This is a genomic window from Nonomuraea sp. NPDC050202 (assembly GCF_040656115.1).
Lineage (GTDB): Bacteria > Actinomycetota > Actinomycetes > Streptosporangiales > Streptosporangiaceae > Nonomuraea.
In genome coordinates this window covers 1-43,238 of the sequence record NZ_JBFALF010000061.1, presented here as the reverse complement: position 1 = coordinate 43,238, position 43,238 = coordinate 1, and the positions used below count along the sequence as shown (strand labels likewise).

The following is a 43,238-nucleotide window of genomic DNA, read 5'->3' as shown; positions in this document are numbered from 1 at the left end:
GCGCTCGGCCAGGTCGTCGCCACCGTCGCCAACATCACCGGGCCCGAGCTCGTCGTCCTGTCCGGCGAGTCGGTCCACATGTACGACGTGTGCGCGCAGGCGTTCCACACCGCCCTTGCCGCGCACACGCACTGGACGGCCGGCCCCGTACGGGTCGCCGTCAAGGGCCTCGGCGGCAAGCGCTCGATCGCCTGGACGGTCCCAGAGCGCCCTGGTCTTGGAGTCGTTCGATGTCAGCGGCAGGTTTCGCCCGCAGAACCGCTGGCCGCGCCCTGCTGGCCTGGGACTGTTCCTGCCATCTCGATCGTCCGCCTCGGTCGCCTTGTTGCTGGCCCCGTTTGACGAGATGGCGCACCGGATGGTGAGGTCGTGCGCCGCCTCACACGTCCCACCGCTGTGTCGTCGTACTGGTGAACAGGGACGCTGACAAAGGAGGACGACGGCCGCGTCGCCTGACCCGGCAAGGGGCACCTGCAGGGCCGGCACCCCGCCGCGCACGCCACTGGTTCGGCCGGCGCGCCGCCCGAGCGCGAGAGCCGGGCTGGCCACGTGACGGATTCGCTCCTGCCAGTGGTGGGAGATCATGAGGTGAAGGACCACCGGGAGGCTGATCGACATGCTGGGACGCAGGCCGTCCCCGAGCAGGAGGAGGCGCGAGGCAGGCGGGCGTCTGATGACGGAGCCGCACGGGTCGCGGGACTGGCGTGGCAGGGCGGCGTTGCTGTACCCGCTGGCCGTTAACGCGGTGACTCTCCGTCCGGATCCCGCCGGCAGGTTCGTCTGGGAGTTCGTGTACTTCCCCGCAGTCGCCAGAGGAGGCCGGGTTGCCGTGCTGCTCGGTGTGGCCTTCCCCGTGGCGTGTGCCGTGGCGGGCTTAGCGCTGCCGTTCACCAGTGACCTGCCGGCGGCGGTCGTCCTGCCGCTCATGCTGGTTGGCGGTTTCGGGCTGACGTTGGGCTGCTCGCTGGCCGGCGCGTATGTGATGCGCCGTCCGTACTGGCAGCCCGGGGTCGTGAGCCTGCTGCTGCTCGCGGTGGCCACGGGGGTGCCGCTCATGCTGGTGGCACGGGCTCTGAACGCCGGCACCCGGACGGCCGTGCTTGAGCACGTCCTGGAATGGGTGGCGATGCAGGGAGCCCTCATGGGCGTGGGATGCGCGGTGGCCGCGGTGTTGTGGCTGCCGGTGGCCTGGTGGCTGTATCGGCGTCGCGGAGTGGGACGCGCCCCGCTGTGAATCTCCGTTCGCTGGATCACAGGCCCGCCGCGGACGGTCCGCGGCGGCCTCGTCGCCGACTTCGAAGACCGACAGGGAGATGTCATGCGGTTATCAAGGATGTTCGGCGCAGCAGTGGTGGCGATGAGCCTCACCGTGACGCCCGCCGTGGCCGCGCAGGCGCCAACGTACCTGTTTCACCAGCAGACCTTGTGGCGGCAGTACACCACGATCGACGTGGCTACCGGAGCGCGGCAGACGACCTGTTTCCGGCTCCCCGCGGTCGTGAGGACCAAGCGGAACGTGCTACTCGCCTTCGCCGAGCGGCGTAACAGGAGCTGCGCGGACCACGGCGTGTTCGACGTGGTCATGCGGCGCTCGGCCGATCACGGCCGTACGTGGGAGCCCAACCGGGTGATCGTGCCCAGCCGGCCCGGTGAGGTTTTGCAGGGTCACGCGACGGTCGTGGCCGACCTGGCCGACCTGGCCGACGATGCTCAGGAAGGCAAGGTGTTCCTGTTCACCACGTCTGAGCCGGCCGTGGACCAGACCATGCCTCGCAGGCCCGCGCTGCGGGTCAGCAGCGACGATGGCAGGACCTGGGGACCGCCGACGGATCTGTCGGATGTCGTCAAGGCTCCGGCCGGGGCCGGGGACTGGTTCGCCACCGGGCCGGGCCACGGGATCCAGAAGACGCGCGAACCGCACAAGGGGCGGCTCGTGGTGCCGGTCTACTTCGCCACGGCCACGCACCAGAGCATTCGGCTCATCTACAGCGACGACCACGGCAGCAGCTGGAAGACCGGCGCCACCGCCACCTACGACAAGACCGTGCTCAAGCTCAGCGAGCAGACCCTGGTCGAGCGTGAGGACGGCGGCATCCTGGTGATCGCCCGCAACGGCGCGGTGCCCGAGTTCACCTCTTTGACAGGCATGGCCAGCGGCGTGAGCCGGGATGGCGGCGGCACCTTTGACGGCGATTTCCGCGCCGACACCTCCATCACCGCCCCGCCCACCCATCCGGCCCTGCTCCGTCAGCGCTGGGGCGGCTCCTCCTACAGCCGCATCCTGCTCTCGGCTCCGGCCACCCAGAAAACCGACAACAACGCGCGGGGCATGAGCGTCCGCTCTTCCTACGACGACGGCGTGACCTGGCGCGACGACAACGGCACCGTCGATGCGAAGGGCGTGCTGATCGACAGCGACCACGCTGGATACTCGGACATGACGGTGATCGGTAACGGCGCGATCGGTGTCCTCTACGAGGCGGGCCCGAGGCGCTTTCGCGAGGAGATCCGCTGGAACTGGTTCTGGGAGAGCGCCATCGGCTTGCCCGAACGCTGACAGGTGCCACCCTGCAGGCCGTCAGGTGGGGCGCATCACCAGTTTCGGCGGCGAGTGCCGTGGGCCGGTTGGAGTCCGATCTCGCCTCAAGACCGCGCGGGTGAGGAGAGACATGGTCGTGGCAGGCAGGTCAACACCCGTGAAGCCCAGCGTGAGGCGGGAGTCCGACGGCCGGCATCGGGCCTGGTCGACCTACAGATTCGGGTCCTGCCTGCTATCCCTATCATGATGGGGCTTTCCCCGGGGGGCCGGTCGCCGCACACGTGCAGGTCCGCGGCGCCCCCCTGACCTCATGGAAAAGGAGGAGCGATGACCACGTTCCACGTCGGTGCCCCCGTCGCGCCCGCAGAGCTGTGCCGGCCGCCTTCTCAGAAGGCCGTATCCGACGACGTGCCGGCGGGGGTGGCGTGATGCGGATCGCGGTCGTCGGCGCCGGGGGAGTAGGAGGGTTCTTCGGCGCGCTGCTGGCCCGTGGGGGTGCGGAGGTGGTGTTCATCGCCCGGGGGGCGCACCTGGAGGCGATGTTGCGCCACGGCTTGCGCATCGAGGGAGGAGGTCATCGCGTCCATCTTCCGGGGGTGCGGGCGACCGCTGACCCGCGCGAGGTCGGCGTGGTGGACGTGGTGATGGTGTGCGTCAAGCTGTGGGATCTCGAAACCGCTCTGGAGCAGATCCGCCCGCTTGTCGGGCCGCGCACTGTGGTGGTGTCGTTCCAGAACGGCGTTCTCAAGGACGAGCGCCTCATGGCAGCGTTCGGTGAAGAGAGGGTGATCGGCGGGGTCAGCTATGTCGCCACTCGCATCGTGCGTCCGGGGGTGATCGGGCAGACTGGGTCGCTGCAGCGGCTGATCTTCGGCGAGTTCGATGGACGGGACTCCGAACGGGTCGGGGCGTTGCACCAGGCTTGCGCGGCGGGTGGAATCAGCGCCGAGGTCAGTCCGGACATCAGGCAGGAAACCTGGCGGAAGTTCGTCTTCCTCGTCGGACTTTCGGCCACGACCGCCACCACCCGCCTGCCCATCGGCGCCGTGCGGGAGAACGCCAGGAGCAGGGCCCTGCTGCTGGACATCATGCGTGAGGTCGTGACGGTCGCCCAGGCGCTGGGCGTGGCCCTTCCCGACGGCTACGCGCAGGAGTGCATGACGCTGATGGACGGTCTCGCCTACGACATGGCCTCCTCGCTCTACCACGACCTCGAACGCGGACAGCGACTGGAGGTGCCCTGGCTGTCCGGCGGCGTGGTCGAACTGGGCCACAAGGCTGGGGTGGACACGCCGTTGAATCGGGCCGTCGCGGACATCCTCGCCCCGCACGCCGATGGCCGGCCGCGGGCATGAAGGGACCCGAGCCGCACAGGCGACCCGCAGTGACGGATTGGCGTCCGGCCGACCTCGGGCGCGTCCCTTCCTCGACAACGTCCCGTTCCAGGAGGTGGACGCCTGCCGTCACCTCGACACCGCATCACGAAATCCGTGAGCGAGGACGCGTCGGAGAGCGGATGACCGTCGTGACCACAGCCGTGGGTCCATCCCATTGAAAGTCCTCATGTGAAGACTTAATCTGCTGGCAGGAGCGAGCACGATCGGTACGGGGGCATATTGGGCGAGGCGCATGCGGACGGAGCCCGGCCGGCACGGCGTGGCCGGCGAGGACCGGCCGGGGCGACGAGGCAAGACATCCTGAACGCGGCGCTGCGGTTGGTCACCGCCCGCGGAGCGGCGGTGACGATCCGGGAGATCGGCAGTGAGGCCGGCGTCGACCCCGCCATGGTGATCTACTACTTCAAGAGTAAGAAGAACCTGCTGGCCGCGCTTGCCCTGGCCGCGCGGGACACGATGCGCCAGCTGAGCCGGCTGATCGACGCGGGCGACCGGCGAACGCTGGGTGTGCGCTTGGTCCAGGGCTTCGTGGACCTGTGGGAACGCCCCGATACGGGCGGCCAGATGCGCTACCTGCTGCACGGCGCCTACGACGAGCCGGATCTTTCTGAGATCTTGTCGGATGTCATCGATGAGACCATCGTGCAGCCGCTCGTGACGGCCTGCCCGAGCCCTCGTGCCGCGATGACGGCCGGCGTGATCACCGCTCAACTGGCCGGGCTCGCCGCGACCCGGTATGTCCTGCGCATCGAGCCGTTCGCCTCCGCCGACCGGGACGCGCTGGCCACCTTGCTCGGACCTGTCTTGCAGGACCTTATCGACGGCCGGAGCACACCTTGCTCGCCGGCCTGCCTTGTACCACAGGCTTCCGGCGCTCTCCATGAACACCCCCGAGCGGGCTCGCGGGGCGATCACCTGACATTTCATCCGGATGCGTCGTCGTACTGGTGAGACCGACGCCTCAGCAGGATCGCGATCGGAGAGCGCCCGAGCGCCGCGCCTGGGAGGCGGCTGGCGCGTGATGAAACCCCGGCCAGAAAGACAGACTAATGACACATCTGCTGCACAACACCGACCGCGTCCACATCGAGGCGCTGCGCGGCGAGTTCACCGATGCAGGCAAGATACGCGACACACGAGCGCTATCAGCGCACCCGGGAGGGCTGGAAATTCGCCGAGCGTGTCGATGAGGTCGGAATGCCGACGCCACGCCGCTGGCGAGCTCCGTACCCGAAACCGGCACGCTCCTCATCACCGGCCCGGCGTTCGACGCCTGACCATTCTTCCCAAGGAGTAATCGCATGACCACCATGACCCGTCTGGACGAGCTGACCGGCGAATACGTCGTCGACCCCGACCGCTCGAAGATCGGTTTCATAGCCCGGCACTCGATGGCCACCCGAGTTCACGGGTACTTCGGCGAATTCCAAGGCAGCGCACACCTGGATGGTGACGAACCATCCAAGTCCGCAGCCCGGCTCACGATCGTGGCAAAGAGCCTACGGACTCACGACCAGCGGCGCGACGAGCACCTGCGGGGCAAGTTTCTGGACACCGCCACCCACCCGGTCATTACCTTCGCCTCGACCAAGGTCGAGCAGACTGCGCAGGCCACCTTTACCGTCACCGGCGACCTGGCCCTCCGCGGCGTGACCAAGCCGGTGAGCGTTGACTTCGAGCTGACCGGCACGGAGAACGACTCCCGGGGTGAGCTGCGGGTCCGCTTCACCGGCAGTGTCACGATCAACCGCCGGGACTGGGGGGTGAACTGGAACGCCGCGACCGCGCTTCTCATCAGCGAAAAGGTGGCGCTCCAGTTCGACGTCACCGCGATCCGGCACCCCTGACCTCGTGCGGGCACTCGGCCGGAAACGGGGGCGGTCGCCGATGCCTGCCCACGGCACCGCCTCCGCGGCGAGCCCACCCGCGCCGCAGCCCTGTCCATGGCTCTGTCCATGGCCCTGCTCCTACGCCGTGGCCTGCCCCGGCGGTGTCGCTCGCGATCGAGGCGTTCAGTCAGCGGCCTGCCCGGGCAGCCGGATGCATGCCGTCACCTCTGGAGGTTGTCGATGCATCTACATTCAGGCGAGACCAGGGCCGTTGGCTGGCGGGTGGTGACCGTGCTCGACGTCGTCCGGCAGCTGCGCGATGCATCACCCGAGGTCATCGGACGTCCGCGGGTGACCGCGATCGACGGCTGGGGCGGCGCCGGCAAGACGACCCTGGCCGAGCGGCTACGAACGCGCGAATGCGCGAAGCCGGACGAGGGCCGCTACAGTTCCCCCTCACGACGACATGAAGGTGGTGAATCCGCTGGCTCTGCCCGTACCCGTTGAGGACCCGCTGGTGGAGCGCCGCATGCAGCGTCTATCCCCGAGCCATACCGAGGAACTGCTTTCGCGTGTCGGCTTCGAGCTGCAGGTCGCGCGCGACCGTCCTCATCCGCGGCCTCGTCGCGGGCACGGTGCGCGATCAGGTGACCGGTGGTACCGACGCGGCGGCACGCAGCCGCCCATGCGGCAGGCTCGTCGCGCCGGCCGATGCCATGGGGATCTCGATGATAACGGCCGGCCCCAGGACGATCATGCCTCTGTTGGCGACGCGCCGGAAAACCCCTCAGCCTTCAGTTCCCCATGGCGCTGGTGATGACGTACCTGCTGCGCCGTAGGCCTGAAGCGGTTCTTCGGTGTGGGGAAGTCCTCCCCATGCTTCCTGGGCCAACCCGATCGAGGCCCACTTCGGCCCGTTGCGCCAGCTCACCCTGGCCAACTCCCACCATCCCAGCCACACCGTCCAGACCTGAGCGTTGCACGCCGACCTGCGCTGGCGCAACGCTCACGCCCGGCACCCGGACCTACTGGCCGCTCAACGCCGCGAGCGCGTCCGCGTCCGCAGCGAGAAGGGCATCCGCTGGGGCGGACGGCCTCTGCAATCCGCAGCCCGAAGCTCACCCGCCCCCGTGATCGTTGCCGGTCACAGCATTAGGCATTTGCTCGGCGGAGGCGTTCAGCCGCTTGTGCCCTGAGCGCATCGCCGGACCTCGGGATGTCGCCGTGCAGTGCTTCCCATCGGGCGTTGTGCGCTGCCGTCCACAAGCTGGCAGCCCAAGCGACCTCCTGCTCCTCGGCCGTGAACACGCGCCCCCGAACGTCCTGATAAGCCGTCAGGAACGCCTCGGAGCTGTCGATCGGCGCCAGCGTGGGCTGCGCGGCGCTGGCGAACGCGCCACTCGCCGCTCCTACCAGCGCCGCCTCCGGTTGCCACGCCAGGCTGTCCCAGTCGTGCACCGCCCACACCAGCCCACCGTGCCATCGCAGGTTCTGCGCCTCGAAGTCGGCGTGACCGAGCACGCACGGCAGGCCGGCGGCCAACATCCGCCTGCGGATCCGGTCGGCCGTGTCGATGACGTACGCGGGTACCGCGCTCTGGTCCTGGTCGTCGAGGAACTCGATCGCCGGCCACACCCCGCAATCTGCGTGGTCCCAACGCACCCAGCGCGGATTCGGCAGCGGCGGCGCAACGGTCACGCCGGTCAGCTCGGCCATCAACCGGGCGAACACCTCCGCGTAACGCACGGCCACGTCCGGCGAGTCCCCGTGCAGCACCTCACCGCCGGGCCGGTATTCCTCGGCGTGCACGGCCAGCGCACCGACACCTACCGCCGGTGTGAGCGGCCGGGCACAGGGAAACCCGCGCTCGGCCAACCGAGCCTGCGCCGCGACACACGACACGGCCCGACCGTCATCAGGGCGCGTCTTGACCACGACGTCCCTACCATCGGCCAACCGGAGACCGAACACCATCGACGTCTGCTGTTGCTGCAACAGCACGTCGGCGGGTTCACAGCCCAGATAGTCCAGACACCAAGCAGGCAACCAGCCCGGCAGATCACCCAACAGCACACTGAGGACTGTGCCATGTGCACCGAACCCAGCGGAAGCGAGGGGCTATGAACACAGGCCCTGGAGCCAACCTCCGCCCCACGAGGCGCCGCCACCCGCGTCGACGACCAGGCAGGCGCGCGTGCCGGCGATGACGCCGTTGTTGTCCTTCTGCGCGGTGTTGGCCAGCGCGTGGACGCCGCTTCCGAGCGGATGGGGGTCAGGTTGGGGCCGAAGTGCCCGGCAGGGCCTACGTTGATCTCCTGATCGAGGAGGTGAGCGGTCCCATCCGTCATGTCTGTCCTCAGGTGAGAAGGGTGGGGGCGCCGGTACGCACGGGCGTGCGGGTGACGCAGGAGACCGCCTGCGCGATCCGGCGGCGTAGGAAAGGCAGGCGGCCTGCGCCCGCGAGGGCCATGGAGCGCAGGAGATGAATGCCGGCGTCGTCGAGGGTGACCAACCGCATGATGCGATCGGTGAAGGCCACCACCTCGCGTGCGGCGCGCAGCCGGCGCTCGCGGTAGCCCGCCAGCGCGGTCGCGGCGTCAGCTCCGCGATGGATGGCGGCGAGGGTGAGGGCGGCGTCATAACCGTCCTGGATGCCGGTGTTCATGCCCATGCCGCCGGCCGGGCTGTGCACGTGGGCGGCGTCGCCTGCCAGGATCGCCCGGCCGGCGCCGAAGGCGTCGGCGACGCCGTGGTGCAGCAGGACGCCGGCGGCCCGGTCCAGGCAGACGACGGTGACACCCTGTCCGCCGCGTTCGTCCAGATAGCGCTGGACCTGCGGAAGGGTGGGCGGTGTCGGGCGCCGGCCGCCGGGAGCGGGCACGGAGATGATCAGCCGCCAGCGGTCGCCGGACAGCGGCGCCATGAAGAGCAACCCATGACGGCTGGGGTGGATGTGTGCCTGCGCGGAGCTGGGGCCATTGTCGAGCTGCACATCCGCTGACAGGAACGCCGTGTCGTAGGTGTGCTGGGGGAACCGGATGCCCAGTGCCGGGCGGACGGTGCTGCGCAGGCCGTCGGCGCCGACCAGGTAGCGCGCCCGTACCCGGAAGGGGGTCCCTGCGGCATCCGTCCCCTCCACGACGTGGCCATCACCGCTGGAGATGATGGTGTTCACGTGATGCCGGGCGAGCGGGGCGTGCCCGACGGCGGTCAGCCGCCGGTAGAGCAGGGCCTCCGTGGTCGCCTGGGGGACCAGCAGGATGTAGGGGAACGGCGTGGCCACCTGGTGTATAGGGATGCGCATGGCGGTGTGCCCGGCGACGGTGATGCGGAACTCCGGCACGTGCAGGCCTGCCGCTACCAGCTCCTGGGCCAGTCCGAGCTCGTCGAGCACTTCCAGGGCGCCGGCGTGGACCACCAGGCCGCGTGATTCGGCTACCGGGCCGTCGTCCTGGTCGAGGTGGACGAAGGGGACGCCCAGGCGTGCCAGGCCCAGCGCGGTGATCAGGCCGGCGGGTCCGGCTCCGACGATGCAGATCGTGCTGTCGTAGCTGTTCACCGCCACTCCTTCGGGTCGCCGGCGACGAGGGCGGCCATCTCGCGCGCCAGCTCGGCGGGGTCGCCCTGGGTGGGGCGGCTGTCGCGGACGGCCACGGTCCCGTTCACCAGGACCAGGTGGGCGGCGTCTGTCAGGCCGGTGAACAGCAGCGCCGCCACCGGGTCGTGGGCGCCTGCCCGGTCGATGCCGGTCAGGTCCCAGCAGGCGATGTCGGCGGCCTTGCCGACCGCCAGAGAGCCGAGGTCGGGGCGGCCCAGGCACGCGGCCGAACCGCGGGTGGCCATGGCGAGCAGCTCGCGGGCCGAGGGCCATTCGGCGGGGTCGCTGCGGGTGGCGCGGTGGGCGAGGGCGGCTATGCGCAGGTCGCCGAGGAGGTTGGCGCCGTCGTTGGTCATCGAGCCGGTGGTGCCGGCTCCCACGGGGATGCCGGCGTTGAGGTATCGGCGCAGCGGGGCGAGTCCCCAGCCGAGCTTGAGGTCGGCGGCGGGGATGTGGGCGATGGCGATGCCGGCGGCGGCGTACTCGTCGATCTCCTCCGGCGGCGGCGTGACCGCGTGGGCCACCCACAGCCGATCGCCGGCGAAACCGTGCCCGGCCAGGATCTTCCACGGGGAGGTGCCGTAGCGGGACTGGGCGAAGCGGGTGTCCTCGTGATGGTGCAGGTGCGTGTGCAGGCGCACGCCGTCGTGTGCCGCGGCCAGGGCGGCGAACGCCTCGAACATCTCCGGCACGTCGGAGACCACGCCGGACGGGGCGAGCGTGATGCGCACCATGGCGAACGGCTCGGGGTCGTGGTGGGTGGCGATGAGGTGCTCGGCGTGGCGGATGACGTCGCCGACGTCCTCGACGAAGACGTCCTCGACCAGGCCGCCGCGGGCGCGGCCGAAGGTCACGCTGCCGCGCCCGGCATGCAGGCGGATCCCGGTCTGGCCGGCCGCGTCGATGATCGCCTCCACGTACGGCTCCGGGCGGTCGCCCGGGAAGATGGTGTGATGGTCGGCCACGGTGGTGATGCCCCCCAGCAACGACTCGGTCAGCACGGCGCGGGCGGTGGCCCGCACGTCGTCCGCTCCGAAGCGGCCACGCTGCCAGCGGTGCAGGACGAGCTCGTTCTGCAGGCCGAGAAACGGCAGCATTCCGGAGCGCTCCAGCGGGGGAAGGGTCCGCATGGATGCCTGGAACAGGTGCTGGTGTGCGTTGATCAGGCCGGGTAGTGCGATCAGGCCGGAACAGTCGATGACCTGGTCGGCGTCCTCGGCCGGCAGGCCGGCGCCGATCGCGGCGATTCGCGGTCCGTCGATGAGGATGTCGGTGTCGGTCAGCTCGCGATCGTCGTCGTCGAAGGTCAGCACGTACGACAGTCGCCTGAGAAGGGTCTTCATGGACCACCCCAATTGCGAACGCTTGATTGCTAACAAGCGTACGCACAAGATGGAAGTAAGGTCAACGATCGTTAGCAAACGCCTGTTGATAGGGTGGGGACGCTATGACGCACAGCGACGTCCGCGGGCCGGCCCCGCGCTTCAGCGAACGCTCGGCACCCACCCGGCAGGCGATCCTCGACGCGGCGCGCGCAAGGTTCGCCTCCGACGGCTACGACAAGACCACCGTGCGGTCCATCGCCGCCGATGCCGGGGTCGCCGCCGCCATGGTGATGCGGTACTACGGCAGCAAGGCCGATCTGTTCGCGGCCACCACGCGGGCGGGGTTCACCGCCCTCGACCTGACCCAGGTGCCCAGGCACGAGATCGGCGAGCGGTTCGCCCGGGCATCACTGGAGCCGTGGGAGCGGGGCGACAGCGCCGCCATGGCGGCGCTGCACCGCTCCGCCGTCACCCACCCGGACGCCGCCGCCGCGGTGCAGCGGCTGATCGACACCCAGCTGCTGCCGGCACTCAAGGACGCCTTCCCTGACGATCCCGACATCGAGGTGAAGGCCGGGCTGATGCACAGCCAGGGCCTGGGCGTGATCGTCGGACGCTACCTGCTTCGCCTTGAGCCGTTGGCCTCCCTGGACTTCGAAGACCTGGTCCGGTCAGTCGGCCGGACTCTGCAACATCACCTGGACCACCCGATGCGGTGAGCGGCCGGGGCGTTCGGACACCAGCCAGACGACAGATTCGGCGAGCGCCGCCGTTGCCTAACGTCGAAGGCAGTCCGACGCGGCGTAAGGAGCACCATGCCAGTTAGACCCGATCAAGCCGACGCTCCCACCTTCCCGATGGCGCGCACCTGCCCGTTCGATCCCCCTCCCCGCTACGCCGAACTCCGCGACGAGAAACCCGTCTCCCGCGTGAGCCTGCCCGATGGGAGGAGCGCCTGGCTGGTCGCCGGGCACGAGCTCATCCGCGCCGTCCTGGCTGACGAGCGCGTCAGCTCCGACCGATCACATCCCGGCTTTCCCCTGGTCATGCCAGGCTTCGGCGCGAAGCTCAAGGGCGCCTTCCTCGTCAAGGACCCACCGGAACATTCCATCCACCGCAAGATGGTCACCGCCGAGTTCACCGTCAAGCGCGTCAAGACGATGCGGCCGCGCATCCAGCAGATCGTGAACGACCAGATCGACCAGATGCTGGCAGGAGAGCGGCCCACGGATCTCGTGCAGGAGCTGTCCCTGCCGGTTCCGACGCTAGTGATCTGCGAACTGCTCGGCGTACCGTACCGGGACCGCATGCTCTTCCACGGGTGGACCCGGCAGATCGTCAGCACCACGGCCACCGCCGAGCAGCGGGCGGCGGTGATGGGCGGGCTGAGGGACTACGTCATGCGCCTGGTCGCGGCCAAGGCCGACTATCCAGGCGACGACCTGCTGAGCAGGCTCGTGGCCCGATACCAGCAGGCCGGCCTGTTCGACCGCGAGACTCTCGCCGGCGTCGCGCTGACCTTGCTGATCGCCGGGCACGAGACGACGGCGAACATGATCGCCCTAGGTGTCGTGGGGCTTCTGGAAAACCCCGGCCAACTCGCCGCGCTGCTGTCCGATCCGTCGCTGATGCACGGAGCGGTGGAGGAACTCGTGCGTTACTTCCCTGTCGTGGACTACGCCACCTCCCGCGTGGCCGCTGACGACATCGAAGTCGCCGGCGTCCTCATCCGTCGGGGGGAGGGCATCATCGCGCCGGTGGGCTCGGCCAACCGAGACCCGCGCGCCTTCCCGGACCCGGACATCCTCGACATCCACCGCAACGCCCACGGCCATCTGTCGTTCGGCTACGGCATCCACCAGTGCCTGGGTCAGAACTTGGCCAGGCTCGAACTGGAGATTGTCTACAGCACGCTGTTCGCCCGCATCCCTGGGCTGCGTCTGGCCGTGCCGGTGGACGAGCTTCCGTTCAAACACGACGCCAACGTCTATGGCGTCCACCGCCTGCCCGTCACCTGGTGATCGGTGCACCCGTCAAGGCGGCCATGAGGACATCTCGCACGCCGGTCCGGGTGAGCAGCTCCGGATGGAGGCACTCGCCGGCCACGAGATGAACGACCGGCGGCCACGTTGGCCAGCGGCTCCTCCGCCCGCATGACTCCGCGACCAGCGCTGTGGACGGTGGCGAGCGCTGATCCTGTGCGAAGTGCGTCCCGTGGCGGGAACATCCCGGCGAATGGCTGTCACCGCCTTCCCGCGATTGCTTGGCCGGCCACTGCCAGGCCATCTGCGGACCGGTGTGTGGCGCACCAGACGTCTGGTGCGCCACACACCCGTGTCACCCCTCGGCCGGCCACTGCGGAGGCAACATCCTCCGCCAGCCTGCGGACGCAAACCTATCCGAGGCGCCGCAGGAGCAAATCCGTCAATCGACTGGTGATCCCTCGCACAACCTGTGCCGATGCCAGGTCGTGCGCTGCGCGGTTTCACGCTCACAGCACCCAGGGGGTTGACTGCGCGGGTGGGTGAAGCCATATGCGCGGCGGTTGGTTGCCGGTGTGAGAGCCCAGCTGATCATGGAGCGTGAGCTGCCCCCGGAACGGTTGCCCGGTCGATCCGCCGGCGGCGCCTTGCAGGTGTGCACCACCGATCGTCAGCTACTGGTCTTCGACGCGTGTTTCCGGACGCTTCGCCAGGTCTTCAGATCTGCCACGGGAGGGCAGGTGTGCGGTTCGCGCGGATATGGAACGCGTTGCGGTGGCCAGCTTGGACCAGCTCGCGATGATCGCCCTGGACGGCCGCATCATGTGGCGGGTGCCCCACCCTTCGTGGGGGGCGCGCCTGGGGGCCGTAGGTTCGGCGGGCTCTGCGCCTTCAGCCCGGACGGCAGCCAGGTCTGGGCAGGGGTGGCCGGGCCGGCGGACGATGCCGGTGGTGACCAGTGCTGGGTACTCGACGCTGCCACGGGACAGGTGTTGGACCGTGTGCCGCTGCACCGCTCCACCACCGGCTCATCGGTGCTGCCTCATCCCGATGGGCGTCACCTGGTGTTGAGCCTTGACGCATCGTGCGAGGCTGGCTGGATCGGCTCGGGCCGATGGGGCAGCCGGCGAGCCTGGATCTCCATCGACAGAAGAGACCGCGAGGTTCTGGCCGATCTGCAGCCGAGTGGAGGGCCGCTATCTGACGACGCCGGTCGAGGTCGACATGCTCACCGTACGCCGATTCCCGGACGGGGCCGTGCAAGCGGTCCGCCGGGGTGCGGAGGTCTTCGGCGGCGGCGCCGGATTCGATGTATCGGGCGGGTTCCTGGATGCCCGGCGGGTCCTCGCCAAGGAGTTCGACGGCAGGACTGCCCTGTTCACGGCCGATACTCTCGTCATGATCGATGTCATCGACTACCCACCCGATGCTGTGACGGAGTTACCGCTGCCGCACGGCAGGGGCGTGTGGAGCACCTTCGACTTCTTCGCCGGCCGCCTTCAGGTCTGGAAGGATCCGTCCGTGCCTCTGTGCGACCCCTGATCAACCGCCACGTCCACGATGCGGCTTGTCGCAGCCGCCACAAACCCTTTCAAGAGCTGGGCCACGTCACCTCGTTCGCCTTGTGCTACGCCTCTAAGCTGGGATTATGCGCTTCGGTGTGCTGGGCCAGGTGCAGGCGTGGGCGGCCGGCGACCTTCCGGTGCCGGTGCCTGAGTTCAAGGTGCGCGCGCTGCTGGCAGATCTCCTGGTCCATCACAAGCGGCTGGTGCCGGCCGACCGGCTGATAGACGATCTGTGGGGCGATGAGCTGCCGGCCAACCCCACGAGCGCTCTGCAGTTGAAGGTGTCGCGACTTCGGCACGCGCTGGAGCAGGCCGAGGCGGGCGCGGGGAAGCTGGTGGTCTCCCAGCGACCGGGATATCTGCTGCAGGGCGTCAGCGACGCTGACACGTTCGCCGAGTTGACCTCCCAGGCGCTGAAGCTCGAAGACCCACGCGCGAGAGCGGCGGCGTTGGACGAAGCGCTGGGCCTGTGGCGCGGGCCCGCGTTCGCCGATTTCGCCGAGGAGGACTTCGCGCGTCAGGCGGCGCAGCGGCTGGAGGAGCAGCGTCTTGGTGCCCTGGAGGCACAGGCCGAGGCCCGGCTGGAGCTGGGAGAGCACACCTTGCTGATCGCAGAGCTGAGCGAGCTGGTCGAACGCCACCCGCTGAGGGAGCGTCTGCGCGCCTTGCAGATGCGTGCCCTCTACCGTGCGGGCCGGCAGGGCGAGGCTCTCGCCGGCTTTCTCGCGCTGCGCGAGCGGCTGGCCGAAGATCTGGGCGTGGACCCCTCTCCGGAGCTGATCGCGCTCCATCAGTCGATCCTGGAGCAGGACCCCGCCCTGAGCCCGCCGCCTGCGCAGGTCACACCGGCTCCGCCGAGGACCAACCTGCCGTCCCCGCTGACCGGCTTGATCGGCAGGCGACAGGCGATGAACTCCGTCCGGGAACTGCTGCGCGAAGGGCGGCTGATCACGCTGACCGGAGTGGGCGGGGTGGGCAAGACCCGCTTGGCGCTGGAGGTCGCCCATCAAGCGATCGGGTACCACCCCGACGGAGTGTGGCTCATTGAGTTGGCGGGACATTTCCAAGATCGCGGCCTACCGGACGTGAACCTGGTGGCACAGCGGATCGCGGCGGTCCTCGGAGTTCGCGACGACAGGATGGCAGGCGCAGCCGCCACCTCGTCAGCCGATGTGCTCGCCGACGCCTTGCGCGCCAAGCGGCTGCTCCTGGTTCTGGACAACTGCGAACACATCGTCGATCCCGTGGCCAAGCTGGTCGAGCAGCTTCTCCGGGCGGCGCCGGACCTGCGGATACTGGCGACCAGCCGCGAACCTCTCGCCGTGCCGGGCGAGGCGGTATGGCCCGTGGCGCCGCTGGCACCGCCCGACCCGCCGATGGGCCCGGACCCCGCGCTCATGGCGCACAACGACGCCGTACGCTTGTTCGTCGAACGTGTCGGCGCCGTGCTGCCAGGCTTCGCGCTGGACGGGCTCAACGCCTCGCATGTCGCCGAGTTGTGCCGGCGGCTCGATGGGCTTCCTCTCGCCCTGGAGCTGGCCGCCACGCGTGTGCCGGCTCTCGGCATACGGGAGCTCGTCAACCGCCTCGATGACCGGTTCCGGATCCTGGCCGCCGGCCGCCGCAACGCCCCGCAGCGTCAGCGAACCCTTCAGGCGGTGCTGGACTGGAGCTGGGATCTACTCACCGAACTCGATCGCACCGTGTTGCGCCGCCTGGCCGTGCACGCCGGTGGCTGCGACATCACCGCCGCCGAGGTGGTCTGCGGCGGCACGGACATCGGGCCGGAGAACGTGCTCGACGTGCTGGGACGGCTCGTCGACCGCTCACTGGTGAGGATGGAGGAGACGGCGCAGGGCCCCCGATACAGCCTCCTGGAGACAGTGGCCCACTATTGCCGCATGCGGCTGCGCGAGTCGGGCGAGCTCGACGAGGTGAGCCGGCGCTTCCAGGATCACTACCTCTCGCTGGCACGTACCGCGGCTACTCGCCTGCGGACCGCCGAGCAGCGCGCCTGGCTCGACCGCCTGGACCGGGAGAACGCCAACCTGTGGAGCGCGCTGGACGGTTTGGTACGCCAGGGCGACGCCGCCGGGTCGCTCGAACTGATCAACGCGCTGCTGTGGTACTGGTTCCTGCGGGGCCGGCTGCATCACGCCCGTGACTGGCTGGATCGTGCGCCGGCCGACAGCGGCGAAACGCAGCCGGATCTGCGCGCGGCCGCCGTCGTCTGGAGGACCTGCCTGGGACTGCTGGTCGAGCGGAGCCGCGACCCGGTCCGGCTGCGACAAGCCGAGCAGGCCTTGCATGACATGGAGGACCCCCGCGAACGCGCCCGCGCCCAGTGGATCCTCGGGCACGCCCTGCACACCGGCATCGAAGACCTGTCCGCCGGCGAAACACACGTGAGCCGCGCCCTGGCGGCCTTCGGCGAGGTCGACGACCCCTGGGGCAGAGCCGCAGCGCTGAGCACCGCCAGCCGGCAGGCCATGGTCCGCGGTGACCTGAGAGCGATCGAGGAGTACGGCGAACACGCCAGGCGGCTGTTTGGAGAGCTCGGCGACGACTGGGGGCGGCTGCAGACCATGCGTCCGCTCGCCCACCGTGCCGAAGCGCTCGGAGATCACGAGCGTGCCGTGCGGCTGCACCGTGAAGGACTGCAGACAGCTGAGACCCTCCGCTTGTGGTCCGACGTCGTTGAGCACACCCTGGCACTCGGGCGTCTCACCATGCTGGCAGGCGACTTCTCTAACGCTCGTGGACTGTACGAGCGGGGCAGAAGGCTGGCCGTCGAGCAGCGCGACGATCTTGGGCTGTGCCACTACGAACTGGAGATGGCCCTGCTGGAACGGCGGGAAGGCCGATCGGATCTCGCCGAAGAACGGCTGCGTGAGCTGCTGCAAGGTCGCCGGACGCTAGTCGACATACGCGACAGAGCACTCATTCTCCGTGAGTTCGGTTTGGCCGCCGAGCAACGCGGCGACGGCGAAGCCGCCCTGGCGCGGCACCGTGAGGGCCTCCTCGCCGCCCGGGTCACCGGCGATCCTCTGGCCATGGCGCTCTCACTGGAGGGACTGGCCGGTGCGCTGACCTTGCTGGAGCGCCACGATGACGCCGCCATGCTCCTAGGAGCCGCGCAGGCGGCAAGAAGATCCATCGGGGCATCACTGCTGCCCGCAGAAGACGCCGACACCGGCCGGGTCACCGCACGTGCGCGATCGGCACTGGGGGAGGACGCCTTCGCTGCTGGTGTCCGGCAGGGCGGCGAATTGGGTATGGATGAGGTTCTGGCCCTCTGCGATTGCGCTGGGTTCGATCGGCGGTCGTGACGCCGTCACCGGTCTGCCGCCTCCCGTCGTTTGGAGCCGTCGCCACTCCTGTCCTTGCGTCGGCCGTGGCCAGGCGCGCCGCCCGGGGCCGCGCCTACGGGCTGACGGCCGACCGGTCTGGCTCCGACGGTAGCCGGAGGATGAAACGCGCACCGCCGAGACAGGAATCCTCCACGGTGAGCGTTCCGCCATGGGCGAAGGCGATTTCACGGGCGATCGCCAGCCCGAGCCCGCTGCCACCGCTGTGACGGTCGCGAGCGGTATCCAGCCGGAGGAACGGCTCGAAGACACGTTCACGGTCGGCTGGTGCGATGCCCGGCCCGTCGTCCTCCACGGACACCTCCACCATGCCGCCGCTCCCGCGGACCTGGATGTGCACGGCGTGCTCGGCATGCCGCTGAGCATTGCCGAGCAGGTCCTCCAGCAAGCGGACGATGTGGGTACGGACCGCCATGGCCGTGACGCGGTGCCGGAGCCGCAGGACGATATTCCCCCCTCGAGCGGATGCCGCGGCTCGCGCCAGTTCCGCCAGGTCCACCGGTTCCCGCTCTTCAGGCAGATGGGATCGTACCCCGGCCAGCAAGAGCAAGTCGGAAATGACAGCCTGTAGCCTGTCGATATCGCGCAGCACATGATCGAGCAGATCGGGCAGGTCGATCTGGTCCATGTGCAACCGGGCGTCCTCCACTTGCACTCTGAGCCCGGCCAAGGGCGTGCGCAGCTCATGCGAGGCGTCTGCGGTGAGCTGCTTGATCCGATCGAAGACAGGGTCGTGCCCGCAGGTTGCGGCCAGGGTTTCGCCAGGGCTGTGGTGGTGGTCTGCCGCCGATGCTCCTGGCGTGGCGCCGGGCGACGTCGCAGCGGACGCCTTCTCTGGCGTGCGATTCCTGCTCATCTGTCCCATCCTTCCCACTATCTACGTTCCTCACTTTGCCGGGCCGGGCTGTCGATTTGTTGTCCGCTCGCTGTCGCCTGATGGCCGACACTCGGCCGACAGGGAAACGACAAGCAGCAGCGCCAGCATGAGGACATGAGGAATCTCGATCGGACCTGTGTAAGGAGGCGATCCCGATGCGGACCCTCACCTCGAAGACCACCCGCGACTTTCCCGCACGCCTGGAGCAGGTAGGCCGGGTTCGTCGCTTCGCACGCGAGATGACGGCCGGTCACCCCTGCGCGGACGACGTCATCCTGGTCGTCTCGGAGCTGGCGGCCAACGCGATCGAGCACTGCGGCCAACGAGATTGCGGCCGCATCGCCGTGCAGTTGGCTCACCTCGACGATGTCGTGCAGATCGACGTGCGCGACGGCGGAGGAGCGGGCATGCCGCAGCTGCGTCATGCGGGCGAGGACGCCACCACAGGGCGAGGTCTTTTCCTGGTCGACAGCCTCGCGCTCACCTGGGGCTCGAGCCGAGATGAATCTGGCACCCACGTCTGGTGCACGATCAGCTGTTCCTGCCACGGCTCGTCCATGGCGGGCCCGGCTGCGGCCTGACGTCCCTCGAACCCTGCTTCGCAGGCCCCGTCACGTCCCGGCTTCCGTCCTGCAGGGTCAGCGGCTTGGCCGTCAGTCGCTGGTCGGAAAAGCGCGGGTGCGTCCAGTAGTAAGAACCATACATGCCAGATGATCTTGCCAGGGATGCCTTACGGACCGCAGCCGCTTGATGCGCAGCACTCGTCCGCCGAGAGCACCAGGCCCCGGTCAAGAGGATGGGACCCGGCCAACGGCCCAGACCACAACCGCCCAGCTCAGAGGCTCGCTCGAGGAGAGCCACATCCAAGTTCGCTTCGGGATACTGCAGCGCGCACGCCCGTGGCGGCCGGGCACTTCCACCCACGTACGGCGGCGGAGCCGAAGACGCACGAGGCCGGCGAGCGCGCGTGCGCAGCAGCTTGCTGCGGAAGTTCGTCTCGCCCTTGGTCGACTGCCGACCGGCAGGCCCCCACGCTGCCCGGGCTTGGGTCACCGAACCCCCTCACGACCAGTCATCAGACGGATGCATCCGCTCATCGCCATGCCCGATGGTGCAGGCATGCGAATTGCTGGACACACGGGAGGACCGATGCGCGTTCGCCAGAGACTCGCTGCCCTTGCCGGCATGGCGCTGGCCGGCAGCTGGTTGGTGTTGGGTAGCGCCCCCGCCGAGGCGGCAGGCCCCTGCGGCAACGGCTACAAGTGGCTGGACCGCTACCCGATCGGACAGGTGGGATCCATCCAGCTCTACTACAACCCCGCATCGGGAAAGAACTGCGCACTCACCTATGCCAAGGCGCAGGGCAAGAAGCAGTCCATGGCAATCAAGATCGGGCTCGCCCGGGCACGCACGTGGGCCGACTTCGACCACGGCATCTACCGGTACTACGCAGGACCGGTCTATGTGGCCGCGCGCGACAAATGCATCACGCTGCACGGTCTTGTCGGCCAGAGCACCCGTTATGTGAAACGCGACCACTGTGACTGACCCCAGTTCGTGCCCGGTCATGTGCCGCCGAGTGGTGTAGCTCGGTTCTCGTGTGAGGCTCTGCTGGTCGCCATTGCCGTCATGAGCTCGGTGTGTGCCGCCTCCTACTCCGGACCGGTGTTGAACGGGGCGAGCAGGGCCATGGAGCCTCCGGAAAGTAGCGACAGGAGGCAACCTGCCGATCGTCGTGGGCTTCAACCAGGACACGCTGCCATCCGGATCAGGACTTCGGGATGGGGCAGACGCCGAACACATCGCTCGATGCCGGATTGACGGACCAGAACTTCGTCCAGAGCGCCGGCCGCGAACCTCTTGGGTGAACTGGGAGAGGATGGTGGGAATGGCGCCGGCGCTCTGCAAGGGGGCCGCCACACCTTCCCCGAAGTCTCGGCCGCCTCGGCGCTGGCCGTGACCGGTGGTGTACATGCCGGGTCTCAGGTGCATTTCTTGTTCGCGCTGACACTGGGCTGTCGCGGGCACGGGTAGCTTTCGGTCTGGCGATCGGGGCTGCGGTCAGTTTCCTCATGGCCGGCATGGTCATCGGCGTTCGCGTCCGCGAGGCGGGGCGTGCTGAGCTGCGCTGGCCGCTCCTCGCCGCTGAACATGGGGACCGGGCGTGGAGTACACCATCAAGCACGAGGTAGCTCCCGTCGCGGTCAGCCGCCCCGGACGGGGATGCTCCACGACGTGCGATTTCGGCCCCCGTGTAGGCCACCGGGCGACGTGGCGCGGCGGCACGGAGGTCACCGCCGGCTACCAGAGCAGGCGAACGCTCGCGCTGCACCTCACTGGCCGGAAGGCGCGGCTGCCCATCTCTTACGGCACCGTTGAGGTGTTCAGTCCGACGCTGTCGGGGATGCGGCGGGCCTTCACCCATGAACGTCGCCCGCCGGCGCCTGCGTCGGCGGGCGACACCTCACCAAGTGAGTGGGGTGACGGGTCACATCACCTCGAACAGTACTGGGTCGAGGTTGTGGATCAGCTCGGACAGTCGTGCCCTGTCGTGATAGAGATCGTGCAACAGGGCGCCGAGTCTGCGTAGCTCACCGAGATCGGCCTCGTGGGCAAGCACCGCGAAGTAGTTGTTCCACAATCCGTGGTCATCGCCGGCCCAGGAGCCGAACTCCAGCCGGCCTGACTCCAGCTGATCTGCCACATCAGGAGCCATCGCCTTGGCCGCCTGCGATGCCACGGTGCACCAGTGCGCAGCGCTGCCTGTGAGTCCCTGGGCGGTGAACACGTCCGCCGCAGCCGCAACAGCCCTTTCGTCCAGCTCAAGCACGTAGCAGGGTGGATCGACGGCATAGAGAAAAAGCGAGAACGGAACGAACGGACTTTCAGGGATCCGGCTGCAGGGGCACGTTCGACCGGTCTGACATTCGCGCACGAACCGGTGTCGACTGCCGAACGTGGCGATTTCGTCACCTGTCATCTACGGCCGGTCAAACTGGGCTTCTCCACCAATGGGGCATCCGAACTGGAAGGTCTGGCGGGGGCAGCAGCCACGTCGGCGCGTCCGGATCCGGGTTCCGGGCGGGGGGACGGCGCCTACCGTGAGGCGGGACGGCAAACCCTCGGTACGTAGGGGCCGCAAGCGTTGGATGTGCCGGCGTTCACGCGATGTCCCGGTGGCCAAGGTGGTCTGGGCCACCGCACGGGGATGCGGTCCGCATGCTCGTGTTTCGGCCCGCCGGCCGATGCCCTGCGCCACACGTGGTTGCGTTCCATGCCCGTCACTCCACGCTGGATGGGTGAGCAGAGCCTCTGGTCGCGGATGTGCCAGCCGGGCTTGGCCAACAGCCGAGAAGTCGCACCAGCCACGTGACAGATGCCGGCAGGCATCGTGTCTTCCTAGCGTTGCCCCATGAGCGATACCGCTTGGCATGCGACCGGACCGGCTGAGGTGGCAAGGAGCTTCGGTACGGACCTCAACGAGGGATTGGGCAGCGCGCAAGCCGTCCTACGGCGCGAGCAGAGCGGACCGAACCGGCTACCCGAGGCGCCACGCGAGCCGCGATGGCGTGCCTACGTGCGGCAGTTCCGCGACATGCTGATCCTTACGTTGCTCGGCGCGGCGGTCGTGAGTCTGCTGGTCTCTGGCGAATGGGAGACGCCGGTCATCATCGTCGTGGTGATTCTGCTCAATGCGACCATCGGATTCGTGCAGGAGGCCAAAGCCGAAGCGTCCCTCGAAACGCTGCAACGGATGTTGCGGACTGAGGCCACCGTGATTCGAGACGGCTCCACCGTACGCCTGGACGCTGCTGACCTCGTGCCCGGGGACGTGGTTGTCCTCGAGGCAGGCGATCGGGTGCCCGCCGACGGCCGGTTGATCTTTTCGGCCTCGTTGGAGGTCCAGGAGGCGGCGCTGACCGGTGAGGCGGAGCCTGCCGCCAAGGCGGCTGATGCCGTAGTGGCGCCCGACGCGCCGTTGGCCGAGCGCGCCACCTCGGCCTTCATGAACACCAGCGTCACGCGCGGGCACGCCCGGATGATTGTGACGGCGACTGGTGCGACCACCGAAATCGGGCGGGTCGCCGGCCTTCTCCAGGAGACCAAGCCGGCGCCGACTCCGCTGCAGCGCCAGATCGACACTCTGGGCCGCACGCTGGCGATGATCGCCGGAGCGGTGATCGTGATCGTGTTCATCTTGGGGATGCTGCGCGGTCAGCCTGCCGGCGAGCTCCTCACCACCGCCGTTTCGCTCGCGGTGGCGACCGTACCGGAAGGGATGCCCGCCGTGGTGGCCTTCACTCTGGCCATGGGAACGGCACGGCTTGCGAAGAGAGGGGCGATCGTCAAGCGGCTGGCCTCTGTGGAGACGCTGGGTAGCACCTCTCATATCTGCACCGACAAGACGGGGACGCTGACGCTCAACCGGATGACCGCACGCGAGCTGTATCTGGCCGACCACCGCTTCACGGTGTCCGGGCAGGGCTATTCCACCCAAGGGGTGATCCGCAGCATGGACGGCGTCCCAGCGGATGGCCCCGCGCTGCATGCGGCGCTGGCCGGCATGGCGCTGTGCACGGACGCCGTGGTGCACAGCGAGAATGACGTGGTCGGCGATCCCACCGAGATCGCTCTGGTGGTGCTGGCCGAGAAGGGCGGGGTCGACGTGGCCGCGCTGCGCCGCCGTCATCCACGCATTGCCGAGGTGCCCTTCGACTCCGATGAGAAGTTCATGGCGACCTTCCATCGTGTGGACGGCGCGATCCGGTGCTTTGTCAAGGGTGCGCCCGACGTGCTGGCCGCTCGCGCCGACCGCTACCTGACCGTTGAGGGCGCCTTTCGCCCCTTCGACGACGACGCCCGGGAGCGATACGCCGAAGACAACCGAGAGCTGGCCGCGCAGGGTCTTCGGGTCCTGGCGATCGGTGTTCAGGACTTCCCGAACCTCGACTCAGACGCTGACCCGAGGACGCTGATCGGCGATATCGCCGTGTTGGCGCTGGTGGGCATCGTCGACCCGCCGCGCCTGGAAACGGCCGCGGCCATCGAGCAGTGCCATCAGGCGGGCATCCAGGTCCAGATGATCACTGGCGATCATGCGGTCACCGCCGCGGCCATCGCACGCCAGCTCAACATCCCCGGCAAGGCGGTCACCGGCGCCGAGCTCGACCTGATCTCCGACGAGGAACTGGCCCGGCAGCTCCCGGACATCGGCGTTTTCGCCAGGATGACACCGCAACACAAGATCCGCATCGTGCGCGTGCTCCAGGACGGCGGCAAGGTGGCGGCCATGACCGGCGACGGTGTCAACGACGCTCCCGCTCTGCGCCAGGCCGACATCGGCGTCGCCATGGGAATCACGGGAACGGAGGTCAGCAAGGAAGCCGCCACGATGGTCCTCACTGACGACAATTTCGCCACAGTGGTGGAGGCGGTACGTGAAGGGCGCGGCATCTACGCCAACATCGTGAAGTTCACCCGCTTCCAGATGTCGACCGCCTTCGGGTTCGTGCTGACCTTTCTGGCCACCTCCATCACCGGACTGGCGGGGGGTGCGCCGTTCACCGCAGTGCAGATCCTCTTCGTCAACCTCGTCATGGACGGGCCGCCCGCCCTCTCACTGGGCGTCGACCCGGCCGGCCCCGACACCATGAAACGCCCACCACGGTCACATGACGAGCGCATTCTCACCACGGCTCGCCTCCTGCGGATCCTGTTGGCCGGGCTGATCATGGCTGGCGGAACGCTCGCCGTGCTCGCGCTCGCGCCGGGAGGGCCGGCGCTGGCGGGGCAGGGCTCGGTTGCCAGCACGATGGCCTTCGTCACCTTTGTCTTCTTCCAAGTGTTCAACCTGGTCAATGTGCGTGACGACCTGCGCAGCGCCTTCCACCGCGACACCTTCGCCAACCGGACCACCTTCGCCGCGGTAGGCGTCGTGATCGTTCTTCTGGTCGCCATGGTGGAGTGGCCGGGCCTGCATCCTTTCTTCACCGTCGTCGATCTGACGTCTGGACAGTGGCTGGCGTGCACCGCGGCGGGATCTACGATCCTGTGGGTGGGAGAGCTGGTCAAGCTGATACTCAGAAGCCGCTTGAGGAGCGCGGTGTGACTCTCTCGCAGCTGCCGCGCTCACGGGACCCGCTTGGCCGCCTGGGTTGGGGCATCACTGTTTCCCGATCAGTGCTCACCCAGCGGCTGATTCGGACTCTCTGGACCCCGCGACGGCCAGGAGCGCAGAGATGCAGAGCACCTAGCCTGCCAAGGCCCGCTTTCATCATGGGGCCTCAGGATAAGTTCCGGCACGCTCCCACAAATTGCTCCATATCAGTGCTGTCCGGATCTGCCCGATGCCGCGGACGGAGGAAGCGAGGCCGCCGGGCAGGTGGCGTGATGAAGCAAGGCCTGGCTCACCGAGCCAAGAGGTCCGACAAGTCCACCGTGCCGGCGTGCACCTACCACAGGCCCCACCGACCTGAGCCCGCTCGAACTCCTCACCGAGGAACGCCGGGCAGTTGCGCGAGGGTCACGCGTCTTCCGGCCAGGTTCCAACCATGGCTCGAAAACACCAGGGTAGTTCGGTGTGGCGCTTCGCGCTGGAGCCGAGATGCAGACCAAGTGGGGCGGCTGGCAGCTCAACGATCCTCCATGACGGACACGGCCTCGGCTCAGTGCAGCCCTACTTGATCGCGGCCAGGTCCAGGACGTACATCTCGTTCTTGATCGGGTAGGCCATCAGCCGGTCGAGGCCGCCGTCCGGGATCGCCATGGTGCCCGCCGCGTCCGGCCGGATGCGGAGGTCGGCGGACCTGCCGGTATCGGCGTCGTACAGGGTCAGGACGGATCGGTCTTCCGGGCCGGTCAACGTGACCTTGAAGAAGCGCTCCAGGCCGGCGTCGTCGCCCATTTGGAAGCCGGTCGGCAGCTCGCGTTCCTGAGAGCCGTCGCGGTCGCGGACGAACCTGCGCAGAATGGTCTGGGCCCGCACCGTGTCCGGGCACCGGCGGGTGCCGCACTTGATCTCCTTGCCGGAACTGTCGCGGCGGCGTTCGATCTTGACGGTCCGGTACTGCACTGCCACGCCGGCGCACCGGTCGACGCCGCACCTGACCTGCTCATCGGCCTTGACCACGGCGTCGCGCCGCTCACCGGTCTCGGCGTTGTGCAGGTCGCGGAAGACCGCCTCTTTGCGGTGGACGCCCACCCACGGCCACCGTAGGATGTGGTGCCGCTCGGCGCCCTTCACCGGCTGCGGTGTCCCCCCGCTCAGCGGCACCCGGTAGACCCCACCCTTCTCGTAGGCGAAGACCACGTCCGAGCCGGTGACCGTCAGCCCGTTGATGTGCCCTTCCTTCATGACGTTTCCCAGCGGGACGTCGGTCACCGGCCGAGGCCGGCCGCCGGTGGCCGGCACTGTCCAGATCCGGGCGACCCGCGGGGCTCCCGCCTCCTTGTAAGACGCCCACCAGACGATGTGACCGCCACCGCCGGTGATACCTTCGGCGGAGATCGCCGACCCCTTCGTCGCGGGGATCTCGGCGATCCGCCTGGGCTGGCCGCTGCGCAGGTCGTAGCTCCACAGGAACTGGCGTTTCCCGTCCTGGACGCCCGTCATGACCAGCAACGTGTGGTCGTCGAGGAGCAACTGCGGGTAGTACGCGCGGCCGTCGGGCAGCTTGGCCGGGATCTTGCGTACCGCCTGCGGCCACACCTTCTCGATTGGCGGTGGGATCTGGTCCGCCGGTTGGGCCTGGCCGGTCGTGTGGACCGCGGGGTGCGGCGCCGTCCGAGTGCCGAGGGCGTTCACTGCCACGCCCGCCCCGCCTGCCACCAGGACCACGGCCACGGCCGCGTACGCGGCGGCAGTCCGCGCCCGCCTCCGGCGATGGCGCGTCTTAACCGTCGCCAGCAGCCCGTCCGGCGCCTCCGGCGCACGGTGCGCCGCCCCGGACAGGACGCGGCTGAGCTTGTCTTCCAGGTCGGTCATCGCATGCTCCTGTGAGGCGCGGGTGAGGAGGAGAGGGAGGAGCGCAACTTGTCCAGGCCCCGGGACGCCTGGCTGCGTACGGTTCCGGGGGAGATGCCGAGCACCTTGGCGATTTCGCCGTCGCTGAGCTGTTCGTAGTGGCGCAGCACCAGCACGGCCCGCTGCTTGCGGGGCAGCGCGGCCAGTTCCTGCCAGAGCCCCTGATCCTCATCAGGGGGGAAGCTCTCGTGGTGGACCCGGTCCGGCGGCTCTCCGGTGAGGTGTTCACGCCGGCGCCGCCGCCAGACGCTGATGTGCAACCGTGCCATCGTGGTCCGGGTGTAGCTGTGCGGGTTGTCCTTGCGTCTCACCCTCGGCCAGGCGCCGCACAGCCGCACCAGCGCCTCCTGGACCAGATCGGCGGCGTCATGAGGGTTTCCGGACAGGACGTATCCATAGCGGAGCAACGCGTCCGTGTGCTCTGCCACGAAGTCGTCGAAGCCGGGTTCGTCGTCCACTTGTCGTCCCTTCGGTAGTCACGTCCCAGACGGCCGAAGGGGCCAAGATGTTGCATCGCTCGGCGATAGTTTTCTCGGTCTTGGGACTACCCGGCGGGAATTGAACGATAAGCCTCCGCTGGAGGCCAGGCAGCGGTGGAGGTGGGAGGGGCCTGCTTCCGACTCGTGCCCGGCATGACCAAGGCGCTCAACGTCCCGGCCGTCCGTATCGGTCTGGGTCAAGCTGCCGCGTCCGGTGGTCGCAACGGCGCCGGCCGGGTACCTGCACATCGGCTTACCGCGCCTCCATCCTGCGCCAATCGCTGAACACCCAGCTCGACGCCCTGACCGAAGCGGGCGGCACTCGGAGCTCCAAGAGGAACGCAGCCCGCGCAAAGAAGCGATCCGAACTCGAGGGCACCGTCGGCATCCGCCCGTGATCCGCGGATCTCAGGCGTGCAGTCATCGTGGTGTCCACGAACACGAGCGGCTGGGCCGTCCCTCGAAGCCGGGTCGTGGGAACGGTGGGGACGCAGACTGACGCGGTGAGAAAGCCATAGAGGTCCGTATCAATCCAGGTCAGAGGGCAACTTCGTTGGAAATTTCTTCATTGCTACTGGGACCCCCGAGCGGCATGGAGACGCCCAGGCCGGCGGCAGCCGCCCCACCCGGGGGCACCCGCGAGCCGTCAGCGGAACTCGACGGAACTGGCGGTGTTGCGCCCGATCATGTCGGGGTCACCGAGGTCGACGAATGTGGCGCCGGAGGGGAAGCTCTGGCCGCTACCCGCGTATCCGGGCTCCGTCCACAAGATCACGTATCGTGTGGTGTCGTTGAACGCCGAGTCGGCGCCGTTGTCGACCGAGATGGCGGTGCCGTCCCACTCGTCGTTCGCGAACCTCGGGTCGCTGCCGCTGTAGGACTTCTTGTAGCCCGACTGCTCCGCTTCTCCATAGATCCAGAACCGGTTCGTTCTCGCCGCGGCCGTAGCCCCGCCGGAGACCTCCGCGGCATTTTCGACGGATCCGGCCGCAGGGATGGCCTCTGGCGGCTCCACAGTGGCGCCGGCGCCGGCCGGTGCGGCGAGTGCGGCCGCGATCGACATCGTCGCGGCCGTCGTAACGAGGGTCGTAAGGCGCTTCGCGATGAACATGAATTCCCCAGGGGATGGCAGGATCTCCAACAGCCGGGACGCTAGGAGCCGCGGGCATCAGCCGCATCCGTCTTCCGACTGGCAGTGATCAGGCGTGACGAAACTCACCGGGAGCTCGATTCCGATCACGTCGCTCACGGCCGTCCGGTAAGCCGCCTGTCGGTAATCCGGCCGGTCGGGCGATGGACACGCATGCCGCTCCTGACCGGCTCTGCCCCCGTGACCAACCGCATTCGCCAGGTGAGCATAGTCATCCCTCAGCCGGATGACAGATGCCGTCGATCTTGATCAGCTCATAGGGTTGCGGCGCCGGAGAGTCTGGGCGAGCAGCCGACGGCCGCCACAGGGTGGTCCGGCCTCTCGTGCCGGACACCGTCCTCCGCTTGTGCCCGAGGAGTCCCCTGTGCCGATCTCACGCCCCGTCGTCGTCACGTTGGCCGCGCTGTCAGCGATATGCGTGGCCGCTCTCTGCCACGGCGTCCGGAACAGCGAGCCGGCCCCGGCCGTCACGACAGCGCCCGCCGAGCCGGTCCTGCCCCTCGACTCCTACCAGCTCTCACGACGGGACGTCCATACCATCGAGGCCGCCGAAGACATCCTCATTCTCGCCTGCATGCGCAAACAGGGTCTGGCGTGGCGGATGTTGCCGGAACCGGGGGCCGAAGAGGCGGACTCGCGTCATACCCGCCGCTACGGGATCATGGACGCCGGCGCCGCCGCGCGCCACGGCTACCACCTTCCCCCGCTCAGTCCGAATCAGGCACGCCGTGAAGCGGTGTGGCAGGCGCGCGAGAAGCTGCCGTCCCGGGAGAGGCTGGCCGCCTACGGCGCGAAAGGCGTCTCAGGCGGCTGCCGCGGCCAAGCCCGGCCCCGGGCGACCGGCGGTGTTCCGCCGAATTGGATGAACGTGCTCAACAAGCATTCGTCACAGGCGTTCGCCGCGGCACAGAGGGCGCCCGAGGTCGTCGCGGTGATTCAGAAGTGGAGCGCCTGCATGGCCGAGGCCGGTCATCGTTATCGCGACCCGTTCGCGGCAAGCGGCGACCCCACCTGGTGGAGGTCCGAGCGACCCTCGGCCCGCGAGAGGTCCGTGGCGCAGACGGACGTGCGCTGTAAGGAGAAGGTCGGTCTCGTTTCGGTCTGGGTCCAGGCCGACCGCCGCGCCCAGCTCGACACCATCCGCGAGCATCCCGAGGACTTCCGCATGCTGGCGGCGTCCAAATCGGCATCACTCAACGCCGCGCACACCATTCTGCGCTCCTCCCGGTCTTCCGCTGCCGATCGCAGCCCGCAGGCACAACGCTGATGGGTGGCAGGATCTCTCGTCGGCCGGGCCGGTCTCATCCCCGGAGCGTGCCGGAGCTGATCATCACCAGTCGGCCGACGGAGACGATCCGCTCATCTGGCCGATCGCGGTCGCAGGCGAAGGGGACGACCCGGGGGCGGCATCAGGCGCTGGCCGCTGCTCGCCAGCGGCTCAGGATGGCGTCGTCGTCGGCATCCCCGTGCCAGGACTGCGCCTCATCGATGGCATGCGGCAGCCACGCCTTGTAGTCGGGGTCATCGGGGGTGATGTCCCGGGTGCTGTCGACATGGGTGCCGTCAGACAGCACGGTGAAGACGGGGACGCGAAGGACACCACCAGCCAGCTTGATCGCGGTCATGTGCTTCATCCCTTCCGTCTCATCTGCCACCATCTCTTGCCCAGCATAGCGGCCCAGCGTGCTTCCGGCAGGGGCTGATTCTGTCAGCCGATCCCGTATCGTTCCGCCAGCCAGGTGTAGGCCTGCTGGGCGGTGTGTTCGTCGGCCAGGAGGTTGATCAGGCGTCGGGCTCGCCGTACCAGCACACAGGCGAAGGCCTCAGCGTACAGTTCGGTGACCATGTCGCGGTAAGGCGGTGCGAGCCGCCCGGCGCTCGCGGCGTGCAGGGCTGTCCAGAACGGGCCTTGGGAGGGCATGCCGTCCAGGTCGTCGGTCGCGTGCCCCAGCTCATGGCCGGCCACGCTGACTGATGGTGACGGCACGCTGCCCACCCCGATCGCGCGCCGCGTCGGATCGTACACGCCCGCGCTGCGCTCCCACCCGCCCTGTTGGACAGGCAGCGGGACACCACGCAGCTGCTCGAAGCCCGGTAAATCTGGTACGGCGCCCGGCCCCACGACGATGCCGCCGTCCAGGTGCGTGGCCAGCCGGGTGCCCAGGGCACGCGGCACTGCGGCCAAGGTCATGATCGCAAGCAGGGTCTCGGCAGCAGGGAGCGTGCCCGGGGCCCACGCTCGATACAGGCGCGCTTCCAGCGCCCCCACATGAAGCCAACCTGGCCGTCCTCTGCTGTGGCTGGCCACACACGTCCTCGGGTCGTAGCTTCCCATCGGTTGGCGCGCTCGTGCACGAGCATGAGCAGCCCACGCAGGTATGGAGACACGTCGTCGATCGCGAACTCTAACCGGCTTCGGCAGGCATCGCATCCTCGCCGCTCGAGCGGCGCCGCCGGGCCGCTCCCGCAAACCGGCGATGGTGACGCCGCCGCCCGCGATTCCGGCGGCGCGTGAGCCCGCGCGGCGCTGCCCGCCGGCTGGGCCCACGACGAACTCGCTTTGCTGGCAGAGGCGAGGCTCAGCCCCATGGCGGCGCTACGCTGCATCACGAGCGACGCGGTACGGTTCCTCGGCATGCGCGACAGAGCCCGGCAGCATCGTCCCGGGCAGGGCGGCCGACCCGGTGGTGCCGGCGGGCGGCCCGCTCCGGGGCATCCGCCAGCACCCAGAGGATGCACACCGTGGTGACACGCGGCCGCGTCCTCGGCCGGCGTGCCCTCGACACCATGCTGGCCACCACCGAGACCACCGTGGGGCAGACACCGCCGCCGGCGCGCCTGGAGCGTGCTGCTGACCCGTGCCGGTGCTTCCTGCCAGGTCATCGCGTCTGTGCCGGGCGAGCACTAGTCATATGACAGATACGAGCCGATCAACGCCGCTCCATAGTGAGTGGGTCGTCCGAAGAACCCACATCCCACAAGGGGGCATGACATGTCCGTGAGCAGGCGTTTCGCAGCCGTTCTCTCCATGGCGGCGGTGGCCTCGGCCTCTGCCGCGCTGATCGCCGCACCGGCCGGCGCCGTCACCGCCTCGTCCACGGCGCTGGGCGCCTGCGCGGAATTGGTGGCGAGCGGTCCGCAACAGGCGACCACGACCACTGTCAACTGGGCGGTTCTGCGCAACGACTGCGGCGAGGAGATCAGAGGCTCGGTCAGCCTGAGCCATGGTGACAGTCCCGCCTGTGTGCCCATCGCGCCACACGGCTACAACATCGTCCTGTGGAAGGGCACAGGACGGGCGGAGTACGCGATCGACTGCCGCTGATGTGCGGTCGCCGGTCAGCCGTCATGTGTCCGGCGTGACGGCTGACCGGCGTGCCGTTCGCCGGCAGGCACGTTGACCAATTTGTGTTTTGGAACGCGCTGTTCTGCCTCGGTACGCGGGCCGCGAGATACACGCGCGAAACCGTCGCTTCCGGACCTGCTCAGAAATTGGCCGTGGCGAAATCCGGCCGCGACGAGGTTCGTTTTCTGCGGGCGCTGCCACCGACGACTGCGCCTCCGGCCCGGCCGAGGGCAGGATCGGCGGGGGGGCCGTACGCGGTCGGCTATGCCTACGGCGCCGCGGGCAACCGGGGCGAGGAGACGGTGACCGAGGCGGGCAAGACGACGTCGTTCAGCTACCGACGCCGACGGCGAACGCCTGCTGCGCAAGACCCCCACCGGCGCCGCCCTCACATCGACGACATGGAGCTGCGGCTCGACTACGCCAAGGACACCGTCGAGCAGACCCGCTACGACACCCTCACCAACCCGGCCGTGACCGTGCGCACCCCGGACGACCGGGTGTGCTTCCTGGCAGGCGACCACCAGAGCACCGGGCAGGCGGCGGTCAACACCAGGCACCAGCGAGCCTGCCATCCGCAGCCGGCGTCTTCAGGACGAACGAAAGGGGAATGCCGGGGGTCGGCGCGCCGATCTACGACGTAAAGGCGTCGCGATCGACGTGCCGCTCCTGGTCTCCTTCAGCGTCGGCGTCAGCCTCCCCTTGCTCGTACGGCGGGTGCACCCGTTGACCGCCGCGATGACGTCCGCGGTGATCGCGACCGCCCGGCTACTGCCCCGCCCGCTGAACGGCCGCACGCGTGGGCCGGCGTTCCTGGCCGACCGGCGCGCTCCCGCCTCCGGGCCACGCGCCTGCGGCCGCCGACATCTGCCCCGTCACCAGGCGAGGCCGCCTGTCCTGCTCACGTGCCGAATACCTGTTCAAGACCGCCTCCGCGGAGCGGGCCCCGCACGGCCAGGGCTGGACAGTGCACCAGCTCCGCCACAGCGCGCTCCAACATCTGGCCCAGGCCGGGCGCACCGCGCCGGAGTTGCAGGCCAAGAGCCGCCATCAGCACCTGGCCAGCCTCGGCCGGTACGTTCGCCTGGGCGAGGAGACCTCCGCCCGCATCACCGCCGAACACGCTCCAGCAGCACGCCGACGCTCCCGCTGAGGACCTCGTTCGCTCGGAAACCGATCCGCTGAACAGGGCTAACGACCTTCGCGCGTACTTCGTGTCATGTCGTCAACGACAGGTCTCACTCCGGCTTGGTGTCATGGTGCACATCGTAAGCGGAACGAGATCTTAACCAAGCGGATCTCCATTACCGCAGGTCAAGCGACACTTCGTTGGAAATTGCTTCATTGCTACTGGGACCCCAGAAAGTCGCATGCCTGCACCCCTGGGGCATGGCGATGGGGTGATGCATCTGCCTGGTGACTGGTCGAGGGGCCGGGGCGCGTGCCGTGGCACGTTGGAGCGGGCCTCCTTGGCCATGTCCGATCCTCGTTCGGCCTGAACCCTTTCGCCTGCGGCCGATAGGCCGTCGCTAAGATGCTGCACGCCGTGCGACAGCGGGCTTCCGGCGTCGATGCGAGTCTTCGATCCTGCTACGCCTACGACGATGGCCAGCTTGCGGATCATGGCGGTGCGCCTCGGCTCGCATGGCCTTGCGGCCCGGGATGGAGCCGCCAGTGTCGGCGGTGATCGCCGACGCCGTTTGTGCCCAGGCGACGGCATAGCCGCAGAGCGTTCGGCGGCATGGGTGAGGGGGAGCTTCGTGAACGTGCGATCCAACCGTTGTGTGATCTTCTGGCGTCGGCTGTCGATGATCGTCCTGCAGGCGGCGCTGCGCGTGGCCATCCGGCGGCGCTATGCCGGCCTCGAACACATCCCCTGTGACGGAGGGGCGATCGTCGTGGCCAATCATGTGTCGAAGCTGGATTCACTCGCCATCGCCGGCTTCGTGGGCGCGGCGGGGCGTTGGCCCCGTTTCCTGGCCAAGGCGCCCCTGTTCGGCATTCCTGTCGTGGGGCGGTTTCTGGTCAGCATGCGGCAGATTCCCGTCAACCGTGGCGGCGCGGACGCCGCTGACGCGCTCGTGGTGGCTGCGGAGGCGGTGCGAGCAGGCGATGTCGTGATCATCTACCCCGAAGGTGGCACGCCCAAGCCGTGGGAGACTCCGCTGAGCAAGGGCAAGACGGGGGCGGCCCGCCTGTGGCTGAGCACAGGCGCGCCGGTCGTGCCGGTCGCGAGCTGGGGCCCGCAGAATATCCTCGACCCGGCGACGGGCCGGCTCCGGCTGAGGCCGCGCACGCCGGTGATCGTTGTGGCTGGGCCGCCCCTCGAGCTGTCCCCCGGTTCGGTGGGAGATGTGAGCGGTGCGGATCCGCGCGAGATCACAGAAGAGATCATGCGGGCGTTGCGCGCGCTGGCGGACGGGGCGGCCGAGGCCGGGCGCGGGGTTGTCCCGCGACGGTCGTCTGCGGGCCGGGGCGCGGGGAACCGGCGCTGACCGGTGCGTCGCCTGGCCGTATATCCGTCATCTGACCGGTCCTGCGGGGCGTGGTTCCGGCGGCCACCGGGGTCCTTCCGAAGGCCGGTCCGGCGCAGTGGGGCGGGTTCGTGGCGACCCACCGCTGCCCGCCGTAGGCCGCTCGCCTGGAAGACCTGGAGCGGCGCTGCCCACGTCATCATCGAGGTCGAACTGCTCGCAGGCCAACCGGTGGTCCTGGGGGCGCGATGTGCCTGGTGCTGATCGTGCGGGTCACCTGGCTTGATTGACCGGCCGCCCCGCCTCATCGTTCTCGGACGTGAAGCAGCGATGAATGGCGGCGGCGACCTGGCTGTGTTCACGCGCCGGGCGCGGCGACGGCGTCGGCCGGCAGGCGGAGGGCGAGCGGGAGCAGCGTGAGCGCGGCCAGCCCCACCAGGGCCGCCAGCATCAGCCAGAGCAGCGGCGGCGCGGCGCCGAGCAGCGCGGAGAAGCCGGCGGGTGCGAGCACCGCCGCCACCGCCCACGTCTGCTGGTACATGGCCAGGTAGCGGCCGCGCAGCGCGGCCGACGCGGTGCCGGCGGCGAGCGCCGGTCAGGCCCGGTTCCAGGCCGCGGTCGATGCGGTCTTGGCGTCGCCAGGTGTAGATCGTCTGCGTGCTGATGTCCAGGTCATGCGCCAGCTCGGTGGCCGTGCGGCCTGTTTCGAGCAGGTCCAGTACCTTGCGCCGGAACTCCGGCGGATAGCCCCGTCGTCCCATGCCCCTTTCCTCTCATCAAGCGGCACAAGAATCCAGAAATCCACCTCCACTCAACCCGGGGCACACCACCCTGGTGTGCCATTCGAACCCCGGGCGGTTCAGGGGGGAAGCCATGTGAGCAGTGTGGTCAGACGGGGTGGGAAGGGCATCGGCCGATGATCTTAGGACTTCAGTCCTGCCCGATCGTCGAGCCCCGGCCCGAGGCGCGCCCCACGGCGGCGATGAGCTGCTGCACGACGTCCCCTTCCGCGGACGGCCTCGTCCGTCTCCGCGTCGACGGCCTGGCGGAGCAACTGGGCGGCCTCGATCAGGGCATCCGTCCGGCCAGTGGACGCCGCCTCGGTTTCGCCATCGCCCGGGGTGCCGAACTGATCGAGCAGGACGTGGGCGTCGAGCAGGGCCCGGGTCCGTGAATCATCGCGCGGGTCGAAGCCCGTCGCGGCGGTTAGGTCCGGCCACAGGGGTTCCGGGACGCAGCGGTGATCGGCCAAGAACAGCGCGGCGTACCACTGCATTACCCTGCGCCACTCGGCGTCGGCCTTCCTGCCGCCTTTCAGCACGCTCGGCCTCAGGACGCCGAACTCGGCCAGGGCGGCGAGGACGTCGGCATCGCCGTGATCAACGCCCTACCAGCCTCCTCAGGCAGCGGGCTGCAGGACGGCTCGTGGTCTTCAGGAGGCCAGTCGCTTGACTGATACGCGCCCAGCTCCGAAAGGTTTACCGTCCAGTTCATAGCGAGCAACATTCGGCGTTTCTCAGAAGGCGAAGAATCATGTGCAAGCGCAAAGTAGCCGTGACGCTGCTGGCCGCCTCGTTCCTGGCGATGACGAGTGGCACGGGGACGGCGTCCGCAAAGGACATTCCCGGATTCGTGAACAAGGTGAAGGTCGGCGGTGGCTCGAGAACGGTGTCTTCAGGGCAGGTCCAGGAGGACAATACCGATCTGTCCGGCTGTAAAAGCAACGCATGGCTCATCGGCAGCGCCAAATGGACGCTCGGTGCGGTGTCGAAGACGTCGATCTACGTCAAGACGATCCAGCTCACCTATCGCGCGGGTGTGGACAGCACTGTCGCCGGACAGTTCATGATCCGCGGCAACGGCGGGAGTGTGTGGTCAAGCCGATGGACCGCTGCTCAGATCAAGGGCGATGGCACGAATCGGAGCCAGACCTTCACCATCAACAAGAGCGTCCCTCTCGACGGGCGATCGCAAATCTGGTTTCAGTCCAATGTCTCCATGACGCGCACGGGTGGGGCGTACGACTGCGGCCCTGACACCTCCTTCACTTACCGGCTTCAACCGGTCAGCTGATGCTCCAGCCGCGCCCTCCCCGCAGAGGCATGCCGGGACAATGCCTGGAAACGCCTAAGAAACCACCTGGTTGGCCCGGGTATGGCCTGGACGCAGAAGGAACGGCCACCGCTGTGATCATCAGATGTGATGGAACTAAAGATCATGCGGTGGCCGCGTTGGCCATCCTGCCAACCAGCTGATCGTGGGTCCGATCACGGATTGTGTGCCTGATCCAGGAGGGTCCGGCTGTCGTTGACACAGCGAAAACACGTCACTTGTCAGATTCATCGGGAAGCCCTCGGTGCAACCATGATCCCTCATGAAGATCAAAGAATTGGCCACCATCCTGGCCATGGCGGCAGCTGTTGCCCTCACTCCCGGCGTGGCCCACGCCGACCCTCCACCGACCGACTGCCACGTCGGGGCCTCCGCCGAGGTGAATTGGGTCTTCGCGTACTGCTTCAGGGGAACCGGCTTTGTCCGGGCCGTCGCCTATTGCGGCACCAAGAAGAGACAGGTCCTCGGCCCCTGGAAGCCGGTACCCACTCCTGCGGGCCAGGACTCGATTGCCAAATGCAAAAATACTGAGGCCGTTTACGGCATCGACTACGACATCAAGACGTACTGAAGGTCGCGTCCTCCCTCCGCTGCCGTGGCTTTCCTGATGTCCGGGCACTCAAGCCGACCATGAAACGGGTCATGCTCGGCAACGCGAAGCTGCACGGCTCCGGCCGCCATCGGCGGTGGCGGTAGGGTGATCTTTAGACCGTGGTCCATTCGCGATCGGTCGTTGAGCATCTGTGGGAGCTGTTCGAGCGGACGGTCCCGCCACCGGCACTGTCCCGGCCGCAAGGTGGTGACCGACCACGGGGGGACGAGGACGATTGTCACCAGACAGAATTTTTCTGTTTGGTTATCGCATGTTCTTCACAAGCCTCACGAATTCGGCGGCAGCCCGCTCCCCCTCACGTCGGCTCCCGCCGTAGGAGCAGGTTCTCCCGGCGGGTTTGCTCCAGTGCGCGGCGCAGCTCGGCCACCTGCAGCCGGTGGGTGGTCTTGAGCCGGGTGATTTCGGCGGTGAAGGGAGCACCACGTTGTCCGCGGCGCCGCTGGTGTCGCCATCCACGCCGCCGGCCTCCCCCTAGCCAGGAATGCTGGCGCAGTTGTTCGATACGCCGCCGCAGAATTTCGTGCCCATACAGGAAGGAGTGTGACACCCGGCCTCGGCCTGCACCGCCTTAAAGTCGCGGCCGCGCCGCTTTCGATGAGGGCGCTTGATGGCCTGACCCGCCGCTAGATCGCTGTGCCGGCCTTGCGCTGAGCCGCGGGGAACCCGCGTCGTGAGCCTGGCTCCCCGATTCTCCCGATGGATGGCTGACGGCGTCGCGTGGCGCGCCGCTGACCTCGATATTTCCATGAGGCCCGTACGGACCTCGACGTCCCGGGTCTCGTCCGGGGCGTACTCGACCCGCACCCGCACCCGCGCCCGCCCGTCCGTCCGTCGACGTGGTCACCGCGGTCACTGGCACGACCAGCACCGGCTCCTCGGTCGCCCCCACGGTCACCGCCTGCCCGGCCCGCAACCGCTTGCCCGAGGATGGCGTGAGCAGGGCCGGCGTGGAGCCGACCGGAACTACCTCTGCGCCCCGGCACCCTGGCAGAATGTTACGGCGCCCAGGACCTTGCCGGTCTGCTGGTCGAAGAGCACCTCCCTCTGGGTCTCCCCACGGCCGTCGATGCTCTCGAATGGGGCCGACCGCCGGCCAAGGGACACGTTCTGGCTGGAAAACGTCTGATCGCTAGAGGCTAAGATGCGGCTTCTTGTCGAGACAGAAGCGCCTCCTACCAGGTAGGGTGAAGGTGTGGCCCAGAAGTTCTCGATGAGCCTGCCTGACGAAGTGTACGAGCTCGTCAAGGAGATGGCTGACCAGGAAGGCACCACGGTCTCCGGCTACCTTGCTGGGTTGGCCAAGGAGCGCGCCGATGCCGATCGGGCTTCTCGCGAGCGGCTCGCCCGTCTCACCGCCAAGGACCGCACAGCCGACCCCGAAGGCTACGATCGCCGCAAGATAGAGATGCGCGAGCGCATGCACGCCGCTCAGCGAGCGGCAGCGGAGAAGAAGGCCAGCATCGCGTGATCGCCGGATACGTCGCCGACCTCACAGCCATTCTGCGACTCCTGGCCGACGACGAGCACGGCGCCGACGCCCGAACCGCCTTGGAGGTCTTGACAGAGGACGGCCACACTTTGTTGCTGCCGGTCACCACTTTCGCGCAGGCAGCGATCGTCGCCGACCCGGATCCCGCGCAGCTCATGTGGCTGTTCGGCTTCCGGTCCTGCGTCATCGAGAACCTGTCCCGGCAAGAGATCTTCCGCGTCGTCCGCCAGGCCCGGCACGCGCCACGCCCTCTGGATGTGCCTCTTCATCATGCGCACACGGCCTACCTCGCCATGGACCGCGGCTGGCCCATCCTCACCGGAGACGCCGCGAGCTGGGCGGGATACGGCCATGTGGAGTTCTTTCAGGTGTAGAGCCACTCGAGACGGATGCTCGCAACGCCGAGAAACGGCGGCAGTCGCCCGCTGTGGCGGCACGGTTCTTCTTCGCGATCTGCAGCACGGCGCCTTGCTTGTCTTGGCTCCGCCGAGCGAAGTTGTGTCCGGACCAGCGCGACTCTCTGGTCCAGCGGTAACGTACTTCAAGGGGCGGGAGACCACGCTGATCGGGGATGATAGCGCGCGAACGCGGCACCTGTTATTGATCATCTGGCTTGGGCAGCTGGCGATCATCTGGCGTCGCGTTTGCTGTTGGTGACGTTGGGTCCCCCATCCGCCCCTCCTTGGCTCATGCGTGCCTCGCCAGCCAAGGGCGCCCCGCCCTGCTAGCCCCTGTAGCAGGAGTATCCGTAGTGAGCCAGACCTCCCTGGACCGGATGTCCCAGAGGTAGAGGGGTACCGGTCAGCGGAGGGATCAACACGTTCCCCAGGTCGAAGGCGCCTTCGAGCTTGATGAATGGCCCTGCCTCACCGCCGACGTGCAGTTGCAGGGTGGGATCGGTGGGAGGATTGAGGATATAGGGCCGCAGCATCTGCTTGTGGGCCCACCGTAGTTCGTCCAGCCCAGTGGCGATGACGGTTTCGGAGTGGCAGGACGAGCCGGACCAAGGGTCGAGACGCAACTCATAGTAGCTGAACGGTTCGAGAAACTCGCCGGGATCGCCATCCTCGCCAGACGCGTCCAGCATCGCGATGCCGGCCGAGGCAGCCGGATCACCGGGAGCGGACCTTAGCGCGCGCTCGTACAGTTCCCTCGCCTCGTCCCGGCGCCGGGCCAGCGTGATCTCGTCCTCCCCATCGCCGGCAGATCGGCACGCCCAGCTACCCGGCAGTCAGCGAACTCCGGGTGCCGTCATGGACCTGCGTGCGAGGAGCTTCGCCTATCGCGGTGTGCGATGACGTCGAGAGGGAGAAGCGGCTTCATCCTCCTGTTCCTCGGGCGTGATGCCGCTGCGCCTGGCGAGCACCTTGGTGCCTGGCCCGTAGGCGGCGCCTGGGCCGGGCAGTGCCGTCACGTTGGTGGTGGTCACCGGATTCCCGCACGCCGAGCAGCAGACTTGCGGGGTGAATTCCGTATCGCATTCGTCGTGCACCAAGCGCACCGGACGGCCGCCCTCCGGTGTCGCCCATTTGTCACCCCAGGCCATCAGTGCCATCAGTACCGGCACGAGTTCGCGGCCGGCCTCGGTGAGGTGGTACTCGTGCCGCAGTGGCCGCTCCTGATACGCCCGGCGCTCCACGATGCCGTCGGCGACCAGCCTCTGAAGGCGGCGGGTGAGCAGGTTGCGAGCGATGCCGAGGTTCTCCGCGATGTCGTCGAACCGATGCAGCCCCAGGTGGATGTCCCGCACGATCAGCGGCGTCCACCACTCACCGATGCGCTCAAGGGACCGCCCTATCGAGCAGTGCATCTCCGCGAAGCTAGTCCGTTGCATGACTCCACTGTAGAGGGTTGATTCATTGAACTCACCACCGTACGGTATGCGCAAGCAAGTTTAATGAAAGGACTGACCCATGCCGTTCGTAGAGCTGTTCGTTCCCAAAGGATCGCTCGACCCGGAGCACCGCGAGAGGATCGGCGGGCAACTGGTGTCGGAGGTGATGATCGCCGAAGGCGCCCCTGACACCGAGGCGGCCAGATCCATCTCCTGGCTGGTGGTCAACGAGGTCGACGCCTGGTTCGTGGGCGGTCAGCAACTGTCCGCCGGAGAGAAGCCGAAGTACGTGGTGCGAGTCGGGGTTCCCGCCGGTTCGATGAACGATGACAAACGCCGCGACATCGTGCGGCGTGTCACGCAGGTGCTCGCGGACGCCGACACCGATCCAGGACGGTTCACCCAAGCCACCACCGCCTGGGTGCACATCAACGAAATCCCGGAGGGCAACTGGGGGGCGCGCGGGAAAATCGTACGCATCGAGGACATCGCGGCCTTTGTGGCCAGCGGTTGACAGGAAGCCCCGTCGCTGCGCCGAGGCCGGCATGACCGCCCCCGAGCGGGGCCGCACCGGAACCGCCTTCGCGCGCGCCTGCGGGCCGAACACACCGCGCCTCTGCCTGCTCTCAGGCGGAGTTCCTTCGGAGGCCGAGGGGTGGCCGTCTGTCATCTGGTTCCCCACGGGTCCCGCCGCCACCACACCGCTTTCGCCGCACCAAGCCGCAGGCCGCCATCGACGCCTCGGCCGGTGACGCTGTCTCGACGACGAACTCGGAGGACGCCCGTCCCGCCTCGGCTTGAGCAGAGGTGAGGCCCCTCGGAACCTGTCAATTTGATCAAGGCAGTTGAGCTGGGCTATTTGTGCGTCGTCTTCTCTGTGGTGTCCTTCGGCGCGTGGGTCTTGGGCTTGTTGATCCAGGCGGGGCCGGGCAGGTCGGGCGGGGTGGGCAGGCCGCCGCTGGCGAACCGTTCGGGGTGCGTGGCGTGGGCGGTGGCCAGGACGGCGGCGCGCCGGTCGCGGATGGCGGCCACACCGGGGCACCGTCCGGGGCGAGCGCGTCGACGCCCGGATACAGCCGCGCGTACTCCTGCCAGTTGGCGGCGTCATGGGCGCGGCCGGCGTCGGTGAGCCGCAGCAGCCACGGCCCCCATAGCCGAACGCGCTGTCACTGGAGTGGGCCGGAACCTGCTCCACGAACGGCTCCGGCTCGCGCTGGGTCAGGCGCGTCCACGCGCCGTCGGCACGCTCGCGGTGGAGCCCGTCCGGCCCGGCTTCGTGGACCTCGGCCAGCATCCCCCACAACGCCTCCGACAGCAGCCCCCGGCGTGGCGCCTTCGGCCGGTCCGGGTCCAGGTCACCGGCCCGGCACACCGCCCGCCCGAACGTCGTCAGCTGCACCTCCAGCCGGTAGCCGAGCAGCGCAGCCTTGCTCCGGGTGTTGATCAGCTCTCGCTGCTCCAACGCCTCCAGCGTCGACCCCGCGCCCGGGTCACGAACCCCCGTGTTCTGCAACGCCCGCTGCAAATTGCCCAAGCCGGCCAGGCTGTTGCCCACCGTCCCGTACTCCAGCCACCGCCACACGCTGGCCGGCAGCGACTCCTCTCCTCGTGCCCACGCGCTCTTCCAGAACTGCTCGGCGGTCTGGTCGGCCGCGTAGAACGCGGCCATGTAGATGCGTTGACGGGGATTCAGCGCTTCCCACGCCACCAGGGCACGCTTGGATGGGGCATGAGGGGACGGTACCCGACCGACGGGATCTTCCAGGGCGAGGACGGGATGGCTGTCCGTTCCCCCGCCATGGGCGGTAGCCGTCGCGAGCGAGGGGCGCCCAGTCTCACCACCCAATCCTTGTAGCGTCAGTTCAGGTGGCACTCGAGGAACTGAAGACGATGGCCGCCGCGGTGCCGAGCCGAGACCGGCAAGAATCCGGCATGCGCCGCAACTCGGGCTCGGAGCTGGGAATCGACCTGATGATGTCGGTCATCGTGCGCAGGGTCGCGGCGCGGGCGTCGGTCATCGCGCGCTGCTTCGCCGCGGCGTCGCAGAGCGCGAACTCGTGCGCCTTGTCGACCGGCAGGCGCAGCCTCATATCGAACTCGGCATATTCGTCTCCGATCCAGAAGGAGTCGTCGCCGTCGCTCCAGCTGATCAGAAGGGCTTGGATGAACGCGAGGCGTTGGTCCGGGCGGACCTTGGAGGCGGCGCGGACGACCGGCTCGATGCCGGGGACCGGCGCACATCCTGGACGGTCTGGAGGGAGGAGCGGCCACATCACGTGCCGTCCTGATGCGGGATGGTGAGGAGTCGCCCTTTCGGCCACCCACTGCGCGTAGGGACCGGGCATCGGCGCGGGAGCCGGGCGGCCGTGCCGGTGTGCGGGCAATCGCGTGGTCCAGCCCGGTGGCCGGATTGTCCGTTCAACCGGATGACCTGCCGATGCGTTGAGCATCCAGTACGCGAATTCCTGGGTTTCGACGACGCGTTCGGCTCGCCATACCGCGGTGGCGCCGCGCCCGACACCATCTGCCTCGATCACTCCGGCGCGGTAGAGGTTCTGTTCGGTGCCGCCGTCACGCAGCTCCTCAAGACGTTTTTCCACGGCTGACCTCGCTGGTGGTGCAGCATTTGCTCGTTCTGAGCGGCGTTGGGGCCGGTCAGTAGGTGACGGGGATGTTCGCGGCCACCTGAAGGCGCATTGACCCATGCCAGGCCACCTCCTGCTCCAGCGGCCCTTCGGTCTGCAGGCCGCCATCGCCGCCGCCCGCGCGTCGGCGCCGTCGGTCGAGGCGACCGACTGGGACCGGATCGTGCTGCTCTACGAGGCGCTCGGCCGGGTCGCGCCCTCGCCGGTGGTCGAGCTCAACCGGGCCGTCGCCATGGCCTCGTGCCCGGCGCAGGGCCTGGCCATCGTGGACGAGCTGGTCGCCTGTGACCGGCTCCCCGGCTCGCATCTGGTCCCGACGGTGCGCGGTGAGCTGCTGACCCGGCTCGGACGGCGGCCGGAAGCGCGCGCTGAGGTGGAGCTGGCCGCTCTGCTCTGCGCCAACCGGCGTGAACGCTCGGTGCTGCTGCGCAAGGCCGCCGCGCTCGGGCCCGTGGCGAGCTGATGCACCGAGCCGGACCCGCTGAGAGTCCGGCAGCGCATGAGGAGGGGGACGTTCGGGCTGCCGAACGTCCCCCATCCAGCCATCAGTCATCCAGGTTGTAACTGTTGTGGTCGCACCCCCTCACCGGACA

40 protein-coding genes and 4 pseudogenes are annotated in these 43,238 nt (G+C 68.4%); 28 read left to right on the top strand and 16 right to left on the bottom strand.

Annotation, left to right across the window (positions count from 1 at the left end; translation table 11 throughout):
* The 8 genes and pseudogenes from AB0I79_RS59880 to AB0I79_RS59845 form a co-directional block, all read left to right on the top strand.
* On the top strand, positions 1-342 hold a 342-nt coding region (locus AB0I79_RS59880), incomplete at its 5' end, for a hypothetical protein (protein ID WP_357894561.1).
* Between the two features lie 331 nt (positions 343-673).
* A complete protein-coding gene (locus AB0I79_RS59875) occupies positions 674-1,234 on the top strand; it encodes a hypothetical protein (RefSeq protein ID WP_357894559.1) in 561 nt (186 codons plus the stop codon).
* Between the two features lie 84 nt (positions 1,235-1,318).
* Positions 1,319-2,557 carry a sialidase family protein gene (locus AB0I79_RS59870; protein ID WP_357894556.1) on the top strand — a complete coding sequence of 413 codons (1,239 nt, stop codon included), beginning with the start codon at positions 1,319-1,321 and terminating at the stop codon, positions 2,555-2,557.
* A 410-nt stretch (positions 2,558-2,967) separates the two neighbouring features.
* Positions 2,968-3,894 carry a 2-dehydropantoate 2-reductase gene (locus AB0I79_RS59865; RefSeq protein ID WP_357894553.1) on the top strand — a complete coding sequence of 309 codons (927 nt, stop codon included), beginning with the start codon at positions 2,968-2,970 and terminating at the stop codon, positions 3,892-3,894.
* A 261-nt stretch (positions 3,895-4,155) separates the two neighbouring features.
* On the top strand, positions 4,156-4,887 hold the full coding sequence (locus AB0I79_RS59860) for a TetR family transcriptional regulator (protein WP_357894550.1): 732 nt from the start codon (positions 4,156-4,158) through the stop codon (positions 4,885-4,887).
* Positions 4,888-5,237: 350 nt separating this feature from the next.
* On the top strand, positions 5,238-5,783 hold the full coding sequence (locus AB0I79_RS59855; protein WP_357894547.1) for a YceI family protein: 546 nt from the start codon (positions 5,238-5,240) through the stop codon (positions 5,781-5,783).
* Positions 5,784-6,056: 273 nt separating this feature from the next.
* The gene (locus AB0I79_RS59850; RefSeq protein WP_357894544.1) at positions 6,057-6,272 is read left to right on the top strand and encodes a hypothetical protein; all 216 of its coding nucleotides are present in this window, start codon (positions 6,057-6,059) and stop codon (positions 6,270-6,272) included.
* Positions 6,273-6,631: 359 nt separating this feature from the next.
* Positions 6,632-6,877: pseudogene (locus AB0I79_RS59845) on the top strand (IS630 family transposase); the annotation flags it as partial.
* Between the two features lie 40 nt (positions 6,878-6,917).
* On the opposite strand, the gene AB0I79_RS59840 reads toward AB0I79_RS59845, so the two are convergent.
* The 3 genes from AB0I79_RS59840 to AB0I79_RS59830 form a co-directional block, all read right to left on the bottom strand.
* Positions 6,918-7,838 carry a hypothetical protein gene (locus AB0I79_RS59840; RefSeq protein ID WP_357894542.1) on the bottom strand — a complete coding sequence of 307 codons (921 nt, stop codon included), beginning with the start codon at positions 7,836-7,838 and terminating at the stop codon, positions 6,918-6,920.
* A gap of 283 nt (positions 7,839-8,121) precedes the next feature.
* Positions 8,122-9,324: an FAD-dependent monooxygenase gene (locus AB0I79_RS59835; protein WP_357894539.1), complete on the bottom strand. Its 1,203-nt coding sequence runs from the start codon at positions 9,322-9,324 to the stop codon at positions 8,122-8,124.
* Positions 9,321-10,706, bottom strand: coding sequence for an amidohydrolase family protein (locus AB0I79_RS59830; RefSeq protein WP_357894536.1), 1,386 nt, complete (start codon positions 10,704-10,706; stop codon positions 9,321-9,323). The genes AB0I79_RS59835 and AB0I79_RS59830 overlap by 4 nt, the downstream gene beginning before the upstream one ends.
* Before the next feature lie 104 nt (positions 10,707-10,810).
* Here AB0I79_RS59830 and AB0I79_RS59825 point away from each other — a divergent pair, with 104 nt between their 5' ends.
* The 4 genes from AB0I79_RS59825 to AB0I79_RS59810 all read left to right on the top strand — a co-directional run bounded on the left by AB0I79_RS59825 (position 10,811) and on the right by AB0I79_RS59810 (position 17,564).
* On the top strand, positions 10,811-11,407 hold the full coding sequence (locus AB0I79_RS59825; RefSeq protein ID WP_357894534.1) for a TetR family transcriptional regulator: 597 nt from the start codon (positions 10,811-10,813) through the stop codon (positions 11,405-11,407).
* 96 nt (positions 11,408-11,503) lie between these two features.
* Complete coding sequence (locus tag AB0I79_RS59820; RefSeq protein ID WP_357894531.1) at positions 11,504-12,709, top strand: cytochrome P450; 1,206 nt, start codon at positions 11,504-11,506, stop codon at positions 12,707-12,709.
* A gap of 1,185 nt (positions 12,710-13,894) precedes the next feature.
* Positions 13,895-14,212 carry a hypothetical protein gene (locus AB0I79_RS59815; RefSeq protein WP_357894528.1) on the top strand — a complete coding sequence of 106 codons (318 nt, stop codon included), beginning with the start codon at positions 13,895-13,897 and terminating at the stop codon, positions 14,210-14,212.
* 106 nt (positions 14,213-14,318) lie between these two features.
* A complete protein-coding gene (locus AB0I79_RS59810; protein WP_357894525.1) occupies positions 14,319-17,564 on the top strand; it encodes a BTAD domain-containing putative transcriptional regulator in 3,246 nt (1,081 codons plus the stop codon).
* A gap of 94 nt (positions 17,565-17,658) precedes the next feature.
* Here the strand turns inward: AB0I79_RS59810 and AB0I79_RS59805 are convergent, their stop codons facing one another.
* Positions 17,659-18,459 carry an ATP-binding protein gene (locus AB0I79_RS59805; protein WP_357894522.1) on the bottom strand — a complete coding sequence of 267 codons (801 nt, stop codon included), beginning with the start codon at positions 18,457-18,459 and terminating at the stop codon, positions 17,659-17,661.
* Between the two features lie 176 nt (positions 18,460-18,635).
* Here AB0I79_RS59805 and AB0I79_RS59800 point away from each other — a divergent pair, with 176 nt between their 5' ends.
* Both AB0I79_RS59800 and AB0I79_RS59795 read left to right on the top strand, forming a co-directional pair.
* Complete coding sequence (locus AB0I79_RS59800; RefSeq protein ID WP_357894519.1) at positions 18,636-19,061, top strand: ATP-binding protein; 426 nt, start codon at positions 18,636-18,638, stop codon at positions 19,059-19,061.
* Positions 19,062-19,629: 568 nt separating this feature from the next.
* Positions 19,630-20,028: a hypothetical protein gene (locus AB0I79_RS59795; protein ID WP_357894516.1), complete on the top strand. Its 399-nt coding sequence runs from the start codon at positions 19,630-19,632 to the stop codon at positions 20,026-20,028.
* A 940-nt stretch (positions 20,029-20,968) separates the two neighbouring features.
* Here the strand turns inward: AB0I79_RS59795 and AB0I79_RS59790 are convergent.
* Positions 20,969-21,460, bottom strand: coding sequence for an Imm51 family immunity protein (locus AB0I79_RS59790; protein ID WP_357894513.1), 492 nt, complete (start codon positions 21,458-21,460; stop codon positions 20,969-20,971).
* Positions 21,461-21,892: 432 nt separating this feature from the next.
* Here AB0I79_RS59790 and AB0I79_RS59785 point away from each other — a divergent pair, with 432 nt between their 5' ends.
* Positions 21,893-24,589, top strand: coding sequence for an HAD-IC family P-type ATPase (locus AB0I79_RS59785; RefSeq protein ID WP_357894510.1), 2,697 nt, complete (start codon positions 21,893-21,895; stop codon positions 24,587-24,589).
* A gap of 567 nt (positions 24,590-25,156) precedes the next feature.
* Here AB0I79_RS59785 and AB0I79_RS59780 read toward each other — a convergent pair.
* The 3 genes from AB0I79_RS59780 to AB0I79_RS59770 form a co-directional block, all read right to left on the bottom strand.
* Entirely contained in the window at positions 25,157-26,464 is a 1,308-nt protein-coding gene (locus AB0I79_RS59780) for a hypothetical protein (protein ID WP_357894507.1), read from the bottom strand.
* Positions 26,461-26,961, bottom strand: a complete 501-nt coding sequence (locus tag AB0I79_RS59775; RefSeq protein WP_357894504.1) for a SigE family RNA polymerase sigma factor — start codon at positions 26,959-26,961, stop codon at positions 26,461-26,463. Before AB0I79_RS59775 ends, AB0I79_RS59780 begins: the two co-directional genes overlap by 4 nt.
* A gap of 667 nt (positions 26,962-27,628) precedes the next feature.
* Complete coding sequence (locus AB0I79_RS59770; protein WP_357894501.1) at positions 27,629-28,093, bottom strand: peptidase inhibitor family I36 protein; 465 nt, start codon at positions 28,091-28,093, stop codon at positions 27,629-27,631.
* 403 nt (positions 28,094-28,496) lie between these two features.
* Here AB0I79_RS59770 and AB0I79_RS59765 point away from each other — a divergent pair, with 403 nt between their 5' ends.
* Positions 28,497-29,399, top strand: coding sequence for a hypothetical protein (locus tag AB0I79_RS59765; protein ID WP_357894497.1), 903 nt, complete (start codon positions 28,497-28,499; stop codon positions 29,397-29,399).
* 142 nt (positions 29,400-29,541) lie between these two features.
* Here AB0I79_RS59765 and AB0I79_RS59760 read toward each other — a convergent pair whose 3' ends face one another.
* Together AB0I79_RS59760 and AB0I79_RS59755 are read right to left on the bottom strand one after the other, a co-directional pair.
* A complete protein-coding gene (locus AB0I79_RS59760; RefSeq protein ID WP_357894494.1) occupies positions 29,542-29,757 on the bottom strand; it encodes a hypothetical protein in 216 nt (71 codons plus the stop codon).
* Between the two features lie 83 nt (positions 29,758-29,840).
* Complete coding sequence (locus tag AB0I79_RS59755; RefSeq protein WP_357894491.1) at positions 29,841-30,323, bottom strand: hypothetical protein; 483 nt, start codon at positions 30,321-30,323, stop codon at positions 29,841-29,843.
* Positions 30,324-31,130: 807 nt separating this feature from the next.
* On the opposite strand from AB0I79_RS59755, the gene AB0I79_RS59750 reads away from it, so the two are divergent.
* The 4 genes from AB0I79_RS59750 to AB0I79_RS59735 all read left to right on the top strand — a co-directional run bounded on the left by AB0I79_RS59750 (position 31,131) and on the right by AB0I79_RS59735 (position 33,973).
* The gene (locus tag AB0I79_RS59750) at positions 31,131-31,457 is read left to right on the top strand and encodes a hypothetical protein (RefSeq protein ID WP_357894488.1); all 327 of its coding nucleotides are present in this window, start codon (positions 31,131-31,133) and stop codon (positions 31,455-31,457) included.
* 173 nt (positions 31,458-31,630) lie between these two features.
* The gene (locus tag AB0I79_RS59745; protein WP_357894485.1) at positions 31,631-32,122 is read left to right on the top strand and encodes a hypothetical protein; all 492 of its coding nucleotides are present in this window, start codon (positions 31,631-31,633) and stop codon (positions 32,120-32,122) included.
* Between the two features lie 155 nt (positions 32,123-32,277).
* Positions 32,278-32,631 carry a hypothetical protein gene (locus tag AB0I79_RS59740; protein WP_357894483.1) on the top strand — a complete coding sequence of 118 codons (354 nt, stop codon included), beginning with the start codon at positions 32,278-32,280 and terminating at the stop codon, positions 32,629-32,631.
* Between the two features lie 607 nt (positions 32,632-33,238).
* Entirely contained in the window at positions 33,239-33,973 is a 735-nt protein-coding gene (locus AB0I79_RS59735) for a 1-acyl-sn-glycerol-3-phosphate acyltransferase (RefSeq protein WP_357894480.1), read from the top strand.
* Positions 33,974-34,310: 337 nt separating this feature from the next.
* On the opposite strand, the gene AB0I79_RS59730 is transcribed toward AB0I79_RS59735, so the two are convergent.
* Positions 34,311-34,493, bottom strand: a complete 183-nt coding sequence (locus tag AB0I79_RS59730) for a hypothetical protein (RefSeq protein ID WP_357894477.1) — start codon at positions 34,491-34,493, stop codon at positions 34,311-34,313.
* 85 nt (positions 34,494-34,578) lie between these two features.
* A pseudogene (locus AB0I79_RS59725) lies at positions 34,579-34,713 on the bottom strand (transposase); the annotation flags it as partial.
* Between the two features lie 155 nt (positions 34,714-34,868).
* Here AB0I79_RS59725 and AB0I79_RS59720 point away from each other — a divergent pair.
* From AB0I79_RS59720 to AB0I79_RS59700, 5 genes are all read left to right on the top strand, one after another.
* Positions 34,869-35,126: a hypothetical protein gene (locus tag AB0I79_RS59720; protein ID WP_357894474.1), complete on the top strand. Its 258-nt coding sequence runs from the start codon at positions 34,869-34,871 to the stop codon at positions 35,124-35,126.
* Between the two features lie 359 nt (positions 35,127-35,485).
* Positions 35,486-36,025, top strand: coding sequence for a hypothetical protein (locus tag AB0I79_RS59715; protein WP_357894471.1), 540 nt, complete (start codon positions 35,486-35,488; stop codon positions 36,023-36,025).
* A gap of 301 nt (positions 36,026-36,326) precedes the next feature.
* Positions 36,327-36,635, top strand: coding sequence for a hypothetical protein (locus AB0I79_RS59710; protein ID WP_357894468.1), 309 nt, complete (start codon positions 36,327-36,329; stop codon positions 36,633-36,635).
* Positions 36,636-37,869: 1,234 nt separating this feature from the next.
* Positions 37,870-38,145 (top strand): hypothetical protein, encoded by a 276-nt coding sequence (locus tag AB0I79_RS59705; RefSeq protein ID WP_357894466.1) that lies wholly within the window; start codon positions 37,870-37,872, stop codon positions 38,143-38,145.
* Positions 38,142-38,540 (top strand): hypothetical protein, encoded by a 399-nt coding sequence (locus AB0I79_RS59700; protein ID WP_357894463.1) that lies wholly within the window; start codon positions 38,142-38,144, stop codon positions 38,538-38,540. Before AB0I79_RS59705 ends, AB0I79_RS59700 begins: the two co-directional genes overlap by 4 nt.
* A 350-nt stretch (positions 38,541-38,890) precedes the next feature.
* Here AB0I79_RS59700 and AB0I79_RS59695 read toward each other — a convergent pair whose 3' ends face one another.
* Both AB0I79_RS59695 and AB0I79_RS59690 read right to left on the bottom strand, forming a co-directional pair.
* A complete protein-coding gene (locus tag AB0I79_RS59695) occupies positions 38,891-39,253 on the bottom strand; it encodes a hypothetical protein (RefSeq protein ID WP_357894460.1) in 363 nt (120 codons plus the stop codon).
* A gap of 192 nt (positions 39,254-39,445) precedes the next feature.
* Positions 39,446-40,000, bottom strand: coding sequence for a helix-turn-helix domain-containing protein (locus AB0I79_RS59690; protein WP_357894457.1), 555 nt, complete (start codon positions 39,998-40,000; stop codon positions 39,446-39,448).
* Positions 40,001-40,079: 79 nt separating this feature from the next.
* Between AB0I79_RS59690 and AB0I79_RS59685 the strand changes: the two genes are divergently transcribed.
* A complete protein-coding gene (locus tag AB0I79_RS59685) occupies positions 40,080-40,514 on the top strand; it encodes a hypothetical protein (RefSeq protein ID WP_357894454.1) in 435 nt (144 codons plus the stop codon).
* A gap of 341 nt (positions 40,515-40,855) precedes the next feature.
* On the opposite strand, the pseudogene AB0I79_RS59680 reads toward AB0I79_RS59685, so the two are convergent.
* Positions 40,856-41,035 (bottom strand): annotated as a pseudogene (locus tag AB0I79_RS59680) (hypothetical protein); the annotation flags it as partial.
* Positions 41,036-41,436: 401 nt separating this feature from the next.
* Here AB0I79_RS59680 and AB0I79_RS59675 point away from each other — a divergent pair.
* Positions 41,437-41,658 (top strand): hypothetical protein, encoded by a 222-nt coding sequence (locus AB0I79_RS59675; RefSeq protein WP_357894451.1) that lies wholly within the window; start codon positions 41,437-41,439, stop codon positions 41,656-41,658.
* Positions 41,659-41,862: 204 nt separating this feature from the next.
* On the opposite strand, the gene AB0I79_RS59670 is transcribed toward AB0I79_RS59675, so the two are convergent.
* Positions 41,863-42,600 (bottom strand): hypothetical protein, encoded by a 738-nt coding sequence (locus tag AB0I79_RS59670; protein WP_357894447.1) that lies wholly within the window; start codon positions 42,598-42,600, stop codon positions 41,863-41,865.
* Positions 42,601-42,733: 133 nt separating this feature from the next.
* Here AB0I79_RS59670 and AB0I79_RS59665 point away from each other — a divergent pair.
* Positions 42,734-43,108: pseudogene (locus tag AB0I79_RS59665) on the top strand (RNA polymerase subunit sigma-24); the annotation flags it as partial.
* Positions 43,109-43,238: the final 130 nt, after the last annotated feature.

Bases quoted from the DNA above. Each gene is read 5' to 3' on its own strand.
- AB0I79_RS59875 (WP_357894559.1), top strand. From the start codon at position 674: ATGACGGAGCCGCACGGGTCGCGGGACTGGCGTGGCAGGGCGGCGTTG.
- AB0I79_RS59870 (WP_357894556.1), top strand. From the start codon at position 1,319: ATGCGGTTATCAAGGATGTTCGGCGCAGCAGTGGTGGCGATGAGCCTC.
- AB0I79_RS59865 (WP_357894553.1), top strand. From the start codon at position 2,968: ATGCGGATCGCGGTCGTCGGCGCCGGGGGAGTAGGAGGGTTCTTCGGC.
- AB0I79_RS59855 (WP_357894547.1), top strand. From the start codon at position 5,238: ATGACCACCATGACCCGTCTGGACGAGCTGACCGGCGAATACGTCGTC.
- AB0I79_RS59830 (WP_357894536.1), bottom strand. From the start codon at position 10,706: ATGAAGACCCTTCTCAGGCGACTGTCGTACGTGCTGACCTTCGACGAC.
- AB0I79_RS59825 (WP_357894534.1), top strand. From the start codon at position 10,811: ATGACGCACAGCGACGTCCGCGGGCCGGCCCCGCGCTTCAGCGAACGC.
- AB0I79_RS59820 (WP_357894531.1), top strand. From the start codon at position 11,504: ATGCCAGTTAGACCCGATCAAGCCGACGCTCCCACCTTCCCGATGGCG.
- AB0I79_RS59815 (WP_357894528.1), top strand. From the start codon at position 13,895: ATGCTCACCGTACGCCGATTCCCGGACGGGGCCGTGCAAGCGGTCCGC.
- AB0I79_RS59810 (WP_357894525.1), top strand. From the start codon at position 14,319: ATGCGCTTCGGTGTGCTGGGCCAGGTGCAGGCGTGGGCGGCCGGCGAC.
- AB0I79_RS59805 (WP_357894522.1), bottom strand. From the start codon at position 18,459: ATGAGCAGGAATCGCACGCCAGAGAAGGCGTCCGCTGCGACGTCGCCC.
- AB0I79_RS59800 (WP_357894519.1), top strand. From the start codon at position 18,636: ATGCGGACCCTCACCTCGAAGACCACCCGCGACTTTCCCGCACGCCTG.
- AB0I79_RS59795 (WP_357894516.1), top strand. From the start codon at position 19,630: ATGCGCGTTCGCCAGAGACTCGCTGCCCTTGCCGGCATGGCGCTGGCC.
- AB0I79_RS59790 (WP_357894513.1), bottom strand. From the start codon at position 21,460: ATGACAGGTGACGAAATCGCCACGTTCGGCAGTCGACACCGGTTCGTG.
- AB0I79_RS59785 (WP_357894510.1), top strand. From the start codon at position 21,893: ATGAGCGATACCGCTTGGCATGCGACCGGACCGGCTGAGGTGGCAAGG.
- AB0I79_RS59780 (WP_357894507.1), bottom strand. From the start codon at position 26,464: ATGACCGACCTGGAAGACAAGCTCAGCCGCGTCCTGTCCGGGGCGGCG.
- AB0I79_RS59770 (WP_357894501.1), bottom strand. From the start codon at position 28,093: ATGTTCATCGCGAAGCGCCTTACGACCCTCGTTACGACGGCCGCGACG.
- AB0I79_RS59760 (WP_357894494.1), bottom strand. From the start codon at position 29,757: ATGACCGCGATCAAGCTGGCTGGTGGTGTCCTTCGCGTCCCCGTCTTC.
- AB0I79_RS59755 (WP_357894491.1), bottom strand. From the start codon at position 30,323: ATGACCTTGGCCGCAGTGCCGCGTGCCCTGGGCACCCGGCTGGCCACG.
- AB0I79_RS59730 (WP_357894477.1), bottom strand. From the start codon at position 34,493: ATGTACCAGCAGACGTGGGCGGTGGCGGCGGTGCTCGCACCCGCCGGC.
- AB0I79_RS59720 (WP_357894474.1), top strand. From the start codon at position 34,869: ATGATCTTAGGACTTCAGTCCTGCCCGATCGTCGAGCCCCGGCCCGAG.
- AB0I79_RS59715 (WP_357894471.1), top strand. From the start codon at position 35,486: ATGTGCAAGCGCAAAGTAGCCGTGACGCTGCTGGCCGCCTCGTTCCTG.
- AB0I79_RS59710 (WP_357894468.1), top strand. From the start codon at position 36,327: ATGAAGATCAAAGAATTGGCCACCATCCTGGCCATGGCGGCAGCTGTT.
- AB0I79_RS59695 (WP_357894460.1), bottom strand. From the start codon at position 39,253: ATGCTGGACGCGTCTGGCGAGGATGGCGATCCCGGCGAGTTTCTCGAA.
- AB0I79_RS59690 (WP_357894457.1), bottom strand. From the start codon at position 40,000: ATGCAACGGACTAGCTTCGCGGAGATGCACTGCTCGATAGGGCGGTCC.
- AB0I79_RS59685 (WP_357894454.1), top strand. From the start codon at position 40,080: ATGCCGTTCGTAGAGCTGTTCGTTCCCAAAGGATCGCTCGACCCGGAG.